The organism is Hymenobacter siberiensis, from assembly GCF_018967865.2.
Taxonomy (GTDB): Bacteria; Bacteroidota; Bacteroidia; order Cytophagales; family Hymenobacteraceae; genus Hymenobacter; species Hymenobacter siberiensis.
Genome location: NZ_JAHLZY020000001.1, coordinates 56,240 through 113,134, shown reverse-complemented (window position 1 = coordinate 113,134; position 56,895 = coordinate 56,240). Strand labels below are relative to the sequence as shown.

At 61.2% G+C, this 56,895-nt stretch carries 47 protein-coding genes (2 of these 47 only partly in view); 20 read left to right on the top strand and 27 right to left on the bottom strand.

The genetic code is table 11. The annotated features are described in order from the left end of the window. The 4 genes from KQ659_RS00505 to KQ659_RS00490 form a co-directional block, all read right to left on the bottom strand. Positions 1 to 3,167: the 5' portion of a DUF4175 family protein gene (locus KQ659_RS00505; RefSeq protein ID WP_226915699.1), read on the bottom strand. It extends 334 nt beyond the left edge of the window; 3,167 of the gene's 3,501 nt are visible here — the first part of the coding sequence; the start codon lies at positions 3,165 to 3,167; the stop codon falls past the left edge of the window. 155 nt (positions 3,168 to 3,322) lie between these two features. Beyond that, positions 3,323 to 4,093 (bottom strand): exodeoxyribonuclease III, encoded by a 771-nt coding sequence (locus tag KQ659_RS00500; protein ID WP_216685621.1) that lies wholly within the window; start codon positions 4,091 to 4,093, stop codon positions 3,323 to 3,325. A gap of 51 nt (positions 4,094 to 4,144) precedes the next feature. Beyond that, positions 4,145 to 4,537, bottom strand: coding sequence for a hypothetical protein (locus KQ659_RS00495; protein WP_216679295.1), 393 nt, complete (start codon positions 4,535 to 4,537; stop codon positions 4,145 to 4,147). Further along, the gene (locus KQ659_RS00490) at positions 4,534 to 4,947 is read right to left on the bottom strand and encodes a carboxymuconolactone decarboxylase family protein (protein WP_216679296.1); all 414 of its coding nucleotides are present in this window, start codon (positions 4,945 to 4,947) and stop codon (positions 4,534 to 4,536) included. Before KQ659_RS00490 ends, KQ659_RS00495 begins: the two co-directional genes overlap by 4 nt. Positions 4,948 to 5,168: 221 nt before the next feature. On the opposite strand from KQ659_RS00490, the gene KQ659_RS00485 reads away from it, so the two are divergent. Beyond that, positions 5,169 to 5,870 carry a ComF family protein gene (locus KQ659_RS00485; RefSeq protein WP_216685622.1) on the top strand — a complete coding sequence of 234 codons (702 nt, stop codon included), beginning with the start codon at positions 5,169 to 5,171 and terminating at the stop codon, positions 5,868 to 5,870. A 165-nt stretch (positions 5,871 to 6,035) separates the two neighbouring features. On the opposite strand, the gene KQ659_RS00480 is transcribed toward KQ659_RS00485, so the two are convergent. From KQ659_RS00480 to KQ659_RS00470, 3 genes are all read right to left on the bottom strand, one after another. Beyond that, positions 6,036 to 7,304, bottom strand: a complete 1,269-nt coding sequence (locus tag KQ659_RS00480) for an SUMF1/EgtB/PvdO family nonheme iron enzyme (protein ID WP_216679298.1) — start codon at positions 7,302 to 7,304, stop codon at positions 6,036 to 6,038. A gap of 69 nt (positions 7,305 to 7,373) precedes the next feature. Then, complete coding sequence (locus KQ659_RS00475) at positions 7,374 to 8,426, bottom strand: PorP/SprF family type IX secretion system membrane protein (protein ID WP_216679299.1); 1,053 nt, start codon at positions 8,424 to 8,426, stop codon at positions 7,374 to 7,376. 91 nt (positions 8,427 to 8,517) lie between these two features. Further along, complete coding sequence (locus tag KQ659_RS00470) at positions 8,518 to 9,696, bottom strand: OmpA family protein (protein ID WP_226930073.1); 1,179 nt, start codon at positions 9,694 to 9,696, stop codon at positions 8,518 to 8,520. Positions 9,697 to 10,145: 449 nt separating this feature from the next. Between KQ659_RS00470 and KQ659_RS00465 the strand changes: the two genes are divergently transcribed. From KQ659_RS00465 to KQ659_RS00445, 5 genes are all read left to right on the top strand, one after another. Beyond that, positions 10,146 to 13,172 carry an AsmA family protein gene (locus tag KQ659_RS00465; RefSeq protein WP_216690461.1) on the top strand — a complete coding sequence of 1,009 codons (3,027 nt, stop codon included), beginning with the start codon at positions 10,146 to 10,148 and terminating at the stop codon, positions 13,170 to 13,172. Positions 13,173 to 13,402: 230 nt separating this feature from the next. Beyond that, a complete protein-coding gene (locus KQ659_RS00460; RefSeq protein ID WP_226915700.1) occupies positions 13,403 to 14,416 on the top strand; it encodes an ABC transporter transmembrane domain-containing protein in 1,014 nt (337 codons plus the stop codon). After that, complete coding sequence (locus KQ659_RS00455) at positions 14,409 to 15,773, top strand: HlyD family secretion protein (protein ID WP_216679302.1); 1,365 nt, start codon at positions 14,409 to 14,411, stop codon at positions 15,771 to 15,773. Before KQ659_RS00460 ends, KQ659_RS00455 begins: the two co-directional genes overlap by 8 nt. Before the next feature lie 128 nt (positions 15,774 to 15,901). Beyond that, entirely contained in the window at positions 15,902 to 17,446 is a 1,545-nt protein-coding gene (locus tag KQ659_RS00450) for a TolC family protein (RefSeq protein ID WP_216679303.1), read from the top strand. A 259-nt stretch (positions 17,447 to 17,705) separates the two neighbouring features. Continuing rightward, positions 17,706 to 18,545 (top strand): DUF4382 domain-containing protein, encoded by an 840-nt coding sequence (locus KQ659_RS00445; protein WP_216679304.1) that lies wholly within the window; start codon positions 17,706 to 17,708, stop codon positions 18,543 to 18,545. 114 nt (positions 18,546 to 18,659) lie between these two features. On the opposite strand, the gene KQ659_RS00440 is transcribed toward KQ659_RS00445, so the two are convergent. From KQ659_RS00440 to fumC, 6 genes are all read right to left on the bottom strand, one after another. Further along, positions 18,660 to 19,184, bottom strand: a complete 525-nt coding sequence (locus KQ659_RS00440; RefSeq protein WP_216679305.1) for a gluconokinase — start codon at positions 19,182 to 19,184, stop codon at positions 18,660 to 18,662. A 37-nt stretch (positions 19,185 to 19,221) separates the two neighbouring features. After that, positions 19,222 to 19,713, bottom strand: a complete 492-nt coding sequence (locus KQ659_RS00435; RefSeq protein WP_216679306.1) for a DinB family protein — start codon at positions 19,711 to 19,713, stop codon at positions 19,222 to 19,224. Positions 19,714 to 19,805: 92 nt separating this feature from the next. Further along, on the bottom strand, positions 19,806 to 20,264 hold the full coding sequence (locus tag KQ659_RS00430) for a DUF6970 domain-containing protein (protein WP_216679307.1): 459 nt from the start codon (positions 20,262 to 20,264) through the stop codon (positions 19,806 to 19,808). Between the two features lie 96 nt (positions 20,265 to 20,360). After that, positions 20,361 to 20,762, bottom strand: coding sequence for a diacylglycerol kinase family protein (locus KQ659_RS00425; RefSeq protein ID WP_226915701.1), 402 nt, complete (start codon positions 20,760 to 20,762; stop codon positions 20,361 to 20,363). Further along, on the bottom strand, positions 20,755 to 21,348 hold the full coding sequence (locus tag KQ659_RS00420) for a GNAT family N-acetyltransferase (RefSeq protein WP_216679308.1): 594 nt from the start codon (positions 21,346 to 21,348) through the stop codon (positions 20,755 to 20,757). Before KQ659_RS00420 ends, KQ659_RS00425 begins: the two co-directional genes overlap by 8 nt. A gap of 84 nt (positions 21,349 to 21,432) precedes the next feature. Then, positions 21,433 to 22,833, bottom strand: coding sequence for a class II fumarate hydratase (fumC, locus tag KQ659_RS00415; protein ID WP_216679309.1), 1,401 nt, complete (start codon positions 22,831 to 22,833; stop codon positions 21,433 to 21,435). Positions 22,834 to 23,031: 198 nt separating this feature from the next. On the opposite strand from fumC, the gene KQ659_RS00410 reads away from it, so the two are divergent. The 3 genes from KQ659_RS00410 to KQ659_RS00400 all read left to right on the top strand — a co-directional run bounded on the left by KQ659_RS00410 (position 23,032) and on the right by KQ659_RS00400 (position 27,014). Next, on the top strand, positions 23,032 to 23,415 hold the full coding sequence (locus KQ659_RS00410) for a dodecin family protein (RefSeq protein WP_216679310.1): 384 nt from the start codon (positions 23,032 to 23,034) through the stop codon (positions 23,413 to 23,415). 153 nt (positions 23,416 to 23,568) lie between these two features. Then, positions 23,569 to 25,836, top strand: coding sequence for a transferrin receptor-like dimerization domain-containing protein (locus tag KQ659_RS00405; protein ID WP_216679311.1), 2,268 nt, complete (start codon positions 23,569 to 23,571; stop codon positions 25,834 to 25,836). A gap of 92 nt (positions 25,837 to 25,928) precedes the next feature. Then, a complete protein-coding gene (locus KQ659_RS00400; protein WP_216690462.1) occupies positions 25,929 to 27,014 on the top strand; it encodes a proline iminopeptidase-family hydrolase in 1,086 nt (361 codons plus the stop codon). A gap of 61 nt (positions 27,015 to 27,075) precedes the next feature. Here KQ659_RS00400 and KQ659_RS00395 read toward each other — a convergent pair whose 3' ends face one another. Continuing rightward, positions 27,076 to 27,525: a TonB family protein gene (locus tag KQ659_RS00395; protein ID WP_216690463.1), complete on the bottom strand. Its 450-nt coding sequence runs from the start codon at positions 27,523 to 27,525 to the stop codon at positions 27,076 to 27,078. Between the two features lie 69 nt (positions 27,526 to 27,594). Here KQ659_RS00395 and KQ659_RS00390 point away from each other — a divergent pair, with 69 nt between their 5' ends. After that, entirely contained in the window at positions 27,595 to 28,272 is a 678-nt protein-coding gene (locus tag KQ659_RS00390; RefSeq protein ID WP_216690800.1) for a YfbK domain-containing protein, read from the top strand. A 252-nt stretch (positions 28,273 to 28,524) separates the two neighbouring features. On the opposite strand, the gene KQ659_RS00385 is transcribed toward KQ659_RS00390, so the two are convergent. Both KQ659_RS00385 and treF read right to left on the bottom strand, forming a co-directional pair. Further along, a complete protein-coding gene (locus KQ659_RS00385; protein WP_226929787.1) occupies positions 28,525 to 29,343 on the bottom strand; it encodes a porin family protein in 819 nt (272 codons plus the stop codon). A gap of 368 nt (positions 29,344 to 29,711) precedes the next feature. Then, positions 29,712 to 31,367 carry an alpha,alpha-trehalase TreF gene (gene treF, locus KQ659_RS00380; protein WP_226929786.1) on the bottom strand — a complete coding sequence of 552 codons (1,656 nt, stop codon included), beginning with the start codon at positions 31,365 to 31,367 and terminating at the stop codon, positions 29,712 to 29,714. A 449-nt stretch (positions 31,368 to 31,816) separates the two neighbouring features. Between treF and KQ659_RS00375 the strand changes: the two genes are divergently transcribed. From KQ659_RS00375 to KQ659_RS00355, 5 genes are all read left to right on the top strand, one after another. Beyond that, positions 31,817 to 32,224: a BlaI/MecI/CopY family transcriptional regulator gene (locus KQ659_RS00375; protein WP_216679315.1), complete on the top strand. Its 408-nt coding sequence runs from the start codon at positions 31,817 to 31,819 to the stop codon at positions 32,222 to 32,224. Then, positions 32,202 to 33,290: a M56 family metallopeptidase gene (locus KQ659_RS00370; RefSeq protein WP_216679316.1), complete on the top strand. Its 1,089-nt coding sequence runs from the start codon at positions 32,202 to 32,204 to the stop codon at positions 33,288 to 33,290. Before KQ659_RS00375 ends, KQ659_RS00370 begins: the two co-directional genes overlap by 23 nt. After that, the gene (locus tag KQ659_RS00365; RefSeq protein ID WP_216679317.1) at positions 33,287 to 33,595 is read left to right on the top strand and encodes an energy transducer TonB; all 309 of its coding nucleotides are present in this window, start codon (positions 33,287 to 33,289) and stop codon (positions 33,593 to 33,595) included. Before KQ659_RS00370 ends, KQ659_RS00365 begins: the two co-directional genes overlap by 4 nt. A 214-nt stretch (positions 33,596 to 33,809) precedes the next feature. Next, a complete protein-coding gene (locus KQ659_RS00360) occupies positions 33,810 to 34,640 on the top strand; it encodes a class I SAM-dependent methyltransferase (RefSeq protein WP_216679318.1) in 831 nt (276 codons plus the stop codon). Positions 34,641 to 34,739: 99 nt separating this feature from the next. Beyond that, positions 34,740 to 35,774, top strand: coding sequence for a hypothetical protein (locus KQ659_RS00355; RefSeq protein WP_226915879.1), 1,035 nt, complete (start codon positions 34,740 to 34,742; stop codon positions 35,772 to 35,774). Between the two features lie 180 nt (positions 35,775 to 35,954). Here the strand turns inward: KQ659_RS00355 and KQ659_RS00350 are convergent, their stop codons facing one another. Further along, positions 35,955 to 37,526 (bottom strand): DHA2 family efflux MFS transporter permease subunit, encoded by a 1,572-nt coding sequence (locus KQ659_RS00350; RefSeq protein ID WP_216679320.1) that lies wholly within the window; start codon positions 37,524 to 37,526, stop codon positions 35,955 to 35,957. 222 nt (positions 37,527 to 37,748) lie between these two features. Between KQ659_RS00350 and KQ659_RS00345 the strand changes: the two genes are divergently transcribed. After that, positions 37,749 to 38,075 carry a four helix bundle protein gene (locus KQ659_RS00345; RefSeq protein WP_216690464.1) on the top strand — a complete coding sequence of 109 codons (327 nt, stop codon included), beginning with the start codon at positions 37,749 to 37,751 and terminating at the stop codon, positions 38,073 to 38,075. 118 nt (positions 38,076 to 38,193) lie between these two features. Here KQ659_RS00345 and KQ659_RS00340 read toward each other — a convergent pair whose 3' ends face one another. The 3 genes from KQ659_RS00340 to KQ659_RS00330 form a co-directional block, all read right to left on the bottom strand. Further along, positions 38,194 to 39,297, bottom strand: coding sequence for an HlyD family secretion protein (locus KQ659_RS00340; protein WP_216679322.1), 1,104 nt, complete (start codon positions 39,295 to 39,297; stop codon positions 38,194 to 38,196). A 110-nt stretch (positions 39,298 to 39,407) separates the two neighbouring features. Next, complete coding sequence (locus KQ659_RS00335) at positions 39,408 to 39,833, bottom strand: universal stress protein (protein WP_216679323.1); 426 nt, start codon at positions 39,831 to 39,833, stop codon at positions 39,408 to 39,410. Between the two features lie 260 nt (positions 39,834 to 40,093). Further along, positions 40,094 to 41,422: a TolC family protein gene (locus KQ659_RS00330; protein WP_216679324.1), complete on the bottom strand. Its 1,329-nt coding sequence runs from the start codon at positions 41,420 to 41,422 to the stop codon at positions 40,094 to 40,096. Between the two features lie 273 nt (positions 41,423 to 41,695). On the opposite strand from KQ659_RS00330, the gene KQ659_RS00325 reads away from it, so the two are divergent. After that, positions 41,696 to 43,870 carry a sigma-54-dependent Fis family transcriptional regulator gene (locus KQ659_RS00325; protein ID WP_216679325.1) on the top strand — a complete coding sequence of 725 codons (2,175 nt, stop codon included), beginning with the start codon at positions 41,696 to 41,698 and terminating at the stop codon, positions 43,868 to 43,870. A 110-nt stretch (positions 43,871 to 43,980) separates the two neighbouring features. Here the strand turns inward: KQ659_RS00325 and KQ659_RS21665 are convergent, their stop codons facing one another. Next, positions 43,981 to 45,606: an OmpA family protein gene (locus KQ659_RS21665; RefSeq protein ID WP_216679326.1), complete on the bottom strand. Its 1,626-nt coding sequence runs from the start codon at positions 45,604 to 45,606 to the stop codon at positions 43,981 to 43,983. A gap of 331 nt (positions 45,607 to 45,937) precedes the next feature. Between KQ659_RS21665 and KQ659_RS21345 the strand changes: the two genes are divergently transcribed. After that, a complete protein-coding gene (locus tag KQ659_RS21345; protein WP_262898290.1) occupies positions 45,938 to 46,060 on the top strand; it encodes a hypothetical protein in 123 nt (40 codons plus the stop codon). A 69-nt stretch (positions 46,061 to 46,129) separates the two neighbouring features. Here KQ659_RS21345 and KQ659_RS00310 read toward each other — a convergent pair whose 3' ends face one another. The 3 genes from KQ659_RS00310 to polA form a co-directional block, all read right to left on the bottom strand. Beyond that, entirely contained in the window at positions 46,130 to 46,612 is a 483-nt protein-coding gene (locus KQ659_RS00310; protein WP_216679328.1) for a DinB family protein, read from the bottom strand. A 14-nt stretch (positions 46,613 to 46,626) separates the two neighbouring features. Continuing rightward, positions 46,627 to 47,049 carry a DoxX family protein gene (locus tag KQ659_RS00305; RefSeq protein WP_216679329.1) on the bottom strand — a complete coding sequence of 141 codons (423 nt, stop codon included), beginning with the start codon at positions 47,047 to 47,049 and terminating at the stop codon, positions 46,627 to 46,629. Positions 47,050 to 47,150: 101 nt separating this feature from the next. Beyond that, on the bottom strand, positions 47,151 to 50,042 hold the full coding sequence (polA, locus tag KQ659_RS00300) for a DNA polymerase I (protein ID WP_216690465.1): 2,892 nt from the start codon (positions 50,040 to 50,042) through the stop codon (positions 47,151 to 47,153). 73 nt (positions 50,043 to 50,115) lie between these two features. On the opposite strand from polA, the gene KQ659_RS00295 reads away from it, so the two are divergent. Next, positions 50,116 to 50,751, top strand: a complete 636-nt coding sequence (locus KQ659_RS00295) for a 3'-5' exonuclease (protein ID WP_216690466.1) — start codon at positions 50,116 to 50,118, stop codon at positions 50,749 to 50,751. Here KQ659_RS00295 and KQ659_RS00290 read toward each other — a convergent pair. The 3 genes from KQ659_RS00290 to KQ659_RS00280 form a co-directional block, all read right to left on the bottom strand. Continuing rightward, positions 50,748 to 51,455 carry a LytR/AlgR family response regulator transcription factor gene (locus KQ659_RS00290; protein ID WP_216690467.1) on the bottom strand — a complete coding sequence of 236 codons (708 nt, stop codon included), beginning with the start codon at positions 51,453 to 51,455 and terminating at the stop codon, positions 50,748 to 50,750. The genes KQ659_RS00295 and KQ659_RS00290 overlap by 4 nt on opposite strands. A gap of 176 nt (positions 51,456 to 51,631) precedes the next feature. Next, positions 51,632 to 52,462 (bottom strand): IS5 family transposase, encoded by an 831-nt coding sequence (locus KQ659_RS00285; RefSeq protein ID WP_216678791.1) that lies wholly within the window; start codon positions 52,460 to 52,462, stop codon positions 51,632 to 51,634. Positions 52,463 to 52,713: 251 nt separating this feature from the next. After that, positions 52,714 to 54,093: an FAD-dependent oxidoreductase gene (locus KQ659_RS00280; protein ID WP_216679333.1), complete on the bottom strand. Its 1,380-nt coding sequence runs from the start codon at positions 54,091 to 54,093 to the stop codon at positions 52,714 to 52,716. Positions 54,094 to 54,671: 578 nt separating this feature from the next. On the opposite strand from KQ659_RS00280, the gene KQ659_RS00275 reads away from it, so the two are divergent. Next, positions 54,672 to 56,895, top strand: the 5' portion of a protein-coding gene (locus tag KQ659_RS00275; RefSeq protein ID WP_216685637.1) for a TonB-dependent receptor. It continues 503 nt past the right edge of the window; only the first 2,224 of its 2,727 coding nucleotides appear in the window; its start codon is at positions 54,672 to 54,674; its stop codon lies beyond the right edge, outside the window.

The window sequence follows — 56,895 nt, the reverse complement described above, 5'->3', positions numbered from 1 at the left end:
CCTTTGCCGTCCTTGCCGTTCGGGTTGTTCTGGCTGCCATCCTTGCCCTGGCCCTGCGAGCCACCGGGCTTGCCGCCCTGCTGCAATTTGTCGAGCTGCTGCATGGCCTGGCGCAGCATCTGCTGCTGGCCGGCCAGCCGGGCCAACTCCTGCGACATTTCGCGGCCCGACTTGCCCGATTTCGACAGCTGCTGAATCTGCTCATTGAGCTGCTGCTGCATCTTGCCCATGTTGCCAGGGCCGGGCTTGCTGCCTTGGCCCTGCCCTTTGCCTTTGCCCTTTTTCTTGCCGGGCTTGCCCTGGCCGTCTTTGGGCTGGCCTTTGCCGGCCTGGGCCTCCTGCTGCATCTGTTGCAGGGAGCTTTGCAGCATCAGGGCCAGGTTGTTCATGCTGGTCATGGCCTGCTGCTCGGTGGCGGTGGCGCGGCCCAAATCGCGCTGCTGAATGTGGGTGAGCGACTCGTCCATGCGGCCGTTCATCTCGCCCACCTCCCGCGTTACGAAGCTCTGAATCTTGGGCTCCTTCTTGGCCAGTGCATACAGCGAATCCTGAATGATTTTGGCATCGTCGCGCAGCTTACGCTGGGTCTGGCCCAACTGCACGAAGCGCGGGTCGGACTGGTCAACTTTGCGAAATTCCTTCATCAGTCCTTCCTGGTCGAAGCTGAGGGTGAGTAGATTATCAAGGATATCGCGCAGGTCTTCGATGTTCTGCTGGGCCTGGTCGCTCTCCTCCTCGCTCATCTGGTCGCGCATTTTCTGCGCCATCTTCTTCATGCGGGAGGCGGCGCTTTTCTGTTTTCCGGCTGCCTTTTTGTTTTGGTTTTTGCTCAGGCTCTGCTGGCTTTCCTGCATGTCCTGGTCGGTCTGCTCCTGGTCGGGCTTCTGCTCGTCCATGCCGTTCTGGTTGTCGAGCTCCTTGTCCATCTGCTTCAGGTCCTGCAGCTCCTTTTTCAGGTCTTCAAACTCCTTCTGGTTCTGGGCCTGCTCCTGTTTCAGCTGCTCCTGCTTGGCTTTTTGTTCCTGGTTCGAGAGCTTGTTATCGGGGTTTTCCTTGTCATTCTGGTCGGTTTTTTCGGCCAGTTTTTCTTCCTGCTTGGCCAGCTCGTCGAGCTTGTTGGCGGTTTCTTCAGCCTTTTGCTCCAGCTGCAATTGCTTGAACATTTCGAGGGCGCGGTCAAGCTCCTTTTGCAGGGTATCTTCCTTTTTTTCGAGCTGTTGCAGTAGCTTCTGCATCTCGGCGTCGGGCTGCTTCTGCTCCTCCAGCAGCTTGCGTAGCTTCTCGTAGAGCTTCTTGGTTTCGGGGTTGAGGAGGTCGTTCATCAGCTTTTTCAGCTCCTCAGCCTTCTTGGCCAGCTCCTCGCTTTTGGGGCTGGCCTGGTCCTGCTTCTGTTGCAGCTGCTCGAACATCTTCTGCATCTGCTCCATCTGCTGGTTCAGCTGGTTTTTCTGGTCCAGCATGTTTTCCAGCTGCTTGCGGTCCTGAAAGCTCAGGTCACGCTTGGTTTTCAGCTTGTCCTGGGTTTTGACCAGCTCGCGCTCCAGCTTCTCGCTTTGCTTGGCGGCCTGGCTCATCTGGCTGGCCACGGACTCGGCCTGCGCCTTCATCTCCTGGCGCAGCTCACGGCGGCTGGGCAGGCGGAACTCGGCCGGGCGGGTGCGGGTGGCTTTGGGGCCGTGCACGCCGTCGTTGTCCCAGGCTTCCACAAAGTATTCGAGGCGGTCGCCGGGTTGCAGGTTCAGCGCGTTCAGGTTCCAGGTGTAGGCGTAGGTGCCGGCGCTCTCGCGGGGCAGGCCCAGCGGCGTAGCACCCTGGCGGCTGGGGGCCGAATTCGGCCCCTGTCCGGCGCGGCGTAACGCGTAGTGCAGCTCCAGGCGGGTCAGGCCGTAGTCGTCGCGCACGGTGCCGCCCAGCGCCAGGAAGCGCCGCGTCACGGTATCCGAAAAAGCTTCCAGCGTGAGCGAGGGCGGCAAGTCGGGCACGGCCGTGAGCTGATAGGAAATGGGGTCGCGGTTGAGGCTGGCCGGGTTTTTCAGGCGCAGCAAATAGGGCTGCGAGCGCAGGATGCGCCGCGTGGCCGTGAAGGTGCCGTCGTCGCCGCTGGCAGCCAGGGTTTCGTCGGGGTTCTGGAAAACCAGCGCCAGCTCATCGGTAGCGGCGGTGGCAAATTCCCAACGCACCGTGCTGCCCTCGGGCACCGTCAGGTTGCCGCCGTTCTCGATGGTTTCGGCCGCCTTGCCGGTGTAGGGCGGGTAGGTTATGCTGACTTTGAAGTCGCGCAGATTGGGCCGCTCCAGCACCGTGAGCTGGTATTCGGGCGAAGTAAACCCCGCCCCTTTCAGCTGAAAGCTCACGTCGCCCTGCGGCTGCTCGAAGGTGTAGCGGAACGCATCGCCGCGCCCGGCCACTTTGCTCAGCCGCCGCTCGCCACCATCCATCGCGATGCTGACCTCGGCCGGCAAAGCTGCCCCCGCCACGCCCACGTCCAGCGTAAAATCCTCGCCCCGAAACGCCGTCAGCTTCGCATTCTTAATCAAAAACTGAAACGGCGCGGGCGGCGAATAGGCGCGCTTGTAGTGCCAGATGCGCTCCGTGCCCTGCACCAGAAAACTGGGATAAAAGGCCAGCAGCGCCAGCAGCACTGCCGCCGGAATGGCCGCGTACTTCCACAGCGGCTTGCTCTGCTGCTGAATGTTGATGCCCTCGGCAAACGAATACTGGCCGAACTGCGCGGCGCGCTGCTCCAAGCTGGCGGCAATCAGGGCATTGTCGCGGGCCTGGCCCTGCAGCTGCAGGGCATTCACCAACCGGTCCTGCACTTCGGGAAAAAGCTCGCCTACGCGGCGGGCGGCCTGCTCGTCGCTCAGCAGCCGGCGCAGGTTGGTGAGGGCGGCCACCGGCGTCCAAATCCAGCGCACGAAGCTGTAGACCGTGAGGCCGATGAAGCCGAACAGCAGCCCGGCCCGCACCACCGTGGGCAGGTACAGGAAGTATTCGAGCCCGTTGAAGATCACGAAAAACGTGAGCAGCAGCCCACCGGCCACCAGCAATCCACGCACCAGCAGGTTCAGGTAAAACTTGCGCTTGAAGGCCTCCAGCTCCGTCCGTACCCGCGCCAGGGCGGGGTATTGGCCTGCCGCAGCGCCGCGCTCCATCAACATCGCCATAAATCAGGTCTTAGTCGGGAAAGATACATCTGAAACGGGGCGCTTGGTTCGTTTTTGGTGAGGTGTGAAATGGTGAGGTGGTGAGTTTGACGTTCTAAATGCGCCATTTGCGCCGTCGAAACATCAAACTCACCATCTCATCACCATTTCACACCTCACTGTACTTCCACCCACACCGGGCAGTGGTCCGAATGCACCACGTCGGGCAACAGACCCGCGCCGGTCAGGCGGGGTTGCAAAGCTGCGTCGGCCAGCCAATGGTCGAGGCGCCAGCCTACGTTGCGGCCGCGCGAGCCGGCCCGGTAGCTCCACCAGGAGTAGTGCCCCACGGCCTCGCCGTGGTGGTGGCGGAAGGTATCGACCAGCCCATCGGCCAGAAAATCCTTAAACCACTGCCGCTCCTCGGGCGTGTAGCCGGGGCTGTTCTGGTTGGCCTTGGGATTGTGCAGGTCGATGGCCGTCTGGCAGCAGTTGAAATCGCCGCCGATGAGCAATGGTGGCGTGCTGCCATCGGCTCGTAGCTTGGCCACATAATTGCGAAAAAAGTGCAGCCATTCCACCTTGAAGGCCTGCCGCTCCGGTCCGCTGGTACCCGAGGGCATGTAGGTGTTCAGCACCGATACCTGCTCGAAATCGAGCCGCAATACGCGGCCCTCATCGTCATAACAGCTCTGCCCGCAGCCATGAATGACGGCCTTAGGCTCCATTTTCGAGAACGTGGCTACGCCGCTGTAGCCCGGCTTCTGGGCCGGGTGCAGGTAGGCGTGGTAGCCCAGCTTTTCAAAGCCGGAAACATCCATAGCCTCGCGGCTGGCCTTTATTTCCTGGAGGCACAGTACGTCGGGCGCAGCTTCGGCCACCCAGTCCAGCAGGCCTTTGCTGAGGGCTGAGCGCAGGCCATTGACGTTGTAGGAAACGATTTTCATTCAATTGTATGGGATTAACACAGCACGACGTTCAACTGGCTCAAGAACTAATTACAAGTCATCGCCCGGGTCCAGTGCGAAATACTCCAGTGCGTGCCACTTCAGCATGCGCTCCTGCTCCTTCAGGTTGGCGAAGGGCACGGGGCGTAGCAGCTTGTAGTGGGGCCAGCCGTCGGCGTCTACGTGCGTTTGCTCGTAGTGGCCGCTGAGGCTGAAGAGGCGGCATGTAGCGATGTGCATCAGGTCCTGCTTTTCCTCCTTGGTGAAGGTGGCGATGCCCTGGTTCAGCTCCTGAATGCCGATGAGCAGCAGCAGGGCATTGAGGTCGGGGCGCTTGTCGAAGCGAGCTTCCATTTCCACCATCAGTGTTTCCCAGCGGGCCTCAAAATCGGCTTCGGCCTCGGGGTGCTCGGCGGGAGCGGCGTGGTTCAGGTCGTCGCTCATACGGTAGGCTGGCCGTCGTGGGCGGCTTTGTGGGCGGCGAGGGCTTCGCCATCGTGCGCACCGACACCCGCTTCCGATTTCAGAATTTCCCAGTACTCCACCGCGCGGCGGAAGTGCGGAATCACGATGCTGCCGCCGATGATGTTGGCGATGGCGAATATCTCGTAAATCTCTTCGTCGGTGAGCTTCTCCTCGAAGCATTTGCCCACGTGGTACTTGATGCAATCATCGCAGCGCAGCACCATGGAGCAGGCCAGGCCCAGCATTTCCTTGGTTTTCACGTCGAGCGCGCCAGCCGCGTAAGTGTTGGTGTCGAGGTTGAAAAACCGCTTGATGACCTTGTTATCGGCCGCCAGGATGGTGGCATTCATCCGCTGGCGGTACTCGTTGAATTCGGTTACTTGGGACATTTTAGTTGGATATTCTGAGAAAAAAGAACGGTCATGCAGAACGTAGCGCAGCGGAGTGAAGCATCTTGCCCGCCACCACTAATTCCTGTCGATTGGATTACTGCCTGCGGGCAAGATGCTTCGCTACGCTCTGCATGACGGGCTTACAGTGAATGACGTCGTACTATCGGCTACATTGCTTCTCCAAAATTACTTCCAAACCCTTCCCCCACTCTACCACCATGCTCCGCACCCTGTGGCAGGACTTCGTCGGCCTCATCTACCCGCGCCTGTGCCTGGCCTGCCGCGAGCCCCTCGTGACCGGCGAAAACCATCTCTGCACCGGCTGCCGGGCCGAGCTGCCCTATACCGACTACCACCTGCTGCCGCCCGACCAGAACCCATTGGGCCGCCGCTTCTGGGGCAAGCTGCCCATCCGCCACGCTCTGAGCTACCTGCGCTTTGTGCGCCACGGCCGGGTGCAGCACCTGTTGCACGAGCTTAAGTACCAGGGCCAGCGCGACGTGGGCACCGCTCTGGGCCAACTCTACGGGGCCGAGCTGCTCGCGGCGGGCCTGGCCACCGATTTCGACCTTATTATTCCCGTGCCGCTGCATCCGCGCAAGCTGGCCAAGCGCGGCTACAATCAGGCTGCTGCCTTCGCCACCGGCCTGGCCGAGGGCCTGAAAGTGCCGGCTGCCAACACCGCCCTGCGCCGCAATACCAACACCAAAACGCAAACCAAAAAGAACCGCGCCCAACGCTGGGCAAACGTGGCCACGGTGTTTGAAGTCGAGAATCCAGCGTCGATTATCGGCCGCCGCATCCTCATCGTTGATGATGTGCTTACCACGGGCGCTACCCTCGAAGCCTGCGGCGCGGTGCTGCTGGCTGCCGGCGCGGCCGAAGTCAGCATCGCGGCCATTGCCTGTGCGGACCGCTAAGACCACGGATTAGTACAGATTTTAGCGGATTTCACGGATTTTGTGGACGGCGGTAGTAGGCTGTTTTACTGATATTTAGGCAACAAAAAAGGCTTGCCAGATGGCAAGCCTTTTTTGTTCGGGCGACGTTCACAAAATCCGTGAAATCCGCTAAAATCCGTGGTCTTACTTGTTGCTGCCGGCGTTAATCATCGCGCAACGGAAACCGATGGTAGCCGTGGCCGAATCCTCGGCCATGAAGCGGCGCGTACCGGGCGAGAGCCAGTAGGCCACATCGCGCCACGAACCGCCTTTGTACACGCGCACATGGTCGTCAATCAGCGACTGATAGCCTTTCTTGTCGTACTTGTCGGCCGGGTCACCCACGCCGTTGCGGCGGAAGGGGTTCAGGTCTTCCACGTCCTGGAACGAGAGGGGGCGGTACACGTCCTGCACCCACTCGTTCACGTTGCCGGCCATGTTGTAGAGGCCGTAGTCGTTGGGCGGGTAGGCGTACACCTGCTCGGTAATCATGGCGCCGTCGTTCAGGCTACCGGCGATGCCGGCGTAGTCACCCCGGCCCCGCTTGAAGTTAGCCAGAAACTGGCCCTGCTTGCGGCCGTAGGCATTGCGGGTCGATTTGCCATCCCAGGGGTAAATGCGCTTCTCCTCCTGGTTCTCGTTGCCCACTTCCTGGGTGCCGATGAGGGCCTGAGCGGCGTACTCCCACTCGGCCTCGGTGGGGAGGCGGTAGTTGGGCAGCGTGTTGCCTTTTTCGATGGAAGCTCCACCTTTGCCGTCGCTCAGCGCACCAGCGGCACTGGCAGTGCCTTCGGCACCGGCAGCAGCACCTTTGTCTTTTTTCTTTCCAAACAGACCGCCTTTGCCCGATTTGCTGTCGCCACCGGAGGCCAGACGCTCGTTCACCTTGGCGGTACGCCAGGTGCAGTAGTCATCGGCCTGTAGCCAGCTCACGCCCACCACGGGGAAGAAGCGGAAGCCGGGGTAACGCAGGTAGTAGGTCACGTAGGGGTCGTTGAACGACAGGTCGCGCGCCCAAACGGTGGTATCGGGCAGGGCCGACTTATAGAACTCTTCCGCTGAGTCGGTGCGGATGAAGTGCAGGTATTCGAGCCAGTGAATGTTGGCTACTTCGGCTTCGTCCATGTAGAATGAGGCGATGGTCACCGTGCGCTCGATGTTGTCGTGCGACATGGTTACGTCTTCCTCCCCCGAACCCAGTACCGTGCGGCCGCCTTCGATAAACACGAGGCCGGGGCCTTCGGGAATTTTCTTGAAATTGGCAACTGCCATGCCCTTCTCCGTATTGTATTCGATACCCGTCGTAGAGGAATATTTACCGGGGTTTGTGGCTGAGGCCGGACCCTTCTTGCTACAGCCGGCGAGGGCTACTGCGCCCACCAAGACTAAGCGTAGATAATTATTTAATTTCATAACAAAGTTAAAATCCGTATGGGTGAGGAGGGGTTAGCAAGCGCAATTAGGACGCAATAATACAAAATATTAAAATACCGGGCAAGGGGCCGCCGGGTAAACACTCCTTTTTAGGCGACGATGGGCATTTTCCAATCGGTCAAACGCCCGCAGCGCCAGCGTCACCTCATGGGCACCGCCCAAATCGGCACTTAGGCGGCTCAGGCCCACGTCGTAGCTGTAGCCCAGGCGCAGGCCACCGGCCTGAATGCCCGCCACTACGGCCAGTACGTGTTGGGGGCTAACGCTACCGGGTAGCGAAATATTGCGATACACCGCGCCGAGTGTCACGGGTGAGGCCGTGAGGTACACGCCGGTCTCGATGCGCTGCGAGCCGCCCTGGCGCGTGTAGGCCGCCACCGGCGTGTAGCTGACCTCGCGGGTGGCCACTCCCGCCCCGGGCTTGATAACGAATAACTTATAGCCGCCGGAGATGCTCAGCGAGAGCGGTAGCTGGCTTTGCTGGCGAAAGCCCAGGCTGGGCTGGTTGAGGTGCTGCCCGGCCAGGCTGAGCCAGCCCTGCTCGGAATAAACCACCACGCCGGTGCCCACGCTGAAATAGTTGACGGGCGCAAAGTCCAGGGCTTCGGCCGAGGGGCCGCCCACGCTGCCGTCTTCCCGAATCTGGTCGCCGAACACGAAATTGTCATATCCCACGCGCTGCCGGCCGTAGCTGGCGCGCAGGCCGCCGCTCAGGGCAATGGTTTTGGTGAGGCGGGTGTGGTAGGCGTAGAGGCCGCCGATTTCGAGGCGGGTGTAGCCCACCGCGCCGGTGCGGTCCTGGTTGAGGAGCAGGCCGAGGGCGTGGTGCTGCCCGGGCGAGTTGGTGCGCAGGTCGGCCGCGAGCTGGGTGCTCACGAAGGAGCCCGCCAGGCTGGGAAACTGGTTACGGTAGCTCAGCGTGACGCTGTAATCATCGACCAGGCCTGTGAAAGCCGGGTTGGTGTGCAGCCGGGTGGCAAAGGGCTGTGAAAAAAAGACATCCTGCGCGTGGGCGCCACTGGTGGCACCCGCAGCCAGCAGCCCGGCCAGCAATGCGGGGCGTATCAGCTTGCTAAACAACAGGTAAGGAGGCTCTGGCATACGAAACGGCATAACGCCAGGCTGGCGCGAATTAGTGCACCGACCTGGCGAAGATACGTCCCGGCCCCGCGAAGGCCGGAATGGCAGGAGCTCATTTCTGCAGCACTTTCACGCTCAGGCGGCGGTTCATGGCGCGGCCTTCCTCAGTGGCATTGGAGGAGATGGAGTAGTTGGGGCCGTAGCCGCGGGCGTCGAGGCGGGTGGCGCTGATGCCCATCTCGACCAGGCTGGCCCAGGCCGTGCGGGCACGGGCTTCACTCAATTCTTTGTTTACCTTGTCGTTGCCCGTATCGTCGGTGTAGCCACCGAGTTTGATGCGGGCTTTGGGGTAGGCGCGCAGCAGCTTGGCGATGTTGCGCAACTGGCTGATAGACTCGGGCGTGAGCGTGGCCTTGCCGGCTTCAAAATATACCCGGTCAAAATTGTACCAGCCCCGGGTCAGGTCCACGGAGTCGACCTGCACCTGCGGGTTGCTCAGGAAGCGGAACAGGTAGCTTTCGGTGGAATTGGCTCCCACGTTCGAGATGGCTCCGCTGCCGGGCAGCTTTAGGGTGGTAGGCTGGCCGGTTTCGTATAAGTAGTTGCCGGTTTTGGCATCAAAATGACCCGGCACGATGGGGTCAGCCACGCGGGTAGCTGGGCGGCGGGCAGGGTAGCGGCTGTAGCGCGGGTACCGTTCCGTGGCGGGGGCTGCAGCTGCTGCCGGGGTAGTGGGAGCGGGAGCTGGCGCCAAAGCGGCCGGCATGGGCGGGGCTGCAGCTGGCGCGGGCACTGGGGCGGCCTTGCTCGTGGCGTGGCTGGCGGTGGGCTTGGTGCTGGCCGCAGCGGGTGCAGGGCGCGGGGCACCGCTGAGGGTGGATACCAGTACGGGGCCGCCTATTACGGCTTCATCGGCTAGGGCCAGCGTGGGGGCGCTGGGGGCGTTGTTGCGGCTGCTGGCTTTGCCGGGTGCATCGCTGAGCTTGTTCAGCGTGACGGTGAAGTTGGTGGTTTTGCCGGTTTCGAGGAAAATATTCTCGACCGTCTGCGGGCGGTAGCCGCCCTCGCCCACCCGTATCAGGTACGGGCCGCCCACCATGAGATTGGCGACCATGAAGCGGCCGGCCGCATCGGTAGCGGCGGCGTGGCGCACGCCGGACGGCAGGTGGATGACGGTGATGGCCGCGCCCGGCAGGGGGGCCTGCGAATCGGATTGCACGCTGCCCATCAGGCTCATGGCCGGATTTTGGGCTTGGGCGGGCTGGGCCGCTCCCAGTAGCCACCCCAGCACGACCAAAGGAATAGCTGGTAAAAAACGCTTTATATGAATGCAGAAATAGGGGCGTAAAACCATGGTCAGAAAAAGCAAGGTTTTGGTATATAAGTAGATAGATGGGCAATGGCCGGCTGCTGGCTTTATTCGAGCAGTTTGAATAGGTGCCTGACACCAAATAGATGCCCAAATTATTCACCCTAGGCCAAAGATAGTGCAGAAATTGCTGTAGAATAATTAGATAATTATTTATGAATAATCTAATCTAATAATTTCACTTTTTTGATAGGAGAGCCTAAATAGTTGGTCTTGGTGAAGGACGAACCGAGTGGCATCGCCGCCAAATGTTGAGCCTATCGCCGTTATTACCGCTCGATTAAAACGGGCCGCTCGTCGATTTTGCCTCAAATTGTGGCACATCCAGCGTTTTACCTTTGTTGGAATTCATTCATCTAAAAGCACTTGCTATGCGAAAGATTTTGTTGGGGTTGCTGGCCTTGGTTGTCGTGCTGGTGGTGGCGGCCATTGCTGCTCCGTTTCTGTTTAAAGACAAGCTGCGGGCCGTGGCCGATAAGCAGATTGCGCAGCGCGTGCGGGCCAAGGTGCTCTACAATCCGGCCGATATTGACGTGAGCGTGTTTCATTCCTTTCCGGATTTGACGCTGGATATCAAGAACCTGCGCATAATTGGGCTTGACTCGTTCAGCCGCGATACGCTGGCCTACCTGCCCAGCCTGCGCGTGGGCCTGGACGTGATGACGGTAATAAGGGGCCAGGAAATCAAGATTAATAACGTGGAGCTGGAGCAGCCCGACCTGAGCCTGCGCCGCCTGAAAAGCGGCCTGGCCAACTGGGATATGATAATTTCGGACTCGGCCGCCGCGGCCAAGGGCCAGGATACCAGCCAGGTGAGCTTGGCCATTAAGAAGTGGAAGCTGACCGATGGCCACCTGCGTTACGAGGACCTGACCCTGCCCTTCCGCATGGAGGCCCGGGGCGTGAACCACACCGGCAGCGGCGACTTCGCTAGCAACGTGTTCGACATGACTTCGCAGACCACCGCCACCGACCTCGACATGAGTTACAACAACGTGGCGTACGTGACGGATAAGAAGCTAGACGCCGATGTGACCCTGAACATGGACCTGAACAAGAGCCTGTATACGTTCAAGGATAATAAATTTAAGCTCAACGACTTCCCGTTCAGCTTCGCGGGTGCCATTGGGTTGCCCAATGCCACGGACATTACCTACGACATTACCTTCAAGGCGCTGGAAACGGATTTCAAAACCCTGCTCAGCCTGGTGCCGGGCGCTTATACCGACAAGTTTAAGAACATTGAAACCAGCGGCAAAGTGGCGTTTGACGGCTTTGCCAAGGGCGTGCAGAATGCCGACCACCTGCCCGGCTACGGCGTGAACCTGACCGTGACCAACGGCCAGTTCAAGTACCCCGAGCTGCCCCAGGCGGCCAAAAACATCAACCTGACCATGAAGGTGGACAACCCCACGGGCGTGACCAATGACGTGAAAATCAACATCCCGAAGTTCCACCTCGACCTCGGCCCCGACCCGATTGATGGCAATATGGCCATTGATGGGCTGAACCCGATGAAGGTGGACGGCCGCGTGAAGGCCAACGTGAACCTTCAGGAGGCCCTGAAAGTGTACCCGGTGAAGGATTTGGCCATGCGCGGGCAGTTTTTTGTGGACGGCACGGCCAAGGGCATCTACTCGAAAACGCAGATGCCGGTGGTGAACGCGGCCATTCGACTGGCCAACGGCTACGTGAAATCGGCCCGGTTTCCGGCCCCGATTGAGAACATTAACCTGAGCGGTACGGTGGTGAACACCACGGGCCAGGTGAACGATACCCAGATAAACCTGCCGCAGTTTAAGATGGTGCTGGAAGGCGAGCCGCTGGAAGGCCGCCTGAGCGCGCACAATATCGACAAGCCGGTATTTGACGCCAACGTGCGCGGCACGGTGGATTTGACCAAAATCACGAAGATTTTCCCCTTGAAAGGCATGACCGTGACGGGCCGCGTGGCCGGCGACATTGCCGCCAAGGGCAACATGGCCGACGTGGATGCCGGCCGCTACCAGAACGTGGTGGCCAGCGGCACGGTGCGGGCCAGCAACGTGACCTACAAGAGCAAGGACCTACCGCAGGGTGTGAAAATCAGCAGCGGCACGGCTATCTTCAACAACAACCAGATTGCGCTGCAAGGCGTGAACGGCGTGGCCGGTAGCTCCGACTTTGCGGCGTCGGGCACCATCAGCAACTACCTGGGCTACCTCTTCACGCCGGGGCAGTCGCTGAAAGGCAACCTGACGGTGAACTCGCGCAATTTCAACGTGAACGAGTGGATGGTGGATGAGGTATCGGCCAAGCCCACGGCCACCGGCGGCGCGGCCCCGGCCAAGGCCAACGGCGTGCTGCAGATTCCGAAATTCTTCGATTTGGTGCTGAACAGCCACGTCGACAACGTGACCTACGACAACCTGAAGCTGACCGACGCCAAGGGTATTGTGACGGTGAAAGACCAGACGGCGACGCTCAAAAACCTCACGTTTAATACGTTGGGGGGCAGCTTTGGCACCACGGGCAGCTACAGTAGCAAGGATTTGGCGCACCCGAAATTTGACTTCGGCCTGAAAATCAATAACCTGAGCTTTCAGAAAGCCTTTTCGGCCTTCAACACCATTAAGACGCTGGTGCCGCTGGCCAGCCAGGTGGAGGGCATCTTCGGCACCACGTTCAACGTGAGCGGCGAGATGGGACCGGATATGTTCCCGAACCTGGCCACGCTCACGGGCAAGGGCGTGTTCGACGTGGTGCGGGCCGCCATCAACCAATCGGAGGTGATGACCAAAATTGCCAGTCTGACCACCCTGCCCGAGCTGAAAACCCTGCTGGTGGTGGACAAGAAAATCCAGGCTAACATCGTGGATGGCAACCTAGTGGTGCAACCCTTCGACCTGACCATCGGCGACGTGAAGATGAACATCGGCGGCTCGAACAGCCTGGCGGGAGTGCTCTCGTACGTCACGTCCCTGAACGTGCCCACCGGCAAGCTGGGCACGGCCATGAGCAGCCAGCTCACGCGCCTCACGGGCGTGAGCAACATTCAGGGCACCGACCGCGTGACGCTGGGCCTCAACATTGGCGGCACCGTGAGCAGCCCGGTGGTGAAGCTGACCAGCGGCAGCATGAAGGACCAGGGCAAAACCCTGGTGCAAAACGTGGCCAAGCAAAAAGCCCTCGACCTGCTGGGCGTCAAGCCCCGCGTCGTGAGCAAGGAGGACAGCGTGCGCCGCGCCGGCCAGACGCCCGAGGAGGCCGCCTCCCAAGCCGCCAAAGACAAGCAGCAGCAGCGCATCGACGCGGCCAACAAGGCCCGGGAGCAATTATCGAAGGGCTTCAACAGCCTGTTCAACAAGCCGAAGCCCAAGCCCAAGCCGGTGGAGCCCGCCGATACTACCAAAAAATAAAGCGGTTGGAATACGCACTAAAAAGCCGCCTCGAAATGATTGTGAGGCGGCTTTTTGGTGCGCGGTGAAGGGCGGGAGGCGAAATTAAAGCGGCATTAATGACTGGTTAAAAGGGTATTAATTTGGCGAAAACCCATAACAAAGATATTGAAACGCTAATTTAAGGAATGAATTTTGCAGCCCCGGTCTCCGGGCTGCGCGCACGTACTTCCACTTTTTTACCCCTCTTAATGGCTTCACATGCTGGTGCTTTTCCGCCGCCCACGCCGTGGCAACGGCTGATGCGGATGCTCGATACCGAGCGCAATACGATTCGCCACATCATTTGGTACGCCGTGGTGGCGGGCGTCGTCAGTCTGTCGCTGCCGCTGGGCACGCAGGCCGTTTTCAACCTGGTTTCGACGGGGGCCGTGTTCGGCTCGACCTACCTGCTCATTGCCGTGGTGGTGGGCGGGGTGCTGCTGGCCAGCGTGCTGCTTATCGGGCAGCTCACCATGGTGGAGGCCATTGAGCAGCGCCTGTTTGCCAAGGCGGCCATTGAGTTTGCCTACCGCCTGCCGCGCATCAAGCCCGAAGCCCTGGAAGGCCAGAACCCGCAGGAGCTGGTGAACCGTTTTTTCGACGTGCTCACGGTGCAGAAGGGCCTCACCAAGCTGCTGATTGACCTGATGTTTGCGGGCATGCAAATCCTGTTTGGGGTGCTGGTGCTGGCATTCTATCATCCCATTTTTATTGCCCTGGGTTTGTTCACCATCATTGCCCTCCTCCTCATTTATGCCCTGAACTACCGGGGCGCGCTGCGCACCAGCATTGCCGAATCGGCCTACAAATACGAGCTGGTGGATTGGCTGGAGCAAGTGGCCGGCCGCCTGCCCGAAGTGCGCGCCAGCCACGCCCAGCAAGACGAGGCCCTGACCCGGGCCGACGAGCTGACCGCCAGCTACCTGCACGCCCGCAATGCCCACTTTCATGTGCTGAAGACGTATTACGGCTACGCCACAGCCCTGCGCACGGTACTCACGGCGGGGCTGCTGGTGGCGGGCACGCTGTTCGTGGTATCGCGCCAGATGACGCTGGGCCAGTTTGTGGCCGCCGAGGTCCTCATCGTCCAAATCAGCGGCTCGATTGAGAAGCTGATGACGGGCGTGGGCACCATTTTCGATATTCTGACGGGGGTGGAAAAAATGGCGGCCGTCACCGACCTGCCCCTCGACCTTCAACACGCTCCTATCGGTCATGCTTAATCTTTCAAACCAGCACGTACCCGAAGAAGTTTGGGAAAAGGTGCCTCGGCAGTCGCGCCCCGAGCTGCTGCGTACCAATGGCAGCCGCCGGCTGAGCCGCATCCTGCTGGTGGTAGGCATCCTGTTTCTGATTGCGCTGTTTCTGCCCTGGCGGCAGACGATTTACGGCGCGGGCTCGCTCACGGCCCTCACCCCGCAGGACCGCCCCCAGAACGTGCAGAACCAGATTGCCGGCCGCATCGAGCACTGGAACGTGCGCGAGGGCCAGCTGGTGCGCAAGGGCGATACGCTGCTCACCATCTCCGAAATAAAGGATGAATACTTCGACCCCAACCTGCCCGAGCGCCTGAGCGAGCAGCTGGCCGCCAAGCGCGGCAACGTGGCCGCCAACACCGCCAAAATTAATGCCACCAACCAGCAGCTGGCCGCGCTGCGCACCACCCTGGAAGTGCAGCTATCATCGGCTCGCAACCGTGTGGAGCAGGCTGAAAACACCCTGGCCAGCGACCGCGCCGACCTTGTGGCCGTGCAGAATTTCTACCAGACCAGCCAGGCCCGCCTGGTTCGCTACGAGGACGGCTACAAAAACGGTCTGTTCTCGCTCACTGACATTGAAACCCGCCGCCTGAAGCTGCAGGAAGACCTAGCCAAGGTGACGGCCCAGCGCAACAAGCTGGCCAGCAGTCAGCAAAGCCTGGCCAACGCCAGCATCGAACTATCGAACCTGCGCGCCAAATACGGCCAGGACCTGGCCAAAACGATGTCGGACCGTAGCTCGGCCGTGTCGAGCCAGGCCAGCTCGGAGGGCGAAGTGGCCGCGCTACGCAACAAAATCGGCAACGTGATGGTCCGGCGCGGCCTATACGTGGTGCGGGCGCCCCAGACGGGCTACATCGTGCGGGCCCTGAAGGCCGGCATCGGCGAGACTATTAAGGAGGGCGAATCCATTGCCACGCTGCAGCCCGACTCGCCGCTGCTGGCGGCCGAGATGTACGTGCGGGCCATGGATGTGCCGCTCATTCAGCATGGACGGCAGGTGCGGCTGCAATTTGATGGCTGGCCGGCCATTCAGTTTTCGGGCTGGCCCTCGGCGGCCGTGGGCACGTTCGGCGGCTTCGTATCGGTGATTGACGTGGTGAGCAGCGGCGGCGGCAAGTACCGCCTGCTGGTGCGCCCCGCCCAGCCCCAGGCCGGCGACAAGCGTTGGCCGCGTCAGCTGCGCCTGGGTTCGGGCGTGCAGGGCTGGGTCATTCTTGATTCGGTGCCCGTATGGTACGAAATCTGGCGGCAGCTCAACGGCTTCCCCCCTACGCTGGACACCGAGCCCGACGTGACGCCGGTGAAAGGCGGGAAGTAACCTCACTCCTTACCCCCAGAGCCGTTAGGTTCTCATGTTAGCCCCCTCTCCACGGGAGCGGGGGCTAGGGGCCGTGCCCGGTAGGGGTGAGGTGAACCGGTCGCGCAATACGAATTCTATAAATCAAGATGTTATCATTCATATCCAACAGGCTTTCCCAACCCCAACGCAGTAGCCGCTGGCTGCTTTGGCTGCTGCTGGCCGCCTGCACTACCCCGGCCTTCGCCCAAACCCCTGCCCTGCCCGAACGCCGCGCGGGGCTGGAAAAAGCACCCCTGCAAACCACGCAGCTGAGCATTGCTGCGCCCGGCGATACGGCGCGGGTATTCTCGCTGCAAAACCTGGCCGACCTGGTATTTGCCAACCATCCCATCGTGAAGCAGGCGGCCCTGCTCAGCGACGAGGCCCGCAGTCAGGTGCTGCAGGCCCGGGGCGGCTTCGACCCCAAGCTGGGGGCCGATTTCTACCGCAAGCAGTTTGGCGGCACCGACTACTACAACAACTGGGGCAACGAGCTGAAAATCCCGCTCTGGCCCGGCGGCATCGACCTGAAAGCCAGCTACGACCGTTACGTGGGCACCTACGTAAATCCCGAAAGCCGCACTTCCGGCCAAGGCTTGGCTGGTATCGGCCTATCGGTACCTATCGGGGCGGGGCTGCTGATTGACGCCCGCCGCAGCACCCTGCGCCAGGCCCGCGTGCTGCAAGGCGCTGCCGAAGCCGAACGCGTGAAGCAGATAAACGAAGTGTGGCTGCAGGCCGCCAAAGACTACTGGAACTGGTACTACACCTTCCGGCAGGCCGCCCTTATTGAGGAAGGCGTGGCACTAGCCGACCGGCGCTTCCAGGGTACCGTCCGCCGCGCCCAGATTGGCGACCAGGCCCCCATCGACTCGGTAGAGGCCCAGATTACTGTGCAGGACCGCCAGGTGCAGGCCGAGCAGCTGCGCGTAGACCTGCAAAACGCCCGCCTCATCCTCTCCAACCACCTCTGGACGCCCGCCGGCCAGCCCGCCGAGCTGCCCGCCTACGCTATTCCCCAGGTACCATCGCTCGACAGTGTGAGCCGCGCCGAGCTGGCCCGCCTCGCCGATTTTGCCGCCGCCCAGCACCCCACGCTGCGCAAGCTCGAAGCCAAAATCAGCCAGCTGGGCATTGAGGAGCGGTACCGCCGCGAAATGCTGAAGCCCAAGCTCAACGTGAGCGGCGTGCTGCTGAGCCAGGGTAATTTTTACCAGTCGGAAGTGCCCGCCGCCTACAATTTCGGCCGCGACAACTATAAGGTGGGCGTCGATTTTGCCTTTCCGCTGTTCCTGCGCGCCGAGCGCGGCAAGCTGCAATACACCCGTATTCAGTTGAAGGAAGTCGCCCTGGAGCGCCAGCAGAGCCAGCGCACCATCGTCACGCAGGTCAACACTGTGTTCAATACCCTACGGGCCTACGAGCGCCAGCTGGCCCTGCAAGCCCAAACCATTGCCAACCAGCGCCTTTTGTTGCAAGCCGAGCTGCAGAAGTTTGAGCTGGGCGAAAGCACCATCTTCCTCATCAACGCCCGCGAAACCAAGCTTATCGACCTGCGCATTAAGCAGGAAAGCCTGCGGGCCAGCTACGAGAAGTCGCGGGCCGAGCTGTACTACTACGCCGGTATGCAGTCGCTGGCGGCGGCACGGTAGGCAGGCGGCGGGCACGCCATCCAGAATCGAATTTATTGGTTTTACAGTTTTTGTTGGGAATAGGCAATCAGCCTGTCAGGATACCAGAAGGGTACCGACAGGCTTTTCAGGCATTGGGCATCAGGTAGTAAAGGCTGGTAAGTGAGCCTGATAAGCAGGATGAGGAAACTTTGGTCGTATTATTGAAGTATACGCTTCGCTAACCTGATTGTTAGCTTAATAATTGCATTAATTCAACAATAAACTAATTTGTAAACGTATGAAATACCGCGGTCTCCTGCCGTTTGCCTGCGCTGCCCTGCTGGGCCTTGCTGGTTGCTCAAAAACTTCCGAAAATGCTGATACCGCCAAGCTGGAAGTGCGGCTGACGGATGCTCCGGGCGACTTCCAGAGCGTGGTGCTCGACGTGCGCCAGGTGGAAGTGCACCTCAAGGATGAGGGCGACCCGGACGGCTGGAAAACCCTCGGCTTCAGCCCGCAGGCCATCAACGTGCTCGACTACGTGAACGGCCGCTCGGCCCTGCTGGTGAGCGACGATTTCGCCCCCGGCGACCTCAAGGAAATTCGGCTCATCCTGGGGCCCAACAGCTACGTGGTGGGCCGCGACGGCCAGCAATACGACCTGAAAACGCCCAGCGGCCAGACCTCGGGCGTGAAGCTAAAACTGGAAAAAGCTACCCTCAAAACCCGCGAAACCTTCCAGCTGCTGCTCGATTTCGACGTGTCCAAATCCGTGGTGGAGCGCGGTGGCTGGAAGCCCGGCAACGACAAAAAAGAGCGGTACCTGCTCAAGCCCGTTATTCGGGTAATTGCCCAGGACCTGCGCGGGGGCATCAGCGGCACGGTGAACCCGGCGGCGGCCCGTCCCCAGATTCTGGCCATCCGCAGCACCATCCTCGGGCCCGACACGGTGAGCACTTCGGCCGATATTTCGGGCGCGTATCAGATTGGCGGCTTGCCGGCGGGTACCTACCGCGTCGAATATTTCCCCAGCACCACGGCCCTCACGGGCCAGCCGGCCTACCGCAACGTGGTGCGCACCGGCGTAACGGTGGTGAACGACCAGGTAGCGCTGCTGGGCCCTACCAGCCTTAACTAGACCACGGATTAGCGCGGATTTTAGCTGATTTCACGGATTTTGTAGTCGCTTTAACCAAAATAGGCTGCCCCATGGGGCAGCCTATTTTGGTTCCTGGAAATAGCGTTGTTCAGACTATGCCGGCTGCGCTGCCGGCTTGGTGCCGAAAGCAGCATCCTGCTGTTTCGCGGCCACAATCTCCTGCACCAACTCCTCCGGCGTGGCCGTGATGGACAGTCTTAGGGCGTAGGCTGGGCGCTCCAGTGTGGCCAGCTGCGAGTCGAGCATTTCGGGGTGCATGTAGTGGCCTTTGCGGCCGCCCATGCGTTCGAGTAGCAATTCGCGCGGGCCGTCCAGAAACACCCAGTGGATGGGGCTGCTCACGCCGCCTTGCAAGGTGGTGCGGTAGCTTTCCTTCAGGGCCGAGCACGCCAGAATGGCGCCGCCGGTGGCTTCCCACTGGCCCAGGTTGGTGGCCAGAGTGGCCAGCCAGCCGCGCCGGTCGTCATCAGTGAGCGGAATGTTGTGGCTCATCTTATCGATGTTGGCGGCCGGGTGGATGTCGTCGGCATCGTAGAATGGCAGCCCGAACGGCGGGGCCAGCTCCTGGCCCACCGTAGTTTTGCCGCAACCCGAAACGCCCATGATGATGCAGACCATACCCAGAGATTAAGGTGAAAAAAGGAAAGCCTGCGGCTTACAGCTGCGGCTGCACCTGCCCGCTCATCTCGCGGCAGTAGGTGATGAAGTCGGAATTGACGGGTTCCAGGCCGCCTTCGCGCATTTTGGTGGCCACTTGGCCGCGGTGATAGGTGGCGTGCGTCACGGCGTGGGTCAGGATGTCGCTCACCTGCGAGTCGAAGGCGTCGCCCTGCGAGTTGGTGTACTGAATGTGGCGGGTCAGCTCGGCCTCGTCGGTGGTTTCGCACAGCTGCGCGAAGCGGGCCGACGTTTGCTCGTGCCAGTGGTGCAGGCCGGCCAGGTCGTGCTCCTGCCATACTTTCAGGGGGCTTGGGGTGCCGGAGAGGCGGGCAATCCAGATGGCCTGGGCATTGATAAGGTGGCTGAAGATGCGCAGGGCCGGCTGGGGAGCTTGCTGGCCGGCGGCCACCGACGAGTCGAGGCGGCGCAATAGCGTTTCGTTGGCCCAGACGTTGAAAGCGCCGAGCTTGGCAATCGTGTTAATCATAATGAGTTAAGAGTTAAAAGTTAGGAGTTAAGAGTTGAGGTCACGACTTGTCCAACCGACAACTCTTAACTCTCAACTCCTAACTCCTAACCCTACCGTGGGTCCTGCCAGACCACTTTTTCGTTGGATTTGTTTTTTTCGAAATCGGGGCATTTCCCGTCGCCCTTGCCGGTGATGCCGCCATCGGGCTGGCAGATGAGCTTGCCTTTCGTATCGAAGACCTGCGAGTACTGGTCGCAGCACGGGGCCGACTGGTAGTACACGGTTTTGCCCTCGTACTGGTAGCGCATAATGCGGGTGATGGGGTTGCGCTTGCGCTCGGCCAGTACGGCGGCAATGCGCGCCTTCAGCCACTGCGGGCGGGCGGTGGTGTCCGATTCGGGCACGTAGCGGCTCACGGGGTCCACGGTGTTGGCACTGGTGGGGGCGGGCGTGTCGGTGCCCGATACGCTGCCGCTGGCCGGCGGCGTGGTGGGCGTGGTCACGCTCACCTGTTGGTGGGCGCAAGCCGACGTGAGAAGCAAAGCGGCAGCAAAAGAGAGCAAGCGCATAGGATTTAAGAAAGAAGCGTGGCTGGCCCCCAGGCGGGGGCTGCTATGGGTACGCCCGGCGCGGCCAATAGTTGAGCGAAGGCCCGTAATCAGGCATTAAAAAAAGTGCGGCCCGAACACCAGCGCCCCTACCACCAGGGCCCCCAGCGCGGCCAGCAGCACCGCGCCGGCGGCTACGTCCTTGGCCTTGCCAGCCAGCGGGTGGTAGGCGGGCGAGACCAAATCGGTGAGGGCTTCGATGGCGGTGTTCACCAGCTCGGCGGCCCACACGCTGGCCACCGAAATGGCCACCAGCGCCCATTCCAGGCGGGTGATGCGGCAATAAAACCCCAGCCCGATAACCACCACGGTAGCCAGCGCGTGAAAGCGCAGATGCACTTCGGAGCGCAACGCCGTCCATACGCCGCGCCCAGCGTGGCCGAAGCTGGCCACGCGCCGCCGCCACAGCCCTTCCGGGGGGCGCAGCCGGTCTGGGGCCTGTGAGTTAAGCTCAGCCACGGCCGTCAAAATCGTTGAAAACAGTCTTGCGCAGGCCAGACCACTCCGGCCGGATGATGCTGAAAATGACCGTGTCGCGCCGCACGCCGCCCTGCGTGAGGCGGTGGCTGCGCAAGGTGCCCTCCTCCGTAGCGCCCATGCGAGCCATGGCCGTGCGCGATTTATTATTGCGCGAGTCCGTTTCCAGCTCCACCCGCTCGCAGCCCAGCGTATCGAACGCGTAGCAGAGCAGTAGGTGCTTGCAGGCCCGGTTCAGGCCCGAGCGCTGGAACCTGGTGCCCACCCAGGTGTAGCCGATACTGAGGCGCTGGTCGCCCTCCACCACGCTGTAGTAGCTGGTGCTGCCGGCCAGCTCGCCGGTTTCGCGGTCGATGATGGCGAAGGGGTAGCGCAGGCCTTGCTCGCGGGCTTCCACGGCCTGGCGCAGGTAAGCGGCCAGGCTCACGGCATCGTCGCCCCGCGTGAGGGTGTATTTCCAGATGTCGGCATCAAAAGCCACGGCCTTGAGGGCTTCGAAATCGGTGAGCTCAAGCGGGCGCAGCCGGACGCGGTTATTTTCGAGTACTACTTGAGCAGAGAAATCCATGCGGAATAAGGGATTGATTATTCGATCAAAACCGCCTGTCAGTCAGAGCTTACTTCGGCTGACAGGCGGTTGCCAGATGGCGGGCTACTTGATTTCGCCCACCATTTCCTCGGGCTTCATCCACTCATCAAACTCGGCGCCGGTCACGTAGCCGAGCTTGATGGCGGTTTCCTTCAGCGTCGAGCCGTTTTTGTGGGCCGTTTGGGCAATTTCGGCGGCCTTGTAGTAGCCGATGTGTGGGTTGAGGGCCGTCACGAGCATCAGCGACGAATCGACGTGCTTCTTGATGTTGGGCAGGATGGCAGTGATGCCCACGGCGCACTTGTCGGTGAAGCTCACGCACACGTCGCCAATCAGGCGGGCCGAGTGCAGGAAGTTGTAAATCATCATCGGCTTGAACACGTTCAGCTCGAAATGACCCATTGAGCCGCCCACGGTGATGGCCACGTCGTTGCCCATTACCTGGGCGGCTACCATGGTCATGGCCTCGCACTGGGTGGGGTTCACCTTGCCGGGCATGATGCTGGAGCCGGGCTCGTTGTCCGGGATGTCGATTTCGCCGATGCCGGCGCGGGGGCCGGAGCTGAGCATGCGAATGTCGTTGGCGATTTTCATCAGGCTCACGGCCACGGTTTTGAGGGCGCCGTGGGCTTCCACGATGGCGTCGTGGGCGGCCAGGGCCTCAAACTTGTTTTCGGCTGTGACGAAAGGCAGGCCCGTGAGGTCGGCAATGTGCCTGGCCACGTTCTCGGAGTAGCCCTTGGGCGTGTTGATGCCCGTGCCCACGGCGGTGCCGCCCAGAGCCAGCTCGCTCAAATGAGCCAGCGTGTTCTTGATGGCCCGTAGGCCGTGGTCGAGCTGCGAAACGTAGCCCGAAAACTCCTGGCCCAGCGTGAGCGGCGTGGCATCCATGAAGTGGGTGCGGCCGATTTTGACGATGTGCATGAACTCCTTCGACTTGGCTTTCAGCGCGTCGCGCAGCTTCTCGATGCCCGGAATGGTGAGCTCGGTCAGGATTTTATAGGCCGCGATGTGCATGGCCGTCGGGAACGTGTCGTTCGAGCTCTGGCTCTTGTTCACGTCGTCGTTGGGGGCCAGGGCCTTTTTTTCGTCGGTGAGCTGGCCGCCCTGCAGCACATGGCCACGGTAGGCAATCACCTCATTCACATTCATGTTGCTCTGGGTGCCCGAACCGGTTTGCCACACCACCAGCGGGAACGAGTCGGCGAGCTGGCCGGCCAGGATTTCGTCGGCCACTTTGCCAATCAGCTCGGCTTTCTCGGCCGAGAGGATGCCGGCGTCGCGGTTGGTGAGGGCGGCAGCTTTCTTGAGGTAGGCGAAGGCGGCGATAATTTCCTTGGGCATCCGGTTGATGTCCTGCGCAATGGGGAAATTTTCGATGCTGCGCTGGGTTTGGGCGCCCCAGTAGGCGGTAGCAGGTACCTGAACGGTGCCCATGGTATCCTTTTCGGTGCGGAAAGCCATTTTTTCTTAATGTGAAAATGGGGGAATGTGAAGAAGTGCAGAATTCGGTGTCAACAGTTTGCAAAAGTACACCACGTTGGAAACCCACCGCTTACTGCGCCCCGAATGGCTGAAAAGCTGTTGCCAGCGTACACTCACCGGGAAAACGGCAGAGCATTCTCCCCTTTTCATATCTTCACATTTTCATATTAAGAAAGAATGTCCTCCATCAAACAAGTTATTGAAATCCTGGCCTCGTCCGAAAAGAGCTTCGAAGATGCCCTCCAGCGCGCCGTACAAACCCTGAGCAGCTCGGTGCCCAACATCACCTCCATTTACGTGAAGGACCAGAGCTGCAAGGTGCGCGACAACCGCATTGTGGAATACCGCATCACGGCCAAAGTGAGCTTCGGCACGCCCGTGGAGGAGTTCGACATGACGGACATTGAGCGCACCTTCGATGAAATGCCCCAGCCGGCCGGCAACGGCGCGCCCGACTACAGCCACCTCGACCTGCCCACCCAGCCCGACCTGCCCACTCCCACCGAGCCCGAAAACGGCAGCGCCACCGAGCCCGAAAGCGGCGGCGGCTACAGCGGCTAGGACGGTATTTCGCTCAAGTTTAGAAAGGCCGCCCTGGGGTGGCCTTTTTTGCGTTCGGTCGGGTGCGGCGCAAACCGCTGGCGGGCCCTACCTTGTGCCGGCCTACGAGACGCCGAGATGCGGCGCCCAAATTCATTCTTCCCGATTGATAATATGCTGCAACGCTACACCCTTCTGCTGGCCGCCGGGTTGCTGGCCACGGCCGCCCACGCCCAAACTGCCCCGCTCGAAACCAAGCCGCTGCTGGGTTTCGAGCCCACCCACGTCGCCACTGAGTACCAGCTCGAAAAGCAGTTTGATGCCCAGCTCAAGGCCGATAATCTGCGCGAATGGATGAAGCGCATGGCTGCCCACCCCCATCACGTGGGTTCGCCCTACGACAAGGACAACGCCGATTTTATGGCCGGCCTGTTCCGCAGCTGGGGCTACGAAACCCGCATCGACGTGTCGTACGTGCTGTTTCCCACGCCCAAGCTGCGGGTGCTGGAACTGGTGGCCCCCACTCGCTACGTGGCTGGCCTGACAGAAAAACCCGTGGCCGAAGATGCCACCTCGGGCCAGACGGCCGAGCAGCTGCCTACCTACAATGCCTTCTCGAGAGACGGCGACGTGACCGCCGAGCTGGTGTTCGTGAACTACGGTGTGCCGAAGGATTACGAGGAGCTGGAGCGCCGCGGTATCGACGTGAAGGGCAAAATCGTGATTGCCAAGTACGGCGGCTCGTGGCGCGGCATCAAGCCAAAAGTGGCGGCCGAAAAGGGTGCCATCGGCTGCCTGATTTACTCCGACCCGAAGGATGACGGCTACGGGCAGGGCGACGTGTACCCCAAAGGCCCTTTCAAGCCCGAAACCGGGGCCCAGCGCGGCTCGGTGCTCGACATGCCCACCTACCCCGGCGACCCGCTCACGCCCGGCTACGGCTCGACCAAAAACGCCAAGCGCCTCGACTACAAAACGGCCCCCACAATCACACAAATTCCGTGTTTGCCGATTTCCTACGGCGATGCGCAGCCCTTGCTGGCCGCCCTGGCCGGGCCCATGGCTCCGGCCGACTGGCGCGGGGCGCTGCCCATTCCGTACCACCTCGGGCCTGGCCCGGCCAAAGTGCATTTGCAGCTGGCTTTCAATTGGAAAACGGAGCCGGTTTACAACGTCATCGCCACGCTGAAAGGCAGCACCTTGCCCGATGAGTGGATAATGCGCGGCAACCACCACGACGCCTGGGTGAACGGAGCCAACGACCCGCTCAGCGGCATGGTGGCCGAGCTGGAAGAGGCGCGTGCCCTGGGCGAGCTGGTGAAAACCGGCTGGCGCCCCAAGCGCACCATTATGTTCTGCGCCTGGGACGGCGAAGAGCCCGGCCTGCTGGGCTCGACGGAATGGGCCGAAACCAACGCCAAGGCCATTCAGGCGCACGTAGTGGCTTACCTGAACACCGACAACAGCGACCGGGGCTTCTTGGGCGTGGCGGGTTCGCACACGCTGGAAAAGTTTTTCAACCAGGTGGGCCGCGATGTGCCCGACCCGGAAAAGGCCGGTCTGTCCATCATCGAGCGCCGCCGGGCCTATGATTTGGTGGAAGGCAGCCCCGACGTGCAAAAAGACGCCCGCGACCGGCCCGACCTGCGCATTGGGGCGCTGGGCGCGGGGTCCGATTATTCGCCCTACATCCAGCATCTGGGTATTCCGTCGATGAACGTGGGCTTTGGCGGCGAAGGCCAGGGCGGCGAATACCACACTATTTTCGATTCGTTCGACGACTTCACCCGCTTCAAAGACCCCACGTTTGCCTACGGCGTGGCCCTGGCCCAAACCATGGGCCGCTGCGTGCTGCGCCTGGCTGATGCCGACGTGCTGCCCTTCGAGTTCCAGAACTTCTCGAACACCGTGGCCAAATACGGCACCGAGGTGAAGCAACTGGCCGAAACCATGCGCACCGAAACCGACAAGCAAACCAAGCTGCTGGCCGAAAAACGCTACGAAGCCGTGGCTGACCCCACTAAAACCCTGCTGCCGCCCACGGCCAAAGACGCGGTGCCCTACCTCAACTTCGCCCCTCTCGACAACGCGCTGGTGAAGCTGGAGCAAAGCGCCCAGGCCTACGCCCAGGCCCGCAAAGCCAATCCCGCCCTGCCCGCCGCCCGTCAGAAAGAGCTCGACCAGCTCCTCTACCAAGCCGAGCAGCAGCTGATGAGCGCCGAGGGCCTCCCCCGCCGCCCCTGGTATCGCCACCAGATTTACGCCCCAGGCTTTTACACGGGCTACGGCGTGAAAACCCTGCCCGGCATCCGCGAGGCCGTGGAGGAGCGCAAATGGGCCGAAGCCGACGAGCAGATAAAGCGCACCGCCGCGGCCATAGAGCGGTTTTCGACGCAGGTGAGCCGGGCAACGGCGGTGGCCAGCCCTGGCCCGGCCCAGTAGTCAAAGACTTTACTTGGCCGTCCTGCTTCGACAAGCTCAGCAGGACGGTTCTGACCTGATTGTTCTTTCAAAATACCCAATCTCCCTGTCCAATGAAGCTTTTTACCCTCCCCTGTCTGGCCGCTCTGGCGCTCACCGCCGCTCTTGCTACGAGCTGCAGCCAGCCTAATGCCAGTGCTGAAACCGGTACTTCTACCGCCTCGGCCACCCTGGCCAGCTACTTCGACAACCCCGAAACCGGCGTGCAGGACGGCAACGTGCGGATGATTCCCATAACGACGCCCAAGGGCAAGTTCAACGTCTGGACCAAGCAGTATGGCAACAACCCCAAAATCAAGGTGTTGCTGCTGAACGGTGGGCCGGGGGCTACGCACGAGTATTTCGAGTGCTTCGAAAACTTCCTGCCGAAGGAAGGCATCGAATTCATTTATTACGACCAACTGGGCTGCGGCAATTCCGATAATCCCAAGGATACGTCCATGTGGAGCCTGCCGCGCTACGTGGAGGAAGTGGAGCAGGTGCGCCAGGCCCTGAAGCTCGACAAGACCAATTTCTACCTGTTGGGCCACTCCTGGGGCGGCATTCTGGCCGCCGAATACGCCTTCAAGTACCAGCAAAACATGAAAGGCCTCATCATTTCGAATATGATGATGAGCATCCCGGACTACGGGAAATACGCCGATAACGTGCTGGCCAAGCAGATGAAACCGGAAGTGCTGGCCGAAATCCGCAAGCTTGAAGCCAAAAAGGACTTCGAAAACCCCCGCTACATGGAGCTGCTGCTGCCCAACTTTTACGTTGAGCACATTTGCCGCATTCCGCTTGACCAGTGGCCCGAGCCGGTGAACCGCTCGTTCAGCAAAATGAACCGGTCGCTTTACGTTACCATGCAGGGGCCCAGCGAGTTCGGTGTGTCCGGTAAGCTCCTGAACTGGAACCGTGTTCCCGACCTGCCCAAGCTCACGGTGCCGGTCCTCAGCATCGGCGGCAAATACGACACCATGGACCCCGAACACATGCGCATGATTGCCAGCAAGGTGCAAAAGGGTAACTCCCTCATCTGCCCCCAAGGCAGCCACATGAGCATGTACGACGACCAGCAAACCTATTTCACCGGCCTCATCAAGTTCCTGAAAGCGGCGGATGCCGGCACCGTGCAGCCCGGTGCCGCCCTGTAGCCATTTGCTCCGGTCCGACTGCCCCAGGCGGTCGGACTGGAGCAAATGCTGTGCAACAACCTTAAAACGTGATTGTCAGCTCCATGGGCAGGTCGGCGCGGCGGCCGGCGGCAATGCCCGGCTGCCAGGTCGGGCCCTCGCGCGCCATGCGCAGGGCCTCGTTGTCATAGTTTGTTCGCAGGCCGCCGACCACTTTCAGGTTGCTGATTTTGCCATCGGCCCTCACCATGAACCGGAGGCGCACCGTGCCATTGAGGGGGCGCTCGCCCTCCCCGGGTTCAAACGCGGCGGCCTCGCGGTGCAGGTAGCTGCGCAGGGCCGGCGTGCCGCCCACCGGCGCGGGCTGGAAGGTTGGAGTGGCCGGCATGGGCGTATTAATCACGCTTGCGCCAGCGGTATTGTCCGTCAATTGATTGGCGGCAATGGTCTTGGATTTGGCAGCGAGTGTCCGGCTGGCCCGCGCTGCTTTGGCATTGGCCAGCGTATCGGCCGAGGTCGTTTTAGTCAGCATCGCGGCGGTTTCTGCCGTGGAATTGACGGTGGCTTGGGCTGCTGGCGCGGCAACCTGCGCGACAGCCGCATGGAAACCCTGGCCGACAAAGGCAACGGTAACTATGCCTACCTCGATAACCTCGATGAGGCTGGCCGGGTGCTGGTGGCGCAGTTCGGCGGCACGCTCTTCACCGTGGCGAAGGATGTGAAGCTGCAAATCGAATTCAACCCCGCCCGCGTGGCCAGCTACCGTCTCGTGGGCTACGAAAACCGCTTGCTGGCCGCCGAGGATTTCAACAACGACCGCAAGGATGCCGGCGAGCTGGGCGCGGGCCACACCGTCACGGCCCTCTACGAAATAGTGCCTGCGGGCAGTGCTCAGCCGCTGATTGACGACCTGAAATACCAGCCCGCCCAGCCCACCACCGCCACCATGCAGCGGTTCCTCACCAACGACGTACTGACCGTGAAGCTGCGCCACAAAGAGCCGCAGGGCAGCGCCAGTAAACTCCTGGCCCAGCCGCTGGCCGGCACCGCGCTGGCCATCGAAAAAGCCTCGCCCGACTTCCGCTTTGCCGCCGCCGTGGCCCAGTTCGGCATGCTGTTGCGCCAGAGCGAGCAGCGCGGCACCGCCACCTGGGCCGCCACCGAGCAGCTGGCCGACGGAGCTCGGGGCCAGGATACCGATGGCTATCGCGCCGAGTTTGTACGCCTCGTGCGCCTGGCCCAGGGCCTGAGCGGCAGTGGCACGGTGGGCGTGCGGTAGCGGAACAGCAGAGAAGAGCGTCATGCTGAGCGCCGCCGAAGCATCTCGCGTGTGGTAGTAATCCAATCGTTAAAAAAAAGATTAGTGGTGGCACGCTAGATGCTTCGGCTGCGCTCAGCATGACGGTCGACAAACCAAAAAGGCCCTTCCGATGCAGCAGAAGTGCCTTTTCAATAACATATCTCGGATACTGACGACTAAATCGGCAACGAAGAATCGAGGAATAAAATGGCCGGTAATCGGCTTGAATAATTAGAAGGAGTAGTTAAGGCCGACTTTGGCCACGCGGTTGTAGGCGCTGAAGCGGTTGTTGGCATCGAGCGAGGTGAGGCCGTAGTCGTAGCCAGCGCTCAGGCCGAAGCCGTTTTCGAACTGGTAGCCCAGGCCGGCCACGGCGGCAAAATCAACCTTGCGCAGCTGGTTCGACACGTCGAAATCCTGCTTGTAGGCCGAGAAGCCGAGCACGCTGGCATCTACCCGGGCCTTACCGCTAACGAGAAACGAGGCCTGCGGGCCGGCGTAGAGGTAGAAGCCCGGCGTGATGAACACCTTGGCCAGCACCGGCACGTCGATGTAGGCGAGGCGAGCCGTGCCGGTCACGTTGGCGTTCAGGAAATCGAGGGCCGGGAAGGGCAGCGTGCCTCTGAGCACCGCGCCTTTTTCGGCGTAAGTAATTCCGGGCTCGATGGCAAAGCCGGGGCCGATGGGCAGCGTGGCGTATAAGCCGGCGTAGAAGCCGGGGCGCAGCTGCTTGCTGATGGACCCGTCGGGGGCGTAGCCGGCCAGGGTGGTGAAGCTCTGCACGGCATCGCCCTGCAAATCAGCCACGTTCAGGCCGGCCCGGAAGCCGAAGCGCACGCCGGAAGTAGTGGAATTAGAAGTCGAATACGTGGGCTGCTTGGCGTAGCTGGGAGTGCGGCGCGTGGTGGGCGAGCCCATGGGGCGGGGCGAGGGTACCGCCTTGGGGTTGCCGTAGGCATCGCGGGCCCCCTGGGCCGAAGCGGTAGAACAGGTGGCCGAAATCAATAGGCAAGCCGCGGCCAGGCCGCCCGAAAGGCGTGAAATTTTCATAACCAGCATTGGTTGAAACGAGTGAAAGAAACCGGCCGCTCGGGGCCGGACTACCGGCCCGGCTATTGGGCCGATGCAGGGATGCATTGCAAAACCGTGCCAAACCGTTTCGCAGAAGCTCTCCGTTCGCGTCCCGGTTTTCTGGGCAGCAGACCAAAGCCGCCAAATCTTGGATTAACGGCCGCACGAAATCGACCAATGTCCGGCGGTTCAAAAAGCAAAAAACCGAACCGCTCAAAAGCAGCCCGGCTTAGCAGCAGGAAAGCGCGAAAAGCCAGCAGCCCCCGGCGTTTCGGGGCTGGCTCCCGCCGGCCCGAGCGTGCTGGCTCGGTTGTACCCTTCCGCCACGGGCGGGGCAAGCCCCGCCGCTACCGGGGCTGCTCCCGGTTCAGCAGGCGCAGCAGCACGCCATTGGTCCACCCGAAGCCGTCCTGCAGCGGGTACTCGCCGCCGCCGGCGGGGCGGTTCACGTTCTGCACGTCGTATTTCTCCAGCAGCTTGCCGGTTTGGTTATACACGCGGCTGTTGAGGCGCACCCAGCGGTGGGCCACGGTGTCGGCCAGGGCATTATGGTCGTAGCGCGTCAGGCCTTCGATGGCCAGGTATTGCAGCGGAGCCCAGGCATTGGGGGCGTCCCACTGCTGCTTGGTGGCCGATAGCGTGGTCACGAGGCCGCCGGGCTTGAGGAAGTTGGTTTGCAGGCCGGCCGCTACGCGCCGGGCCTGCTCTGGCGTGGCTAGTCCATACGCCAGCGGGAACGTGCCCGCCAGGCTGCGCACCTGCGAGCGCTGCTTCAGGCGCCAGTTGTAGTCCTGAAACCAGCCGGCTTTGGGGTCCCAGCTCAGGGCCAGCAGGGCCATTTTGCGCTGGGCAGCCTTGGTATCGTACAGGCGGGCCTGGGCGGGCTGGCCGGCCACGCGGGCCGCCTCGGCCAGCACCGTTTCGAGATTATAGAGCAGGCAGTTCAAATCGACGGGTATCAAATCGGTGGTCTGAATGCTTTCCAGCCCACCCCCCGGCTTAAACCAGCGGCTGCTAAAATCCCAGCCCGAGGCTGCGCCCGCCCGCATGTGGTGGTAGAACTGCGCGGCCGGCTGCTTGCTCTTTTTGGCGGCGGCCACGTCCTCGGCGTAGGATTCTTCGCGGGGCTGGTCGCTCTCGTCCCAGTAGCGGTTCAGCAGGCTGCCGTTGGGCAGGCGCACCACGCGGTGGGCGGCGGTGCCGGGCTTCAGGGTTTCGGCCCCGCGCATCCAGTAGCGGTATTCGGCTTCGAGGGCCGGGCGGTAGCGCAGCAGCTCGGCGTTGCCCAGGTCCTTAGCCAGCAGCTGCACAATGTTGGCGAAGAAGGGCGGCTGCGAGCGGGTGAGGTAATACGTGCGGTTGCCGTTGGGAATGAAGCCGAACCGGCCGATGAGGTAAGCGAAATTATCAGTGATATCCTTCATTATCTGCGTTTTGCCGGCCTCGTCCAGCCCCAGCATCGTGAAGTAGGAATCCCAATAATACACCTCCCGGAAGCGTCCGCCCGGCACCAGGTAGGGCTTGGGCAGCGGCACCAGCGAGCGGAATTCCGCCAGCGAATCGGTCGCGTCGGCGGCCGGGGCGGCGGGGCGGGCCAGCACTGTCCACAGCGTGTCGAGGTGGTGACGCAGGCCGGCTTTCAGGTCGCTCTGGAAAGGCACTGAGCCATCGGTTGGCAGTGTGAAATGGGCTTCCACAAAGGCTTTAAGGTTGAAGCCCGGCTGGGTTTTCTCGCGCCGCCAGGCCGCCAGAATGGTGGCCGGCCGCTGCTTCGGGGCAGCATCCACAAAGGTCTTGTTGTCGGGGAAAACGCGGCCCAGCTGCACCGCCTCAAACAGGCCCGGAAACAGCTGCCGGGGCGAAAGCGGCACGCCCGCTGGCTTCGGTACTACCGGTGTGGCGGCGGCCGCTTTGGGGGCCATCGGCGCAGCCGTTTCGGTCTGGGACCAGCCGCGTTGGGTAGCCAGGAGCCCTACCAGCGAGCAGAATACGGTTTTCAGCATAAGTAGGGAGCTAATGGTTCGGGGCTGCGCGGCAGTGCACAAGGAGCAGGCTCGGGGTGGTTTACGGCTGAGAGCGGTCTTTGGCTTCGTAGCGCCTGCCGCCGCGCTGTGTTGCGTCCCGCCACCGCAATAAGTAACTAAAGTTGCGGAGCAGCCGCGTAGCGGTGGCAGGTTCGTAGCCAACCAGCTAAAGGAACGTCAAAGCCACGTAGAGCGGTAACAGACAGCCGGGTTATTTCTGCCACCGCCATGCGGCTTTCTCGATGTGCTGCCTGAGATTGCTCCAACCTTTGGCCGCTACCCGGCTACTGCGCAACTTGGGTTGGCTGTGTCATTATGGTTTGCTGATTGTCATTGATTGATAGTGGATAACCTGTAAAACTAAGTTTATAGTTTTAAAACTAAAATATTAGTTGTACGTTTGCGTTACCCTGACTCAACCTTCCAACATGGACCCCGCTGCTTTCCCCGAACTCACCCGCGCCGAAGAACAAGTGATGCAGGTGCTCTGGCGCCTCGGCCCCTCCTTTGTGAAGGACGTGCTGGCCGAGCTGCCCGCGCCCCAGCCCGCCTACAACACGGTTTCCACCATCATCCGCATCCTCGAAACCAAGGGTTTCGTGGACCACGAAGCCTTCGGCCGCACACACCGCTACTTCGTGCTGGTGGCCCAGGACGACTACCGCCGCTTCTCGCTGCGCAAGCTGTTGGGCGGCCACTTCGGCAACTCGTTCAGCCGCCTCGTTTCGTTTTTCGCCAAGGAAGAAAACCTCGATGCCGCCCAGCTCGACGAGCTGCTGCGCCACGCCGCCCACCCCCAAACCCCCGAAGACCATGACCCAGCTCAGCCTGCTTAACTGGATGCTGCTCAGCACCGCGCTGCTCGGCGCGTGGTGGGCTTGCTACCGCCTGGCCCTGCGCCCGGAGCGCAGCTTCGCCTACAACCGGGCCTTTCTGGCGCTGGGGCCGCTGCTGGCCGCTGGCCTGCCGCTGTTGCCGCTGGCCTGGCCAGCTGGCTGGTGGGGCACCGGCCCGGCGGGTCTGGCCGGTGTGGCGGCCGTGCTGCTGCCGACGGTAGAAGTGAGCGCGCCCGGTGCGGCCGTCGTGGCAACCGGCCCCAATTGGACGTTCTGGTTACTAATGATTTACCTAGCCGGCGCAGTTCTGATGCTGGCCCGCCTGGCCTACGGGCTGGCGGGGCTGTGGCACACGGCCCGCCGTCTGCCCCGCACCGCTCACCCCGGCTACACGCTGGCAGAAACCCACGGCCGGCTGCCCACCAGCTCCTTCGGCCGAATCGTGTTCTGGGATGAAACCCTGGCCCTGAGCCCGGCCGAAGCCCGTCAGGTGCTGCGCCACGAGTTGGCCCACGTTCGGCAAGGCCACACCTACGACCGGCTGCTGCTGGAGCTGCTACGCGCCGCGCTGTGGTTCAACCCCTTCGTGCACTTCTGCGGACGGGCGCTGGCCCTCACCCACGAGTACCTGGCCGATGAAGCGGCCCTGCACGATGAATTCTCGCCTACGCCTTCCCTGTCCACTTCCTACTCCCAACTGCTGGCCCGGCAAGTGGCCAGCCGCCTCGGTTTCTCGGTTCCGCTTGCGCACTCCTTCTCCCATTCCCAAACACTCAGTCGCATTGCCATGATTCAGAAAACCAATCCCATCCGCCGTTGGAAACAGTGGCTTGCCCTGCCGCTGGCAGGCGTGTTATTCGTTGCCATAGCCTGCGAGAAAGCCGCGCCGCCCGCCGCACCAGCCGAAAAACTGGAGTTAGTAAAAATTGACGGCCAGAACCGGCTTGTTCTTCACAAAGGCTCCGAAACAACACTATTGCCGCCCCCGCCGGCCCCTCCGGTTGTATATGATATGGTTGACCAGATGCCGGAGCTGCCGGGGGAGGCGGGCCAGCGGCTATCGTGACCAATATCCAGCAGCACCTGGTTTACCCCAAAGTGCCTGCGGCCGAACAGCACATGGGCCGCGTGTTTGCTTCCTTCATCGTGACGGATAAGGGCGAGGTACAAGCGGCTAAGGTCATAAAAGGGCTCAGTCCCGCCTACGATGAAGCCGTGATAGCCGCCATTCGGCAGTTGCCGAAGTTTGTGCCCGGGATGAAAGATGGCAAAGCGGTAAACGTTTCGTTTACTGTGCCCTTGCTATTTGTCGGGACCATAGACGTCTCCACTCCTCCCAGCGGCGAACAGGGCAAAATTATCAGCCACTAAACCTGGCAAAACCGAGAGAAACCGCTCGAAATGCTCCGGTCTGCGCCGGGGCCTTTCTGCGTTGATGGCTCCGCAGAAGCCCGGCCGCAGCTCCTCAAGTAACTTTAGGGCCGGAAGCAGCGGTCAGAGCTGCTTTTTAATTGCCCGCTGCCCGGTTGCGCCTGCCTTGTCGGTGGTGGCCTGTCCATTGGCAACCTGCACCTGACTACCAACCATGTCCCGATTATCTGTTGCCTTGCAGGCCCTGCGCAGCCTGGCCCGCACCCCCTCACTGCTCAACCACGTCATTGCCGGTGATGTGGCCGAGTGGCAGCGCCGGGCGCTGGCCCACGCCGGCCGCCAGCTCACGGCCAAAGGCCTGCCAATGGTTTCATTGGCACATTTCCTAAGCCCGGCCGATACCATGGTGCGCCCATTTGCCTTCCGCGAGGGCGGCTCGCTGCCCACGGATTTGCTGCTGCTGCGTGCCCTGGCCCGCCGCGTGCCGGGCTGCCGCTACCTCGAAATCGGCACCTGGCGCGGTGAGAGCGCCGCCAACGTGGCCGAAGTCGCCGCCGAAGTCTTCACCCTGAACCTGTCGGATGAAGAAATTCGCGCCCTGGGCCTGCCCGAGCGATACATCGAGCTGCATGGCTTCTTCTCGAAGCCACTGCCCAACGTGCGCCACCTGCACGGCAACTCGGCCACCTACGACTTTGCTGCGCTGGGCGGGCCGTTTGATATGATTTTCATCGACGGCGACCACCGCTATGAGGCCGTGCGGACCGATACCCGACGCGTGTTTGAGTACCTGGTGGGCCCGAATACTATAGTTGTATGGCACGATGCCAGCCGCCAGCCGGGCGAGCCGCGCTGGGAGGTGTTGGCCGGCCTGCTCGATGGGCTGCCCGCGGCCGCCACTGGCCAGCTGGTGCAGGTAGAAAACACGCTGTGCGCCCTTTACTCGCCCACGTTGCTGCCCGCGCAGGTGCCCGACCCGCTCGCCGACCCCACGGCGTGGTTTGAGGTAACCATCCAGCCGGTTACGCGCCAGCCTGCCCGGTAAGGTGTAGTTTTGGTGAATCTCAAGGCATCGACGGGCCGAGCGACACGGAAACCCTTACCTTTGAGCTATATCTATTGTTCGTATTGTCCTCCATTGTCAGTGTTTCTAAAAGCCACCCCTAGCGCGTTTGTCGCTTCGCTGGGCCTCTTTGCGGCCCTCGCCCTGCCCGCTTGTTCCACCCGCCCCGCCGAGGGTGAAAAAAGCACGGCCGGCACCGCTACCGCCGGTGGCGACACGGCCGCCCAGCCGGCGCCCATCGATACCATCAAGATTCAGGCGATGGCCATGCGCCGCGATTCGCTGAAGGCCGACAGTATTGCCAAGAAAAACGGGCAGCTGCCGGGCGCCATCCTGCCGGGCCACCGCATTGTGGCGTTTTATGGTAACATCCGCTCGAAGGGCATGGGTATTCTGGGCCGCGAGCCCAAGGACCAGATGTTCCGCAAATTTGCGGGCGTGATAAAGGAGTGGCAGGCCGCCGACCCCAGCATCCCGGTGCAGCCGGCTTTGCACAACGTAACCATCACAGCCCAGGGCACCGCCGGCAAAGACGGCAAATGGCGCCTGATGAACTCCAAATCCACGATTGAGGAAGTAATTTCCTGGGCCAAGGAGCACAACTGCATTCTGTTTCTGGACGTGCAGCCCGGCCACAGCACCCTGCAGGCCGAGCTGCCCAAGCTGGAGCAGTACCTCAAAGACCCCATTGTGCACCTGGGCATCGACCCCGAGTTTTCGCTGGCCACCATGCCCGGCGTGCGCCCCAACCAGCGCATCGGCACCCTCGATGCCAAGGACGTGAACTTCACCATCAACTTCCTGGCCCGCATTGTGAGCGAAAACCACCTGCCACCCAAGGTGCTGACGGTGCACCGCTTCACCCGCAAAATGCTGAGCAACTACAAAAACATCAAGCTCGACCCCCGCGTGCAGGTGGTAATGCACATGGACGGCCACGGCGACCCGACCCTGAAAAAGGACTCCTACGATGCCTACATCAAGGCCGAGCCCGTGCAGTACACCGGCTTCAAGCTGTTCTACGAGTACGACGCCCGCCCCAAGCCCCACCACATCATGACGCCCAGCGAGGTGATTGCCCTCACACCTTCGCCGCTGTACATTCAGTATCAGTAGGTGGTGAAGTGTGAAATGGTGAGGTGGTGGGTTTGACATTAAAGCACCCTGCGTAACATTTTAATGAGTAGCAAATAAGCCCCTGACAGCTAACTGTCAGGGGCTTATTTGCTTGAAAAAACAGTGGCAGATAGACGAGTGAATATCAAACTCACCACCTCGCCATTTCACACCTCACCGCTAGTGCGCGGCGTTCAGGTCGATGGCGGCACCGGACTTGTTGCGCTTGATGAGCAGCACCAGCGGCACGCAGGCGATGAAGAACAGCCCCAGGCCCGTGAATACCTGTCCGTAGGTGATAATGGCAACCTGCTTCATCAGAATACCTTCGAGGGCGGCGTAGGCCTGTTGCCGGGCCTGCTCCAGCGGGAAGCCGCGCGCCAAGAAGTTCTGGGTGAACGCCTGGATGCGCTGAACCGTGGCCTCGTTGTAGAGCGAGATGTTGGGTAGCAGCGCCACCCGGTTCTGGGCAATGTTGCGTTCCAGGTAGGTGCCCACGATGGCCACGCCAAACGAACCGCCGAGTTGGCGAATCATGCCGGTGAGGCCGGCGGCCTGGCCCGCGTCCTTGCCCTGCAAGCCGGCCAGGCTCATGGTGGTGATGGGCAGGAAAATGAGGCCCAGGCCCACGCCGCGCAAGATGAGGGGCCAGAAGAAGTCGCTCTCGCCGGCTGTGGGCGTGAGGCGGGCGGCAATCCAGAACGTGAAGAGGAAGAAGATGGTGAAGCCAATCGGAATCATCAGTTTCTGGGGCACGCCCTTCACCAGCATCCTTCCGATGATGGGCATCATGAAGCCCGAGGCCAGGGCACCAGGCAGCAACAGGTAGCCCGTTTGGGCCGCCGTGAAGCCCAGAATGCGCTGCGTGAAGATGGGAAACACAAACACCGAGGCAAACAGGCCGAAGCCCAGCACGAACGACAGAAAAGCACCCACCGCCAGGTTGCGGCTCTTGGTGAGCACGCGCAGGTCCACGATGGGGGCCTTGGCCGTGAGCTCGCGCCAGATAAAGCCCACGATGCCGATAACCGACAGCCCGGTAAACAGCACGATGGTGGAGTCGTCGAACCAGTCGTTGGTTTCGCCCTGCTCCAGCACAAACTGCAGCGAGCCCACGCCCAGAATCAGCAGGCCGATACCGGACCAGTCAATTTCGCGTAGGGGCCGGGGAATGGCGTTTTTGATGCGCTCCGGGTCCCTAATGAACAACCAGGTGAAGATGGCGGCCATGATGCCCACCGGCACGTTCACGTAGAAAATCCAGGGCCAGTCGTAGTTATCCACGATGTAGCCGCCCAGCGTGGGCCCGATGGTGGGGCCGATAATCACGCCCATGCCAAACAAGGCCTGCCCCAGAGGCAGTTGCTTGGGCGGAAAAGTATCAATCAGAATGGCCTGTGACGTGGCCATGAGGGCGCCGCCGCCCACACCCTGAATGAAGCGGAAGGCCACCAGCTCCCACAGGTTGGTGCTCTGCCCGCAGGCCATGGAGGCCAGCGTAAACAGAATCACCGAAAAGAAGAAGTAGTTTTTGCGCCCGAACTGCTCGGCCAGGAAGCCGGTCATCGGAATCACAATCACGTTGGCGATGCCGTAGGAGGCCACCACCCAGCTCACTTCCTGCTGCGTGGCCGAGAGGTTGCCCATCATCTGGGTCAGGGCCACGTTCACAATGCTGGTATCGATGAGCTCGAGCAGCACGCAAAGCACCACCGTCACCACGATAATCCATTTTCTAAAACCGGTCTCCATATGGTGAAATAGTGAGGTGTGAAATGGTGAGTTGATAGGCGTTATTTGCGCTTTAGCAACTCACTGGTTCACTGTTATTATGGAAGAAGAATTGTTTGTTCCCCGCTTGTCATTGGAGTTGTTTAGAAAGTTGCAAAAGGTACTCAAACGGTCATGCAGCGCGCAGCGAAGCATGACCGTTCGGGGATTTTCTAAACAGCTTCATTTAATGAAGCGGTGCGGATGCGCACCAAAGAGGCATCGCTGCGAATAATTCGGGTATTTCAGCAGCTGCCACGCACGGGCGAAGCTGCTGTATTAGGGAAGCAGCTATTGCGTTCTGCTACTTCAGTAGCTGCCAATTTCCGGGCCGCCTGCCGGGGCCGTTCTACGGCCGAGTGGTATGCGAAGTGCTGTATCTGTGTAGAGGAAGCCGATGAAACCCTTTTTTGGCTCGAACTCCTCGGCGATTCGGGTATAGTCGCCAAAATTCGGTTAACCAGTATTGAGCAGGAATACTTGGAGATTGTATCCATTCTAGCCAGCGCCCGCAAAAAAGCCCAACGGTGAGTTTCGGTGAGGTGTGAGATGGTGAGGTGTGCGTTTGATGTTTTAACTGTGCCAATTGCGCCATTTGCGCAAGCGAAACATCAAACGCACACCTCACCATCTCACACCTCACCGAAACCTACTTCACCGTTACCACCGCGTTCACGCTCATGCCGGCGCGCAGGGGGTGCTGGGCATCCTCCTTGTCGAGCACGATTTTTACGGGTACGCGCTGGGTTACTTTCACGAAGTTGCCGCTGGCGTTGTCGGGGGGCAGCAGGGCGAAGCGGGCGCCGGTAGCGGCCGAAAGGCTCTCGATGTGGCCCTGGAACTCCTCATGCGGGTAGGCATCCACTTCCAGCTTCACGGGCTGGCCCACTTTCATGTCTTCCAGCTGGGTTTCCTTGAAGTTGGCCACCACCCAGGTGCGGGCGCTGCCCACGATGCCGAACAGCTGCTGGCCGGGCCCTACTACCTGGCCGGGCTGCACGTTCTTCTTGCTGATGATGCCGTCCTGCGGAGCCACGATGGTCGTGTAGCTCAGCTGCAGCCTGGCGTTGTCGAGGTCGGCCTGGCGCTGCTTCACCACGGCCTGGGCCACGGCAATCTGCTGCGCGGCCACGGCTACCTGCTGGCGGGCCACGCTCACCTGGTCGGTGGCGGTGGCGCGCTGGGCGGCCGTGGCCTTCAGGTTGGCCTGCACCGCATCGTACTCACTCTGCGGAATGATGTCCTGCTTGCGCAGCAAGTCGCTGCGCTTGAGGTCTTTCTGGAGGCGCTCCTGGTTGGCTTGGCTCACGCCAATGCCGGTTTGGGCGGTGCGCACGTTGGCGTTGGCGGTGCCTACGCCGGCGCGGGCGGCCGTTACCTGGGCCTGGGCGGCAAAGAGGGCAGCCTCGGCGGCGTTCACGCGCTGCTGGTAGTCGGCCTGGTCGAGGGTCACGAGGACCTGGCCCTTTTTTACGGGCTGGTTGTCGTCCACTTTCACTTCCAGCACCGGGCCGCCCACGCGGGGCAGCACCGGGTACACGTCGCCTTCTACCTGGGCATCGTCGGTGCTTTCGTGGGCTTTGGCAAACTGGTAGCGCGTGAAGCCATAGTAGCCGCCCGCCAGCAGCACCAGGGCCATTATGATGAGCAAAAGCGGATTGCGCTTTTTGGGCTCTTCTACGTGCTCGCTTTCGCTGGTAGCATTAGGGTAGGGAGCCGGAGCGTTTTGAACGGAAGTTTCGGTCTGGGCCATCTTAATAGAATTAAGAATGAAGGATTAAGAATGAAGAATCAGAAAGAGGGGTGAGCAAGCAGAAGGTAGGGTTGAAGCGTCGGCAAAGACAATTCTTCAGCCCTCATTCTTCATTCCTCATCCAGCAAAGGCGCGCGTACCAGCATGGTGGCGCACCGGGCGGTGCGGAGCACGATTTCGGCGGTAGTACCCATCAAAAAGCGGGTCAGGCCTGTTTGGCCGTGCGCGCCAATAACAATCAAATCAGCTTGTTGGCGGGTGGCTTCGGCCACAATTGCGGGGGCGGCCTCGCCGCGCACCATGCCGGTGTGCACGTGGGCCACTCCGGCTTCCTGGGCGGCAGCCTGCAGGGCCTGCATCCGGCCGTTGCAGGGCGCAAACACCGTGGCATCGGGCCGCTGGCCGGTGGGGTCCTCCTGCGGCTCGCACACGTGCAGCAGCCGCAGCTCAGCGCCCATCGCCACGGCCAGGGCCGCCGCGTAGGCTACTAAGCCAGCCGAAGCGGCCGAGAAATCGAGCGGGCAAAGGATGGTCATATGGTGAGATAGTGAAATGGTGGGATGTGAGTTTCGGTGAGATGTGAGGTGGTGAGGTGTGATTTTGATGTTGGAGTTGTTTAGAAAGTCACAAAAGGTACTCAAAAGGTCATGCAGCGCGCAGCGAAGCATGACCGTTCGGGGACTTTCTAAACAGCTTCGTTTTGTCTGCGCAACTGGCGCAACTGATGCAGAATGAAAAATAAACTCACATTTCACCATCTCACACCTCACCGAAAATCACCATTTAACTATCTCACCTACAGCCATATTTGCTCGCCCGTGGCGCGGCGGAGCTGGTACTGGCCGAGCGTGTAGCTGTATTCGGCCTGCACCAAGGCTAGGCGGGCCTGGGCGAGTTGCGTTTCGGCGTCCAGCACGTCGAGGTTCTGGCCTACACCGTAGCGGTACCGGTCGCGGGCTTTGCTCAGGGCCAGGGTGGCCTGGGCTACTTGCTGCTGAGCGTTTTCGTGGCGGGCCTGGCTGAAATCCATGTTGTTGACGGCCTGGCGCACGTCGGCGCGGATTTGCTCCTGCGTGTCGGCGGTGCGGGCCACGGCGGCGCGGGAGATGGCGGCGGCCTCTACGCGCTGCTTCTTGTTCTTGTTGCCGTCATATATCGGCACCGATAACTGAATGACGCCCACTGTATTGAAGCGAATCCGGTTGATATCGGGCAGGATATAGCCGTTTTTGGCTCCGGCCTGCACGCCCGCGCCCAGGCTGGGCATGTTGCTTTTCTCAATGAGGCGGGCCTGCATGGCGGCCGCGTTTTCGGCGTCGCGGGCCAGCTTCACCTCGGGGCGGTTGTTGCTGGCTTTGGTCACCTCGGCCTCTACATCCACGGGCTGCGGCTCGTAGGTGAGGCGGCCTTTCACCGGAATGTCGGCCTGGGCGGGCTTGTGCAGCAGGCGGGCCAGCTGCACCTGCTGGTTGCGCAGCTGGTTTTGCAGGTCGAGCTTGGTGCTTTGGGCTTGGGTGATGCGCACATCGGTGGTTGTCACGTCAAACTTAGTGCTCACGCCGGCCTGCACGCGCTTATTCATTTCGTCGCGGTGGGCTTGCAGCGAGGCAATCTGCTGGTCCTGCACCTTAATGCTCTCGCGCATGAACAGGATGTTGTAGTACACCTGCGCGGCGTTGAACGCCAGGTCGCGGCGGGCTACCGTGATGTTGTCCTGCGCGGTCTGCACCTGCGACTCGGCCACTTTCACTATTGCATCGTTCTTGCCGAAATCAAACAGCAGGTACTGCGCCGTGAGGTGGAAGTCGTAATTGTTATTGGGCGCAAACTGCAGGGTTTCGCCCTGAAACGGCAGCTTCACCACCGGGTCGATGCGGGCGTAGGTAGCCGTGCCCGTCACCTGGGGCAGGAAGCCGGCCCGCGTCTGGCTCAGGCGGCTGGTCGAGGCTGCCGACAGTTCGGTGAGGTTGGTGATGCTGGGGTTGGCGTCGAGCACGGCCTGCAGCGTCGCGCCGAGGGTCAGGGAGTCGCTGGCCAGACCAATGGCCTGGGCGGCAGCCGGCACGCTAGGCTGGTTCTGGGCCAGCGCCGGCTGAGCCAGCGACAGGCCGCCAAGCAGCGACAAACCGGCAAAACCTCTTAAAGATTGAGAAGAAAACATAAGGCCAGGTGGCTTAGGGTGTGCATCGCCCTTACCGAAAGCCATGCCAGCACCAATTGGAGAGAGCTATACCATATTTATCCATTGAATACTAAGTGTTTAAAATTAATTTCGGCGAATTATAGAATATTACGTCTTTGGCATGTTCTGGTTTTATTCCTCAAATGGCAGGAATTTACCTGTTTCTACTCCTGATATTTGAGGAAATGTGTGGTATATGCTTTAGCTTATGCCAGTTTGTACAGCCTAACCACGCGCAAGCTGAAGCATGCGCTGCATTCCATGCCCACCACCGACGAAACCCTGCTGCTCCACCTCAACGAGGCCATCGCCACCATCCGCGACAAAGACCAGCTGTTCAAGGTGGTCACGACCAAGCTGCGGCTCATCTTCCCCTTCGACCTCATCGGCATCAATGTCTTCGATGAAACCCTGCAGTACAAGCGCTTATTCCTGCGCGACTACTACGGCGCCGACGAAGCCCCCGCCCTGCCCGATGGCCTGGAGCAGTTCTCGCCTATTGCCGGCACGCCCCTCGAAGTACTCGTGGCCGACCCCCGCGTGCGGCAGTTCACGCCGAGGGAGTACATGGCGAACTACCCGAATTACGCGCCCTACAACAAGTTTGAAAAGCTGGGCGTGACGCACCTCACGGCCGTGCCGCTGCACCTCGGCGGCCGCCTCGCGGGCTTCCTCACCCTGGCCTCGCGGCGCAATCCCAACCTCACGCCCGCCGACGAAAAGCTGCTGGAAAAAATCGGCTCCCTCATCGCCGTGGCCGTTACCAATACCCTGGCCTTTGAGGAAGTGGCCCGCCGCGAGCAGGAGCGCACCCTGCAGCTCAACATCACCAACGCCCTGCTCAGCATCAAGCAGCGCGAGCCGCTGTTCCGGGCCGTGGCCGGGGCCCTGAGCCAGGTGGTGCGGTTCGACTACTTTGGCCTGCGGGTGCAGCGGGCCGGGCGGCAGGAGCCGTTCGAGGGCTTCGCCGAGTTTTCACGCTCCGGCAGAGGCCCGGATGCTCCGCTTTTGGCCCTTGACCCCAACCGCCAAAACGGCCTGAACCAGCTCGATACGTCGGCCATGTACCAACAGCTGAATGACTTGCTGAAGGTGCCGGGCCTCTACGCCGCCGATGATTTCCGGGCCCAGGCCCAGCGCTACCCGCTGTTGCGGCACGTGTATGAGGAGTACGGCACGCGGGCCATGCTCATTGTGCCCATCTGGCAGCGGGCCGATGGCGCGGCCGTGCTCATGCTGGCCTCGCCCAACCCCACCGCCTTCAGCCTGGAGGACCTGGCCACGGTGGTCGCCCTCGCCCCGCAGATTGCCCTGGCGCTGGAAAACCTCTTCGCCTTCGAGCAGATTGAGGAACTCAAGGCCCAGGTAGAGCAGGAGCGCACCTATCTGGTTGATGAAATCAATACCTCGGCCCGCTTCGGGGACAATTCAGGTACTTTCATCGGCAGCAGCCCGGCCCTGCAGCTGGTGGAGCGTCGCATTAGCCTGGTGGCCCCCACGGATACCACGGTGCTGATATCCGGCGAAACCGGCACCGGCAAGGAGCTGGTGGCGCGTGAGCTGCACAACGCCTCGCCCCGCCACGCCCGTGCCCTCATCAAGCTCAACTGCGCCGCCCTGCCCGCCCAGCTCATCGAAAGCGAGCTGTTCGGCCACGAAAAAGGAGCCTTTACCGGCGCCGTAGAGCGCCGCATCGGCAAGTTTGAGCTGGCCAATGGTGGGAGCATTTTCCTCGATGAAATCGGCGAGCTGCCCCTCGACCTACAGGCCAAGCTGCTGCGCGTGCTCCAGGAGCGCGAGTATGAGCGCTTGGGCGGCACCAAGGTGCTGCACTCTGATGCCCGCGTCATCGCCGCTACCAACCGTGTGCTGGTCGACGAGGTGGCCGCCGGCCGCTTCCGCGCCGATTTATACTACCGCCTCAACGTTTTCCCCATCGAGCTGGCTCCCCTGCGCGAGCGCCGCGAAGACATCGAGCCGCTGCTGCGCCATTTCATTCAGCGGCTGAGCAAGCGCCTGGGCAAGCCCATCCGCCAGGTGCGCCCCAGCGATTTGGCGGCCCTGCAGGCGTACTCCTGGCCCGGCAATATCCGCGAGCTGGAGCACGTGCTGGAGCAGGCCATCATTGTCAGCCAAGGCCAGTTTCTGGAGTTCGCGGGCTTTGCGGCCGTGCCGTTGGGGCTGGCCGCAAGTGCTGCCGCCATTCCCACCGTCGCCCCCATCAAAACGCTCAAGGAACAGGAGCGCGACCACATTCTGGCGGCGCTCACGCACACCGGCGGCCGGGTAAGCGGCGTGCAAGGCGCGGCTTTGCTGCTCGACATCAACCCTAAAACGCTGGAAGCCCGCATGAAAAAGCTGGGCATCCGGCGCACGGTGGGGGTGGCGTGATGAGTACCTCTTTTATCCCTTAGCCAGCCTGGTCAGACGGCTCAAACACGCCCACAAAAAAACGGCCCGCTCTCATCGAGCGGGCCGTTTTTTGATTAAACGCGAGGCGCTTATTTGCGCTTCATCGGGGCCTTGCGCTTCATGGAGGCCTTTTTGGGCACCACCTTGTTGGCGCGGGTCGGCACGGGCTTGCCGGCGGCTTTAATTTCCGTGATGGTCGGAGCCGGGCCATACTTCACTTCGGCGGCGTTGGTTTCGCCGGTGAGGTAGGGGTCGAAATCGACGCGACGGTTGAGGGCGCGGCCGGCTTCGGTATCGTTGGTGGCAATGGGATGGGTTTCGCCATAGCCGCGGGCCTCAATGCGGTCGGCCGCGATGCCTTTGCTAAGCAGGTAAGTGCGCGCCGTGTTGGCACGTTCGTAGCTCAGGCCCAGGTTGAAGTTGTCGGCCCCTTTGCTGTCGGTGTGGCCGGCAATGCTCATGCTGTAATCCGGATAGTCGTTCAGAATCTTCACCATTTGCTGCAGCTTCGGGTACGAGGAGGGCTTGAGCGTGGCCTTATTGAAGTCGAAGTTGATGTACTTAGTGGCTTCGTTCAGCACTTTTTTGTCCTCGGCCTTAATCTCGGGGCAGCCTTTGTTGCTGGCGGGGCCGGCGCGGTCGGGGCAACGGTCCTGGTAGTCGGGCACGCCGTCGCCATCGCGGTCAAGCGGGCAGCCATTGGCATCTACTTTCACGCCGGCGGGCGTGTTGGGGCATTTGTCGAGGTTGTCGGCCACGCCATCGTTGTCGGCATCGAGGGGGCAGCCGCTGGCATCCACGCGAATACCGGCGGGCGTGTTGGGGCATTTGTCGTCGTTGTCGGCCACGCCGTCGCCGTCGGCATCGGGGCAGCCCTGGAGGGCAGCGAGGCCCTTCACGTCGGGGCACTTGTCCTGGTAGTCGGCCACGCCGTCGCCGTCGGTGTCGAGGGGGCAGCCATTAGCGTCCACTTTCACACCGCTGGGGGTGCCGGGGCACTTGTCTTTGTTGTCGTTCACACCGTCGCCATCGGTGTCGGGAGTGCTGCCCAGGTTGGCGGTGAATCCGGCTGAAAACTGCAGGTATTGGTCGTACTTATTGAAGAAGCCATCGCCGCCAATGCCGGCCACACCATCTAGGCGGGCATCGTCGCTGAACAGCACGTGCTGGCCCGCCTGAGCAAACAGGCTAAAGCCCGGCGTGATACGAAACGTGAGGCCCAGGGCCCCCTGCGCATCAAACGAACCGTAGTTGCTGTTCTGGTTGACGGTTGAGAAATTGTCGCTGCGATGGGTGTAGATGTAGCTGTAGCCCGGCTGGAGCAAGATGTAAGGCTGCACCACGGCATCCTCCTTGATGGCCCAGCCATTGTTGAGCTTGAGCTTAAAGCCCAGCCCAAAGCTGCTGATGTTGGCATCGAAGCGGTTGCCCGAGGGCGTGAAGCCAACCCCGTCGGATGGGTAGCGGAGTACCGACTGGTTGGCCGACAGGTTAATGTCGAGGCCCTTGCTCAGGTAGCGGCTGAGGGTGAGGCCCCCGCCGTAGATGTTGTTTTTGGTGTTGAGGTAGCCCCGGCCGAGGTCGCCGCGGTACTGGAGGGTGCTCACATAGCCGCTGATGCCCCATTTGCGGTCGGCCGACTGGGCGTGGGCCTGTGGTGCTGCAGCGGCTAAGCCACAGGCTACCAGGGCAGTTGTTGAGAGGAGGTGTTTCATAAAGAACGAAAAAGGTGGTGCTTCGGCCAGATAAACCAGGGCTTTGGCAGGTTTGCTTACGCAACGGTGCCACCTGGGGTTGATGGATGGGGTAATGAGCGGTTAGGTCGGGGCCCGCCAAGTCAGGCACCGGGCGGTCGCCGAATCTGGGAGGGTATGGCATTGTCCGCCAAACCCTGGCATTCCCATATTCGCCATTTTCAACAAATAGAAGTACCGGAAGTAGGTTTTTCACCGGGGCCGGAGCCAAGAACATAAACTGCGGGAACGTGGCCGCCCACCCGGCCCAGCCGTACACTCGTGGACTTTTCACCTTTAACCATTCCCCCGCATGGTCAATACCATCAGCACTCCCAAGCACACCGACCCTGCTACCAAAAGCAAGGAGAAGCAGAACGAAGAGGTTATCAAGGACAAGCCCTCGGGCAAAGCCGTTAAAACCCAGAAGAAGTAGGTTTTTTTCAACCTTAAAAGAGCCCGGCGCGTTGGATGTGCTGGGCTCTTTTATGGTTGAAAGCGGCCATTATTCCCAGTCTTTCAGCAGGCGGCGTATCAGGATGATTTCGCCGACGTGGTAGGCGGTGTGGTCGGCAATGAGCATGGTCTCGCGCAGAATGGTCTGGCCGGTGCCGTGCGGGATGGGGGCCAGCAGGTCGGTGCCCGGAGCATGCAGCAGATGAAGAAACTGCTGACGGGTCTGCCGGATATGCTTCAGGGCTTCCTGCCACTGCTCTTCATCGGCGGTGGCGGTGGATGCCGGCCAGTAACCCTCCGGGAATTTGGGCGATTGGTGTTCGGGTTCGACGCAGAACTCCACAATATCCCACTGCGCAATGCGGATATGCTCGACCAGCTGCCAGATGGTATAGGGCGCGTTCGGCACGCGTTGGTTCCAGGTTTTAGGCGTGAGGTCGGCGGTTGCTTCTTCGAAGGTGACGTGGGCGTTGCCCTTCGTGAGCAGACTGGTTAATTCCGCCAGCAGGGCTTTCTGGTTGGGTCTGTCCATTGTAATGTTGGGCGTTATTTCCGCTTCTTCAAGGCATGCCAGGCCCCGGTGCTCCACAAGGCCGTGCCAATCAGCACGGGTTGGAAAAATAGCCGCCCCAGCCGCTTGGCATCCGTATCGAGGCCGAAGGCGGAAAGGTGGTGGGTGTACTGGTGAATATTGCCGGGGAACACCGCCGCATAAAACGCGGCCAGCCCGATGCCCATTCGCACCCGGTTTTTGCCTTTCAGTAGCAGCAGCGCCAGGCCGAGCACAATTTCCACCACGCCCGATTGCAGCACCACGGTATCCTTGTCCAGCGGCACAAAATCGGGCACCTGGGCCTGGAAGTCCTGCCGCACGAAGGTGAGGTGGCCGGCACCGGCCACCACCATAAAGGTGCCCAGCAGCCCACGGGCTACATTTTGGAGGGTGGTGGTGTGGGGTTTCTGTCGCATAGCTTTCCGGAAAGTGAATTGTAGGCCCTATACGGCCGGCCGGTGGTTCGGGTGCATTGCTTCATCGTTGAGCAAACCAGCATGACGCGCTGATATCGTTCTTAATGCGCCTGCAGCCAGTTGCGCCCGCTGCCCACTTCCACTTCCAACGGCACACCGCGGGGCAGGAGCAAGGCCGTAGTCATCAGCTCCTTGATTTTGGGGGTGATGTAGGCCACTTCCTCGGCCACGGCGTCGAACACGAGTTCGTCGTGCACCTGGAGTATCATCCTGGTGCCCAGCTTTTCCTCGCGCAGCCAGTGGTGGATGTTAATCATGGCCATTTTGATGATGTCGGCGGCCGTGCCCTGGATGGGGGCGTTGATGGCGTTGCGCTCGGTGTAGCCGCGCAGCGTGGCGTTGCGCGAGTTGATGTCGCGCAGGTAGCGTCGGCGCTTGAGCAGGGTTTCGGCGTATTCCAGCTCGCGGGCGCGGTTGATGCTGTCGTCCATAAACGCCTTTACCGATGGGAATTCCTGGAAATACGTCTCGATGATATCCGTGGCTTCCTTGCGGCTGATGCCGATGCGCTGGGCCAGCCCGAAGGCCGAAATACCGTAGATGATGCCGAAGTTGACGGTTTTGGCCTTGCGGCGCATCTCCGAATCCACGGCTTCGATGGGCACGTGAAACACCTTGCTGGCCGTGCTGGCGTGCACATCGATGCCCAGCCGGAAGGCCTCAATCATGGTTTTATCGCCCGAAAAGTCGGCCATGATGCGCAGCTCGACCTGCGAGTAGTCGGCGGCCAGCAGCACGTGCTGGTCGTCGCGCGGCACGAAGGCTTTGCGGATTTCGCGGCCACGCTCCGTGCGGATGGGGATGTTCTGCAGGTTGGGGTTCGTAGACGAAAGGCGGCCAGTGGCGGCCACGGCCTGGTTGAAGCTGGTGTGCACGCGGCCATCGACCACGCTCACCAGTTGGGGTAGGGCCTCCACGTAGGTGCTGCGCAGCTTGGTGAGCTGGCGGTATTCGAGAATGAGGGCGGCGATGGGGTTTTCGGCGGCCAGCTGGCTCAGGATTTCCTCGCCGGTGGCGTACTGGCCGGTTTTGGTCTTCTTGACTTTGCCCTTGCCGATGTCCATTTTATCGAACAGCACCTCGCCCAGCTGCTTCGGCGAGCCGATATTAAACTCCTGCCCGGCCTCCCGGAAAATCTGGGTTTCCAGCTCCGTGATGTAGCCTTGCAGCTCGGCCGAGTACTCGTTCATGGCCTCGCTGTCGATGCGGATGCCCTCGTACTCGATATCGGCCAGCACCGGCACCAGCGGGTTTTCCACGTCGTTCAGCAGCCCCAGCAAGCCCAGCTCCTTCAGCATCGGTTCGAAGACGTGCTTAAGCTGCAGGGTCACGTCGGCATCCTCGCAGGCGTAGTCCTTCACGGCGGCGGGTGCTAGGTCGGCCATCGTGATTTGCTTCTTGCCTTTGGGGCCGATGAGGTCGGTGATGGGCACCGGCGAGTAGTGCAGATACGTCTCGGCCAGCACGTCCATGTTGTGGCGCATGTCGGGCTCGATGAGGTAGTGGGCCAGCATGGTATCGAACAGCGGCCCCGAAATTCGCACGTTGTAGTGCTTGAGAATGGTGAGGTCGTACTTGATGTTCTGGCCGATTTTCAGAATGGTTTTCGACTCGAAAAACGGGCAGAACTCGTCCACGATGGCCTGGGTAGCTTCCTGGTCGTCGGCCGGCACGGGTACGTAGTAGGCCTCGCCCGGCAGCCAGGCGAAGCTCATGCCTACCAGCCGCGCCGTCATGGTGTCGAGGCCGGTGGTTTCGGTGTCGAAGCTCACTTCCTCCTGCTGCAGCAGAAACGCGAGTAGCGACTGGCGCAGCTCGGGCGTGTCCATCAGGTGGTACTGGTAGGGCACGTCTTCCAGGCGTTTGCGCGGGCCGCCGGGCGCGCCGAAACCATCGGTTTCGCCTTCCTCCGCGCCAATGGCTACGGCTGCGTCTTCGCTGCTGCCGAACAGCGAGGCCTGGCCGCCGGGCACTAGCTTGGGGCGGCGCGTGGGCGTGCTGCCGGGCGCGGCCACGCTGGCCGGGGTGCGCTGCGGGCCGCCGCCGCTCAGGATGCGGGCCGCCAGCTGCCGAAACTCCAGCTCTTCAAACAGTTCGCGCAGCGTGGCTTCGTCGGGCGCGTCGAGCACCAGCTTGTCGGCCTCAAAATCGAGCGGGACGTTGACGTGGATGGTGGCCAGCTCCTTGCTCATCAGGCCCTGCTCGGCGAAGTTGCGCACGTTTTCCTGCTGCTTGCCCTTGAGCTCGTGGGTATTGGCCAGCAGGTTTTCCACCGAGCCGTACTTCTGAATGAGCGTCTTGGCCGTTTTCTCGCCGATGCCGGGGATGCCGGGAATGTTGTCGGAGGCATCGCCCTGGAGGCCCAGAATGTCAATCACCTGCTCCACGCGCTCAATCTCGAAGCGGGCCAGTACGTGGGCCACGTCTAGAATCTCGGCCGCGTTGCCCATGAAAGCGGGGCGGTAAATTTTGATGTTCTCCGTCACCAGCTGGCAGTAGTCCTTGTCGGGCGTCATCATAAACACCTCGAAACCTTCCTTTTCCGCCTTTTGGGCCAGCGTGCCAATCACGTCATCGGCCTCAAAGCCGTCCATCATCAGGATGGGAATGTGGAAGCCCTGGATGATTTTCTTGATGTAGGGCAGGGCAATGCCGATGTCCTCGGGCATGGCCTGGCGCTGGGCCTTGTACTCGGCGTACTGCTCGTGCCGGAAAGTCTTTTTCGGCCCGTCGAAGCACACCCCGATGTGGGTGGGCTTCTCCTTTTGCAGCACTTCCACCAGCGTGTTGGTAAAGCCCAGCACGGCCCCCGTATTCATGCCCTTGGAATTGATGCGTGGGTTTTTGCTGAACGCGAAGTGCGAGCGGTAGATGAGGGCAAAGGCATCAAGCAGGAAGAGCTTCTTGGGAGCGGCGGCGGCGGTGTCAGACATAAGGCGAAGGTACGGCCGGGCGGGAAAGTGCTGGCTCGGCAGCGTTGCGTGGCTTCTTACGTATACTCTCGCCATGCGCTACGTTTCCCTCGACCTCGAAACCTCCGGCTCGAACCCCGCCCGGCACCAGATTCTGGAGCTGGCTGCCGTGGTGGAAGACTCCCGCCACCCGCTGCCGCTGAATGAGCTGCCCGCCTTCCGCCGCGTGGTGCGCCACCCCGAGTACGCGGGCACCGCCGGCGCCATTGCCCTCAATGCCCGCCTTTTCGCGGAGCTGGCCCGTAAGGAGCCCAACCCCGAGCTGTGCACGCCCCCCGAGCTGCTGCCCCAGCTGCGCGATTTCCTGCTGCTACAGGGCTTTCGGCCTGACAAAAACGACTGTCTTTCGGTCACCATGGCCGGCAAAAACATCGGCGTGTTCGACCTGGGATTCCTGAAAGAGCTGCCCGGCTGGGGCGCTCTCGTGCGCGCCGAGCCCGCCATGCTCGACCCGGCCGCCTTCTACCTCAACTGGCGCAAAGACGCGCGCCTGCCCAGCATGAGCATCTGCAAGGCGCGCGCCGGCCTGGAGCGCGAAGTGGCCCACGAGGCCCTCGCCGATGCCCTGGATGTGGTGCGCCTGCTCCGGCCCTTCTACGAGCTGCCGGTGTACAAGCAGGTGCCGGCCCCCGAAGCGCTCCAGGTACCCGAAGCACCCCGGGAAGCTTAAATGCGCTGCAAACCCTTGAAGAAGGCCTCCTGGTACGACTTGCCGATGGGCACAAAGTGGCCGCCGCTCAGGTTGGCCGTGTTGTCCTCAATGGATTCGATGTGCTGGGTATTGAGCAGATAGCTGCGGTGCACCCGCATAAAGTTCGGGAACGACCCCAGCCGGGTTTCCAGCGATTTAAGCGTGGTGTACACGATATACTTGTGCTTGGGCGTCACGATGTTGACGTAGTCAGATAGGGCTTCCACATACAGCACTTCATCGAAATCGATGCGTACCATGCGGCTATTCACCTTCACAAACAGGTCGGCGCTGGTGGGGATGTCGGCTACGGGTGCGGCGCCCGGGGCCCGGCGCGAGGCCACGCGCTGCACGGCTTGCGTGAAACGGGCAAAATCGAACGGCTTCACCAGGTAGTCGGTCACGCGCAGCTCGAAGGCATCGACGGCGAAATCCTGCCGGGCGGTGGTGATGATGACTTCGGGCGGGTTGGTGAGTACGCGCAGCAGCTCCAGGCCGCTGAGGTGCGGCATCTCAATGTCGAGAAACAGCATATCGACTTTATTGCCTTCGCGGAAAAAGGTGAGCCCGGCAATGCCGTCGTTTAGCGAAGCCACCAGCTTCAGGTTGGGCGTGAGTTCGACGTAGTGCTCCAGCGTCAGCCGGTTGATTTCGTCGTCGTCGATAATAGCGCAGGTCATCATAGGAGAGGAAGGGAATCGAAAAGGGCGCGAACCGGGTAGTGGAAGTTAGGAAGTCTAATTCTTTGGCGATATAAAGTAACCACTCAGGGGGCAAAACGCGGTAAATACCCGGAAGTATGAAGGCACCGGAACCGGCGCTATTTAGGTTTCGGGAGGGTAGTACGCAATGAAGCTGTTTAGAAAGTCGGCTTTTGATTAATTTTTCGCAAAAAGATGACGACGAAGGCGAGCCAGTGCCAGGCCAGCCAATTGCCGACGCTGGTTTCGTAGCGCACGAGCAAGGTTTTAAAGCCGTCGAGCCAGGCGTTGGCGTGTTCGACCACGACGCGGCGGCGGTAGAGTTCGGGATCGAAAAAGGTGTCGTCGTCGGTCTGCCAGTCGGCGGCGCGGCGGTTGCGGGGAATGTTGGCCTCGATGTCGCGCCGGGCGCATTCCTGACGAAAGCCTTGGGTGTCAAAGGCTTTGTCGGCGTTCAGAAACAGCCCGGCGACGGGAATATTAGCCGCTTCGAGCGAGGCGCAGATTTCCCCGAACAAGGCGTTGAGCTGGTGGGTGTCGTGGTGGTTGCCCGCCTGCGGGCTGGCGCAGGCCAGCGGTTGTCCCCGGTTATCGGCCAAGAAGAGGGCTGTGGTGGTACGGGCTTTCTTGCGGCCCTGATAGCCGACGGCCTCCCCGCCGTTCTTGGCGGGCGTGTGGCTGCCGTCGAGTTGGACGCTGGAACAGTCCAGATGGGCCCCGTTTTCGCGCAACAAGCGGAGCCATACCCCTTGCCAGGACCCGTCCTTGCGCCACGCATTAAAGCGGGCGTACACGCCCTGCCAGGTCAGCGATGCGCCCGTAAAAAACTGTTTAACAGGCAATAATCGCCATTGACAGCCGCTTTTGAGTTTGTAGAGAATGGCTTCCACCAACTCGGCCGGCTCCACGACCGAGGGGCGGCCATGGGCGGAGAAGGTGAGCGCGGGCAGAATCCATTGGCGAATCATATCTTTGGACAGGACTTCCATTAAAATGCGAAAAAAGGAGTGTTACACCTCAAATTTCGCGCTTTTTTGGGAGTCCTTTGACTTTCTAAACAGCTTCAATATATAAAGGCGCTACTGAACTACCGGCTTCAGCTTTTCGGATTATGATGCGGGCACGCACCCCGGTGCTTGTGTTGATGGGATGGGCGTGCGTTGCGGGAGCCCGGGCCGTTGGCAACCCCAAGCCGCTCACGCTGGCGCAGGACTAATTAATTGAAAATACCATATATAGCCTAGTGGCGGCCGGCCATTTCCTGCTGCACCAGGGCCTGCACCGCCGGCTGGTCGTAGTCGGCCTCGGCCTGAATGTGGGGCATGAGGCGGGCCATGATGGCATCCTGGCGCTGGCCGGCGGCCAGGGCCTCGGCGTAGGGCGTATCGGAAAAGGTGACCTGCGAATACAGCGGAACCCACTGGCCGGGAAACTGGCCCGAGATTTTTGCCTCAATTTTCTTCTGAAGCAGGAAAACGGGGTCGGCCACGCGGTCGCGCATCTCCACAAAGTTGTAGAGGGCCAGGTCGGCCATGGCGTCATTGTTGGGCTTGCGCTCGGCCTGAAATTCGGCAAAAATGGTGTCCCAGGCTGAGTCGCCGTACTCGTCGAACAGCGCATTGAGCACCGTGCAGTCCTCAAAGCCGGCATTCATGCCCTGGCCGTAGAAGGGCACAATGGCATGCGCCGCATCGCCGAGCAGCAGCACGTCGTCGTTGTACTTCCACGGAAAGCACTTGATGGTGAGCAGCGAGCCCGTGGGGTGCGCAAAAAACTCCTCCGTCAGGGCCGGCATAAGGGGTACGGTATCGGGAAACACGCGGTCGAAAAAGGCCGCGACCTCGGCCGGCGTTTGCAGGGCGGCGAAGCTCTCGGCACCTTCGTAGGGAAAAAACAGCGTGGCATTGAAAGAGCCGTCGAGGTTAGGCAGCGCAATCATCAGGTACTGCCCGCGCGGCCAGATGTGCAGGGCGTTTTTCTCAATCTGCCACGCGCCGCCCGGGCCGGCGGCAATGGTAAGCTCCTTGTAGCCGTAATCGAGAAAGTCCTGCGAGTAGTCGAAGCGGTCGGTGCGCTGCAAGGCGCTGCGCACCGCCGAAAAGGCCCCATCGGTGCCAAACAGGCGGGTGTAGGGCGCGGTATGCTCCTCCTGGGTTTCGGTGTCGCGCAGGCGCAGCTCTTTGGTTTTCAAGTCAATGCCGAGGCACTGCTGGCCGAAGTTAAACGTCACCCCGGTTTGGCCCTCGGCCAGGTCGAGCAGGCGGCGGTTGAGGTGGCCCCGGTTCACGGAGTAAATGGCCTGCCCGTCGTGCCCATACGGCTGGCGGGTGAGGTTGCCCTGCACGTCGTGCATCACGCGGCCACTCATGGGAATGCCCACTTGGCGGATGTCGTTGGCCACGCCCACGCCGCCCAGGGCCTTCCAGCCCCGGTCCGACAGGGCCAGGTTGATGGAGCGGCCCTCCTGGAAGCCGGCGCGGCGCGGGTCGCCCCGCCGCTCAAATACCTCCACGGCGTGCCCGCGACGGGCCAGGTACAACGAGAGCAAAGAACCCACCAGCCCGGCACCCATTACGGTGATGCGTTCGGTGGTGGGGTGGGCGGGGGCGGGGGTGGCCATAGAGCGCGGTGCTTGAAGTAGGGGGTGGGGCCGAAGCCGCGACGAAGCTACTACGGCCCGTGCGGTTAGCGCGGCGGGCTCAAAAAAACCCGACGAGGTATCAATTACATTCATCGTTTAAAGTTTATAATTGGTCGTAAAATCAGCTGGTCAGACAACGTTTGCCGGACCTTTGATGAATTAGAACTAAAACAACTTTTGCTATGACGCATTTTTGATTCCGATACAAGCAAGCAGGCTATACGCGGTGGCGGTGCCGGACGGCCCAGGTTCGGACGGCGGTGCTGGTATTGCCCCTGGCAGCTGCTAGCCGGTGTGCACCTTGCACGGCCGCGTGGTGGCGCACGCAATCCGTAGTGGTGCCGCCGGTTCCCATCCGTGTTATGCTGCAGATTGGAAATTGCCTGGTGGGGGAAGAAGGAGACCCGCAATTGACCGGACACCCCGACATCAGATACTAAATGATTGTTATTCAGAATATATAGCTCGGCTATTGGGACGATGAAATAAGCGCATGCTGCGCTTGATACCGGGAATAAGTAGTAGGTTTGCATACTGTTTTTAAAAATTCCCAAATAATGCAACAACGTTACTTTTTTCTTATCATATGCCTGATGCTGGCGTTGACCGGCTGGGCGCAGGTACCCCAAACCATCAGCGGCACCGTGCAAACGGAGGCCGGAATGCCCCTGCCAGGGGCCACTATTTTCTTCAAAGGCACCTACAATGGCGGTAGCACCAACGAGGAAGGTCAGTTTCAGATAAAAGCGGATTTTTCCAAGGGACCGCAGGTACTTTCCATCTCGTTTGTGGGCTACGAAACCCAGATGCTCACCCTGGCTCAGCCCGACAATGCGCTGGTGGTAACGCTGCGCCCCAGCGCCGTGCTCGACCAGGTGGTGGTGGCCGCTTCCCGCGTAGAGGAAAGCATCGGCCAGGTGCCGGTGACGGTGGAAAAGCTCAGCCAGCGGCAGGTGGAGCAAATTACGACTCCCGATTTGGTGGCCGGTCTCGGCCGCTTCAAGGGCATTGATGTGAGCAGCTCCAGCTTGCTCACCACCAGCTTCAGCACGCGGGGCTTCAACTCCTCGCGCTCGGAGCGTGTCATTCAACTCTCGGATTATATGGACACGCAGGTGCCCAGCCTGAGCAGCTACTTCGGCAACCTGCTGGGTGCGCCGGTGCTCGACGTGGCCAGCGTGGAGATTGTGCACGGCCCGGCCTCGGCCCTCTACGGGGCCAACGCCTTCAACGGCGTACTGCTCACCAACTCGAAAGACCCCTTCAAAGAACCCGGCCTGACGGTGCGCCTGCGCGGCGGCAACCGCGACCTGCTGGACGGCCAGCTGCGCTACGCCACCAAAATCGGCGAGCGGGTGGCATTCAAAATCTCGGGTGGCGCTACGGTGGCCAACGATTTTATTGCCGACAATAAAGACGCAACTTCGGCCCTGATTGAGCCAGCCAACAACCAGCCCGGCTCGGCGGCGGGCTACGACGCAGTGAGCCGTTACGGCGATGTGAACACGGGCTACGTTTTTGCCAATGTGCTGGTGAACCCGGCCACGCGTCAGCCCTACACCAATGCCCAGGGCCAGCCCATTCCGACGCCGGCCGAGCTGCGCGGCAAAACCTTGTTTCTGCCCGGCTTCTCCGAAAGCGAGCTGGTGGCCGGCGACAACAAAACCCATTCCTACAAAGTCGCGCCCAGCCTGTCGGTGCTCCTCACCAACAGCATCAAGGCCACGGCCGACTATAAGTACACCAATGCCACCACTACGTACCAGAGTGCCAGCCGCTACCGTTTCGTAAATGGTGGGGCGCATCAGGGTCGGGTGCAGCTGGAAGGCCGCAACTGGTTTGTGCGCGCCTTCACAACGCACGATTTCTCGGGCGGCACCGGGGCGCAGGCCGATGGTTCCTACAACCTCGGCTTCCTGGGGGGCTTCCTGCAAAATCAGGTGGTGCCCGGCGCTACCACCACCACCTACGGCCAGCGCTACGTGGCCACTTACCTGGGCGGCCTGGCGGCGGGCTTGCCCGTTGCAAATGCTGCTTCCGGGGCAGCCGCTACCTTGCTGCAGCCCGGCACCCAGCTATTTGACGAAGCTCGCAACAAAGTTATCCATGACCCAACGCCCGGGCAGGGCGCGTTGCTGGTTATTCGCTCCATTCTCAACGAGGGCAGCGGCCAGTACACCTTCAATAATAGCATTGCCGACCTGACCGTGGGCGCGGCCTACCGCCAGTACCTGCTGGGCTCCGATGGCAGCCTGTTTGAGGATACCAAGGGCGGCGACCGCATCAAAAACTATGAGTACGGAGCCTACGCCCAAGCCACCAAAGCCCTGTTCGATAGCCACCTGAAGCTGGCTGCCGCCGGCCGCGTCGACCAGTTTCAGAACTTCGGCATGGCGTTTTCACCCCGGGCATCGGTTGTTTTCTCGCCGGGAGCCGATAAGCTCCAGAACTTCCGCGCCAGCTTTAGCCGGGCCTTCCGGGCACCCACGCAGAACGACCAGTACATCAAGCTCGACGTGGGCCGGGCCTTCCTGCTGGGCAACGTGCGCGGCGGTTTCGACGGCTACACGCTGGATGTGCTCAAGGGCGCGTCGCCGGCCGATGCCGCCAACCTCTACCACGCCGACAAGCTGCGCCTCGAAGAAGTGAACAGCTACGAAGTGGGCTACCGCGCCGAGCTGTTCAAGAAGCTCTACATCGACGTGGACTACTTCTACAGCACGTACAACAACTTCATTGCTACCCAGAACTTTGTGGGCCGCCTCGATGGTACGCGTCCCG

What these genes read in the sequence shown, in the direction of transcription:
- KQ659_RS00500 (WP_216685621.1), bottom strand. Translation starts at nt 4,093, where the DNA reads ATGAAAATCGTTTCCTACAACGTCAATGGCCTGCGCTCAGCCCTCAGC.
- KQ659_RS00495 (WP_216679295.1), bottom strand. Translation starts at nt 4,537, where the DNA reads ATGAGCGACGACCTGAACCACGCCGCTCCCGCCGAGCACCCCGAGGCC.
- KQ659_RS00490 (WP_216679296.1), bottom strand. Translation starts at nt 4,947, where the DNA reads ATGTCCCAAGTAACCGAATTCAACGAGTACCGCCAGCGGATGAATGCC.
- KQ659_RS00485 (WP_216685622.1), top strand. Translation starts at nt 5,169, where the DNA reads ATGCTCCGCACCCTGTGGCAGGACTTCGTCGGCCTCATCTACCCGCGC.
- KQ659_RS00480 (WP_216679298.1), bottom strand. Translation starts at nt 7,304, where the DNA reads ATGAAATTAAATAATTATCTACGCTTAGTCTTGGTGGGCGCAGTAGCC.
- KQ659_RS00475 (WP_216679299.1), bottom strand. Translation starts at nt 8,426, where the DNA reads ATGCCAGAGCCTCCTTACCTGTTGTTTAGCAAGCTGATACGCCCCGCA.
- KQ659_RS00465 (WP_216690461.1), top strand. Translation starts at nt 10,146, where the DNA reads ATGCGAAAGATTTTGTTGGGGTTGCTGGCCTTGGTTGTCGTGCTGGTG.
- KQ659_RS00460 (WP_226915700.1), top strand. Translation starts at nt 13,403, where the DNA reads ATGGCTTCACATGCTGGTGCTTTTCCGCCGCCCACGCCGTGGCAACGG.
- KQ659_RS00455 (WP_216679302.1), top strand. Translation starts at nt 14,409, where the DNA reads ATGCTTAATCTTTCAAACCAGCACGTACCCGAAGAAGTTTGGGAAAAG.
- KQ659_RS00450 (WP_216679303.1), top strand. Translation starts at nt 15,902, where the DNA reads ATGTTATCATTCATATCCAACAGGCTTTCCCAACCCCAACGCAGTAGC.
- KQ659_RS00445 (WP_216679304.1), top strand. Translation starts at nt 17,706, where the DNA reads ATGAAATACCGCGGTCTCCTGCCGTTTGCCTGCGCTGCCCTGCTGGGC.
- KQ659_RS00440 (WP_216679305.1), bottom strand. Translation starts at nt 19,184, where the DNA reads ATGGTCTGCATCATCATGGGCGTTTCGGGTTGCGGCAAAACTACGGTG.
- KQ659_RS00435 (WP_216679306.1), bottom strand. Translation starts at nt 19,713, where the DNA reads ATGATTAACACGATTGCCAAGCTCGGCGCTTTCAACGTCTGGGCCAAC.
- KQ659_RS00430 (WP_216679307.1), bottom strand. Translation starts at nt 20,264, where the DNA reads ATGCGCTTGCTCTCTTTTGCTGCCGCTTTGCTTCTCACGTCGGCTTGC.
- KQ659_RS00420 (WP_216679308.1), bottom strand. Translation starts at nt 21,348, where the DNA reads ATGGATTTCTCTGCTCAAGTAGTACTCGAAAATAACCGCGTCCGGCTG.
- fumC (WP_216679309.1), bottom strand. Translation starts at nt 22,833, where the DNA reads ATGGCTTTCCGCACCGAAAAGGATACCATGGGCACCGTTCAGGTACCT.
- KQ659_RS00410 (WP_216679310.1), top strand. Translation starts at nt 23,032, where the DNA reads ATGTCCTCCATCAAACAAGTTATTGAAATCCTGGCCTCGTCCGAAAAG.
- KQ659_RS00405 (WP_216679311.1), top strand. Translation starts at nt 23,569, where the DNA reads ATGCTGCAACGCTACACCCTTCTGCTGGCCGCCGGGTTGCTGGCCACG.
- KQ659_RS00400 (WP_216690462.1), top strand. Translation starts at nt 25,929, where the DNA reads ATGAAGCTTTTTACCCTCCCCTGTCTGGCCGCTCTGGCGCTCACCGCC.
- KQ659_RS00395 (WP_216690463.1), bottom strand. Translation starts at nt 27,525, where the DNA reads ATGCTGACTAAAACGACCTCGGCCGATACGCTGGCCAATGCCAAAGCA.
- KQ659_RS00390 (WP_216690800.1), top strand. Translation starts at nt 27,595, where the DNA reads ATGGAAACCCTGGCCGACAAAGGCAACGGTAACTATGCCTACCTCGAT.
- KQ659_RS00385 (WP_226929787.1), bottom strand. Translation starts at nt 29,343, where the DNA reads ATGAAAATTTCACGCCTTTCGGGCGGCCTGGCCGCGGCTTGCCTATTG.
- treF (WP_226929786.1), bottom strand. Translation starts at nt 31,367, where the DNA reads ATGCTGAAAACCGTATTCTGCTCGCTGGTAGGGCTCCTGGCTACCCAA.
- KQ659_RS00375 (WP_216679315.1), top strand. Translation starts at nt 31,817, where the DNA reads ATGGACCCCGCTGCTTTCCCCGAACTCACCCGCGCCGAAGAACAAGTG.
- KQ659_RS00370 (WP_216679316.1), top strand. Translation starts at nt 32,202, where the DNA reads ATGACCCAGCTCAGCCTGCTTAACTGGATGCTGCTCAGCACCGCGCTG.
- KQ659_RS00360 (WP_216679318.1), top strand. Translation starts at nt 33,810, where the DNA reads ATGTCCCGATTATCTGTTGCCTTGCAGGCCCTGCGCAGCCTGGCCCGC.
- KQ659_RS00350 (WP_216679320.1), bottom strand. Translation starts at nt 37,526, where the DNA reads ATGGAGACCGGTTTTAGAAAATGGATTATCGTGGTGACGGTGGTGCTT.
- KQ659_RS00345 (WP_216690464.1), top strand. Translation starts at nt 37,749, where the DNA reads ATGCGCACCAAAGAGGCATCGCTGCGAATAATTCGGGTATTTCAGCAG.
- KQ659_RS00340 (WP_216679322.1), bottom strand. Translation starts at nt 39,297, where the DNA reads ATGGCCCAGACCGAAACTTCCGTTCAAAACGCTCCGGCTCCCTACCCT.
- KQ659_RS00335 (WP_216679323.1), bottom strand. Translation starts at nt 39,833, where the DNA reads ATGACCATCCTTTGCCCGCTCGATTTCTCGGCCGCTTCGGCTGGCTTA.
- KQ659_RS21665 (WP_216679326.1), bottom strand. Translation starts at nt 45,606, where the DNA reads ATGAAACACCTCCTCTCAACAACTGCCCTGGTAGCCTGTGGCTTAGCC.
- KQ659_RS21345 (WP_262898290.1), top strand. Translation starts at nt 45,938, where the DNA reads ATGGTCAATACCATCAGCACTCCCAAGCACACCGACCCTGCTACCAAA.
- KQ659_RS00310 (WP_216679328.1), bottom strand. Translation starts at nt 46,612, where the DNA reads ATGGACAGACCCAACCAGAAAGCCCTGCTGGCGGAATTAACCAGTCTG.
- KQ659_RS00305 (WP_216679329.1), bottom strand. Translation starts at nt 47,049, where the DNA reads ATGCGACAGAAACCCCACACCACCACCCTCCAAAATGTAGCCCGTGGG.
- polA (WP_216690465.1), bottom strand. Translation starts at nt 50,042, where the DNA reads ATGTCTGACACCGCCGCCGCCGCTCCCAAGAAGCTCTTCCTGCTTGAT.
- KQ659_RS00295 (WP_216690466.1), top strand. Translation starts at nt 50,116, where the DNA reads ATGCGCTACGTTTCCCTCGACCTCGAAACCTCCGGCTCGAACCCCGCC.
- KQ659_RS00290 (WP_216690467.1), bottom strand. Translation starts at nt 51,455, where the DNA reads ATGATGACCTGCGCTATTATCGACGACGACGAAATCAACCGGCTGACG.
- KQ659_RS00285 (WP_216678791.1), bottom strand. Translation starts at nt 52,462, where the DNA reads ATGGAAGTCCTGTCCAAAGATATGATTCGCCAATGGATTCTGCCCGCG.
- KQ659_RS00280 (WP_216679333.1), bottom strand. Translation starts at nt 54,093, where the DNA reads ATGGCCACCCCCGCCCCCGCCCACCCCACCACCGAACGCATCACCGTA.